Source organism: Pseudarthrobacter raffinosi, assembly GCF_023913835.1.
In the GTDB taxonomy this organism is placed as follows: Bacteria; Actinomycetota; Actinomycetes; order Actinomycetales; family Micrococcaceae; genus Arthrobacter; species Arthrobacter raffinosi.
In genome coordinates, this window is sequence record NZ_JAMXBG010000001.1 from 342,553 (window position 1) to 395,635 (window position 53,083).

Sequence of the window (53,083 nt, forward strand, 5' to 3'; positions counted from 1 at the left end):
GTGAGCGAGGCCCCGTCAAGGGCAACGACGTTGCCGAAGCGCTTGACGGCGTTGCGGACTTCGAGGACGGGGGCTTCGGTGGTGTTCATGCGCTGACTCCTTTGTCGGCCAGGATTGATTTCTCGGCCAGAATGGCCCGGAAGCGTCCTTCGGCGCGGGTGCGGTAGACATCGAGCAGGACAGCCAGGACGATGGTGACGCCGATGATGACGATCTGCAGGAAGGGATCGACGCCGAGGAGGTTCAGCCCGTTGCGGATGACCGCCAGAGTGAGCGCCCCGATGAGGGCGTTGCTGATTCCGCCGCGGCCGCCGGTGAAGCTGGCGCCGCCGATGATGACGGCTGCGATGGCGTCAAGTTCGGCCAGGGACCCGGCCGTCGGGTAGCCGGAGTTGGTGCGTCCGGAGACGATGATCGCTGCCAGCGCCGCGGACACTCCGGCAAAGACATAGACCGAGATGAGCACTTTGCGGACGGGGATTCCGACTCGGCGGGCCGCTTCCTCATTGCTGCCGATCGCGTAGATCCACCGGCCCCAGGTCATTTTGCGGGTCAGAACATATACGGCGGCTGCCAATGCGGCGACGAACAGCAGGGATACCGGGATGGGGCCGATGAAAGCACTTCCGAGCCAGTTCACCTCGTCCGGTACGCCGATGATCGGCTGTCCGCGGGAGATGGACAGGGCCAGTCCGCTGGCGACGCTTAGCATGGCCAGGGTCACGATGAACGGGCTGGGTATCTTGCCCAGCACGAACACCGCACCGTTAATCCATCCGGCCGCGGCGCCGACGAGGATCATCACGCCCATCACCAGCAGGCCGTTGCCGAGGCCGGTGACGAAGGCAGTGGCCCCGACGACGCTGCTCAGGGAGAGTATTGAGCCGACCGAGAGGTCGATGCCGCCGGTCAGGATCACCAGCAGCATGCCCAGGGCGAGAATGGCAATGGAGGCGGACTGCATCGAGAGATTCTGCAGGTTCCGGGCCGAGGCGAAGACGGGGTTGGCTATGGTCATTCCGATGGCCAGGACCACCAGGATCAGGACCGGGCCCAGTTTCATCAGCCACAAGGCTGCTGAAATGGCCGAACCGCCCCCACTGGGCCGTGTAGCCCTTGGCGGGGATATCGCTGTGGTATTGCTCATGACGCTCCTACAGATTCCGGTGGCCGGGTTGTCGTTCCCCACGAGGGGAATGTTGATTTGCGTGGCATAAATCACAGCCTACGCCCCAATGGTTCACCGGTCTACCATTTGCTCGAAATTGGTTAGCCATTGCAGAAATTAATGGTCGACCGGTTGCCCATTGCCTCGGATCGGCCTAGCATGAAAGCGTGTACGGGCAGCCGCCCGGCATGTTCACTCGACGAAGAGGCAGACCCATGTCCCACGAATCGCTTGTTTCACGTCTCGGACGCCGCGTCCGTTTCGGCATCATCGGAGGCGGCCTGGACTCCGTCATCGGTGAAACCCACCTCCTGGCCCTGCGCGTGGACGGCCTGGCCGACATCGTCGCCGGTGCGATGAGCATCGATCCCCAAGTTGCCGATGCGTCTGCCGCAGCGCTGCTGATCGACCCGACGCGGCGGTATCCCACCTGGCAGGACATGCTGGCCTCGGAGCCGGCCCGCGAGGACGGCATCGAAGCGGTCGTGGTCATCACCCCACCCCAGTTCCATGCCGAAATTTCCGCCGCTTTCCTGGAAGCCGGGATCCACGTTCTTTGCGAAAAGCCCCTGACCTCGACCCTGGAACAGGCCGAAAACCTCGCCCGCGTTGCGGAGGAATCCGAAGCGATGTTCACGGTCACGCACTGCTACACCGGCTACCCGATGGTCCGGGAGGCCCGCGAACTCATCCGTTCCGGCGCCCTCGGACGCATCACGCTCATTGAAGGCCAATTCGCCGCCGGCGACCCCGGGGTCCTGCGCGAGCCGGAGGATCCGACCAAACGCCACTGGCATTTCAAGCCATCATCCATGGGGAAGGCCGTTGTGCTCGGGGAGGTGGGCTCGCACGCCCACAACATTGTCGAGTACGTCACCGGCCAACGGGTCACCGAAGTATCGGCCCAGCTCACGACCGTCGCGGAGCGCCGCGAAATCTATGACAACGCCTATCTGACCCTGCGGTTCAGCGGCGGCGCCGTCGGCCGGCTGTGGGCAAGCTTCGTGGCCGCCGGCAATGACCACGGTCTGGCCTTCAGCATTTACGGGGACGAGGGTGCACTGAAGTGGGAGCAGGAATCGCCGGAATACCTGTGGCTGTACCGCCCGGGTCAGGCGGCGACGCGTATCGCACGCGCCCTGGACAGCACCAGCGAGCAGTCCCGGGGGGCCACCCGCATCCGCCCCGGCCACCCGGAGGGCTACCTGATGGCCTTCGCGAACATTTACCGCGACTTCTTCAGCGCCGTCCTGCTGAAACTGCTCGGCGAAGACCCGGGCGCCGCCCTCCAGGCGCTGCCTACTGCCCAGGACGGGCTCAGCACGATGCGCCTCATCGACGCTGCGGTCCGGTCCCACGACCAGCAGGTCCCCGTGACCTTCAATACCCAGCCGCTCACCGCCTCATTGGAGAACTGAACATGACTAAGACGACTGTGCGGGTCGGGCAACTCGGTGCCGGCTTCATCGGACAAATGCACTCCCTCGCTTTCAGCAACGCCGGATACTCGCGGCTGCAGCCCGAGGTGCGCGCCGATCTCGTGGCCATCGCCGACGTGAACCAGGCCGCAGCAGCCGACATCGCCGAACGCTACGGATGGGCCGCCACCCACAACGACTGGAACGACCTCCTCGGCGAGGACCTCGGCCTCTTCGTCAACGCCGGACCCAACGACCTGCACTCGGCGCCCACCATCGCCGCGGCACAGGCCGGAATCCCCGTTTTCTGCGAGAAACCCCTCGCGTCCTCCGGCGACGTTGCCTACAAGCTGTGGAAAGCCGTCGCCGCAGCCGGCGTCGAACACCGGTGCGCATTCATGCACCGGTTCATCCCCGCCGTCCAGTTCGCCCGCGAACTCATCGCCTCAGGCGAGCTGGGCGAAATCCGGCACTTCCGCTCCCGCTTCCTGATGAACATGCTCGCCCCCGACGGCTCCGTCAGCTGGCGCTTTGACCGCGGCCGCTCAGGAGCCGGCGCCATCGGCGACCTGGGCTCCCACCACATCGACCTCGCCCGGTTCCTGGTCGGAGAGGTCCAGGAAATCGCCGCACTCACAGGCACCTGGACCGTTGACCCGGCACAGCTGATCACCGACGTGAACGATGACTCGTTCATCGCCATCGGCCGGCTCGAAAACGGGGCAACAGCATCATTCGAGGCATCACGCGTCGTCGCATCCCACGCACTGACCGGTGAATTCGAGATCGACGGCACCAAAGGCTCGATCGCCTGGAACATGGAACGGCTCAACGAACTCACGATCCGCCGCCCCGGCCAGGGACCCATGACACAGATGGTGAGCCGCCCCGGACACCCGCTGGAAGGATTCTGGCTTCCCGGCGGCGTCCAGGGCTCCCACCCGCTCGGATGGAACGAATGCTTCGCCCACCAAGCCCACGACATGCTCGGACTGGCCAGCGGCCAACTCACCGATTCCGTCGCAGCAACCTTTGAAGACGGCTACCGGGTCGCCGAAATCGTCGACACCATCGAACGCGCCGCAAAAGAACGGCGCACACTCCCCGTCGCATTCAGCGCATAAGAAAAGCGGTGGAGGACCTTCAGGTCCTCCACCGCTTTTTCTGTCATTTCTACACTGGGAAACTGGCCTTCAGACGCTTGGTCGCCCGTTCCATATGGGCCGTCATGGCCGCGGCAGCCGCTTCCGGGTCCGAAGCCTCAATGGCCCTCAGAATGGGTTCATGCACGGCATACGAGGTCCGGGTTTCCCCCGCCGTCCTCAATACTCGCGAAGCCCAGGCCTGCAGGAGCGACCGGATATTCTCCAGGACCCCGCAGAGAACGATGTTGTGACTGGCACGGGCGATCTCCAGATGAAACGCGATGTCTGCCTGGACATAGGTGTCGATGTCATCCTCGGCAAGGCGCATCGTTTCAGCCAGGGCCTGGATGGTTGCCAGCTGCTCGGGAGTCCTGCGCGTGGCGGCGAGCCCCGCCAGCTGGACCTCTAGGATGAACCGCGCTTCCAGCAGATCATCAAAACGCTTCTCGCCGAGAAGAAGACCCCACTCGATGACCTGTGGCAGCAGATCCGAACTGGACTTGCTCAGGTACGTGCCGTCCCCGACCCTCTGCTCGAGCAGGCCGAGCAGGCTCAACGACTTGATCGCCTCCCGGATCATCCCCCGCCCGACCTTAAGTTCCTCGGCCAGCGTCCTCTCCGACGGAATTCGCGAACCGGGGGCAACATCCCCGGAAAGCAACGCATCCAGGAGGCGCTTGACTATTTCCTGGCTCGCCGGCTGACGGACCGGGGTATCCCTGCCCGCACCTTTCTCCGCAAGTGAAAAACTCATGAATACTCCTCAGCCGACGGTCCCCAGTCTAATGGCAGACCGGTGAACCAATCCTATGTCGGATTAGCCATATTCCCAACACTTCCGGCCGTGCAATTTGGGTGAAGCCAGCATATACGGGCCCAATCTTTTCCTCGGCCTGGCCCGGATGTTTGCAGCGTTTTGACAATGCTCGACGCGCGGCACACAACTTTGGAACCGCGACGGCTTGCTGGTCACCAACCGCCCGCCTCCTGAACCGCGGACACTCACGTCACGTGCCGTCGCAAAAGAACTGGCCCCAGAGGAACGCGATTCATGCCGCATGTCACCCAGCGGCAGCGGCTTTACCGGCTGGCGGCGGGGACCAGGACCCAGAGAACTTCGACGGCCTCGTCGGTGGGATTGACCCACGTATGCGGTTCGCGGCCCGGGAATGTCACGGTGTCGCCGGTGCTGAGCTCGTATTCCTCATTGGTCAGGATCAGCCGGATGCGCCCCTTGATCACATGGAGCACATCCACGTCGCAGTCCACGGCGTAAAGCTCAGCCTCGCCGCGGCCATGCGGCTCGATGACGGCCTGGATGATCTGGATGCGCCGTTCGGAACGGGCAGTCAGCAGCCGCTCCACGATGCCTTCGCCGCCCAGGGAGATCCGTGGGCCTTCGTCCCGCTTGGTCAGGTGGGTTTCCGGGGCCACAAACAAGTCGCCGATCGAGATGGACAGGACCTGGCACAGCGTCACCAGGGACGCGACCGACGGCGACGTAAGGTCACGTTCCACGCGGCTGAGGAAGCCCTTGGTCAGGCCGGTGGCGTCGGCAACCTGCTCGATGGTCAGCCGCTGCGACTGCCGGGCGGCACGGATTCGGGAACCGATGGCAACGGGAACGTTGCTCGGCTCAACTGGCAGTGCCTTCATGTGCAGACCTTTCGTGGCCGGCGGTGCGGCCCCATCTCTGGAGCAATCCTAATGGCCAGCCGACCCGTGTGAGGTGGCGGGCGCCGCGGCGAACAACAGATACTACGGCCGATCTTGACTGTTGCGTCGGTCACAGCATACGATTCTGGGCAACAAGTGTTGCCTGTGAGGCAATATTTGAGGAACTCTTCCTCCCAATTCCACAAGAGCAGCGGAATACCGGCTTCCCCAGCAGCGCCGCCGGGATTCCAGACACACTGCAGATCAGCTCCAAGGAGCCCCAAATGGACGCCAACTTCGTCAACATCGCCATCGTGGTGGTGTACCTCATCGCCATGCTGGCCTTCGGCTGGTGGGGCAAGTCCCGCACCAAGAACAACAGCGACTTCCTGGTTGCCGGCCGCCGCCTCGGCCCGCTGCTCTACACCGGCACCATGGCCGCCGTCGTCCTGGGCGGTGCCTCCACCGTCGGCGGCGTCGGCCTGGGCTACAAGTTCGGCATCTCCGGCATGTGGCTGGTGGTTGCCATCGGCGCGGGTGTGCTCCTCCTGAGCCTGCTTTTCGCCGGCACTATCCAGCGGCTGAAGATCTACACGGTCTCCCAGATGCTCAGCCTGCGCTACGGCCAGCGCGCCACCCAGACCTCCGGCATCGTGATGCTGGCCTACACCCTGATGCTCTGCGCCACCTCCACCGGCGCCTACGCCACCATCTTCGTCGTCCTGTTCGACTGGGAGCGGTGGCTCGCCATCGCAGTCGGCGGCGCCATTGTCCTGGTCTACTCCACCATCGGCGGCATGTGGTCCATCACCCTGGCCGACCAGGTGCAGTTCATCATCAAGACCGTAGGCATCTTCGCCCTGATGCTGCCGTTCACGCTCAAAGCCGCCGGCGGCTTCGAGGGCATCCGCAGCCGCGTTGACGCCAGCTTCTTCCAGCTTGATGGCATCGGGATGCAGACCATCATCACGTACTTCGTGGTCTACACCCTGGGCCTCCTGATCGGCCAGGACATCTGGCAGCGCGTCTTTACCGCCAAGACCCCCACCGTGGCCCGCTGGGGCGGCGCAACGGCCGGCGTCTACTGCATCCTGTACGGCGTCGCCGGTGCCCTGATCGGCCTGGCCGCCCGCGTGGCCCTGCCCGACATCGACGTCGCCAACCTCGGCAAGGACGTTGTCTACGCCGAAGTCGCCACCCAGATCCTGCCGATCGGCATCGGCGGCTTGGTCATGGCCGCCGCAGTCGCCGCCATGATGTCCACCGCCTCCGGCGCCCTCATCGCCGCCGCCACGGTGGCCCGCGCCGACGTGGTGCCGTTCGTCGCGAGCTGGTTCGGCAAGACGATCAACACCGACGACACCGAAAACCCCGAGCACGACGTCAAGGCCAACCGTTACTGGGTCCTTGGCCTGGGCATCGTGGCCGTGCTGATCTCCATGGCGGCACAGGACGTCGTCGTGGCACTGACCATCGCCTACGACATCCTAGTGGGCGGCCTGCTGGTGGCCATCCTCGGCGGCCTGGTCTGGAAGCGCGGCACCGGCATCGCAGCCGCCTGGTCCATGGCCGTTGGCTCGGTCCTGACCCTGGCCCTGCTGATCATGTACGCCGTCGGAGTCATCCCCAGCGTTGACGGCGTCTACGCCAACGAACCCATCTACTGGGGCCTCGGCGCCTCGCTGGTTTCGTACATCGTGATCTCGCTGCTCACGCCTCCCACGGACCCCGAGGTCCGCGAGGCCTGGGAGAAGCGGGTCGCAGGAGCGGTCACCGAAGAGCTGCCCATGGAGGCCCACCCGGTCGCCAGCCACCCGAGCCACTAATCTCGACAGGCTCGATCACCGGAGATAACAGGCTCAGTCACCGGCGGCCACTGAGCCCGCAGCTTCACTGAGTTAAGTACGACGGCGGCATTCCCCTTCGCTTCCCCGCGAACCGGAGTGCCGCCGTCGTTCGTTCTATTCGGTTCCGCGGAACTCGTCCTCGTCGAGTGGAACCACGCGCTCCTCGGCGTCGACTGCCACCGGGGGCGTGGGAACCACCACCTTGTCGGCGTCCAGGAATTCGTCCTCGGCGTCCCAGTCGTCCACGCTGATGGGGACGTCCTCGGCGTAGTCGTAAGCGGGATCCGATTCAACAGATTCCAGGTGCGGCATGTCCGGGTGCTGTCCGGTGGTGCTCATGATTCGACCTCCGTTTGTTCGCCTGACGTGCTTTGTTGATGGGCGCCGCCGGTGGGCGCGGGCGGACGCCACTCCTTCATCACAGCACCGGCGGTGGGCCCGGTCAAGAGCCGGCGCAACCCGTCCGGGCACACGCGGCAGACCGCCGAATTTTGAGGGAAACCTAAACTCCGCAGTGAGGGCAGCCAGCCGAAAATCCGCGGAATTCCGCGGTAGGCTGGGCGGTGCAATGGGGCCGAACCATGCCCATCCAGCACAGGAGCCTTGCGTGTCTCAGCACCCCAATCCCAGCCAAGCCCGGCCCGCGGAACCCAATCCATCCGCGCCGCAGCCCACACAGGCCGACATCCGCCGGTGGCGCCAGTACTTGGCGGACGAACGGGCAGAGGCCGCCGTCTACCGCGATCTCGCCCAGAACCGCGACGGCGAAGAGCGCGCCATCCTGCTGGCCCTCGCCGAAGCCGAAGGACGGCACGAGGCCCACTGGCTCACGCTTCTAGGCGACCACGCCCAAAAATCCCGGCCGGCGTCCCTCCGCAGCCAGTTCCTGGGCTTCCTGGCCCGCCACTTCGGCTCCGTTTTCGTTCTGGCCCTCGCCCAGCGCGCTGAAGGCCGCTCCCCCTACGCCTTGGATCCCAACGCCACGGATGCCATGGCAGCGGATGAACAGATCCATGAGGAAGTGGTCCGAGGCCTGGCAACCCGTGGCCGCAACCGGCTCGCCGGGACGTTCCGTGCCGCCGTTTTTGGCGCCAATGATGGCTTGGTCAGTAACCTCTCACTCGTTGTGGGCATGGCCGCTTCGGGAGTGGCGAGCGGGGTGGTGCTGCTCAGCGGTGTGGCAGGGCTCCTCGCCGGTGCCATGTCCATGGCCGCGGGCGAGTTTGTCTCCGTGCGGTCCCAGCGCGAGCTCCTGGCGGCCACGCGTCCCACCCAGATCACCCTCGCGGCGGCCCCGAAACTGGACATCGAACACAACGAACTTATGCTCGTCTACCTGGCGCGCGGGATGTCCCACGAAGCGGCCGCACACCGCGTGGCCGAACGCATGGGGCTGCTGAGCTGCGACTGCGATCCCAGCCTGTCGCTCCAGCCCGAGGTGCCGGAGGCGGAGGACCAGCACGAGGCCGTGGGCACCGCGTGGGGGGCGGCGCTGTCCAGCTTCTGCTTTTTCGCGTCCGGCGCCGTGGTCCCTATCCTGCCGTTCCTGTTCGGCCTGACCGGGGTGGCCGCCCTGGTGGTGGCAGCGGTGCTGGTGGGGCTGGCGCTGTTGGCGACCGGCGGAATCGTGGGCCTGCTGTCCGGGACGTCGCCGCTGACGCGCGGGCTGCGCCAGCTGGGCATCGGCCTGGGCGCCGCCGCCGTAACCTATGTGCTGGGCCTGGCCTTCGGCACCGTGGTGGGTTAGCAACGGCCGGACGCCGGAATAGTCAGCCGCCCAGCACCGCGAGCGCCTCGTCCACACTGTCCACCAGGAAGATCCGGTCCTCCATGGCCCGTCCGGCAGCCAGCCGCCGGAGCATGGGCCACGCGGGATACTCGTGCTCCCAGTGCTGCCGTCCCACCAGCACCATCGGCGTCACGGCTTCGCGGGCGCTGTAGTAGTTCTCGCAGGCGTCCTGGAAAATTTCCTGCACGGTACCGGCCGCTCCCGGCAGGAAGATGATGCCGCCGTCGCACAGTTCCAGCAGGATCGCCTCCCGGATGGCGTTGGCGAAGTACTTGGCGATGTGGGTGGCAAAGTAGTTCGGCGGCTCATGCCCGTAGAACCACGTGGGGATGCCCAGCGACGGCGCTCCGCCCGGATGGCGTTCGACGACGGCGGCCGCCTCGCGTGCCCACGCGGACACCGAGGGGCGGAAGCCGGGGACGGCTCCAAGGCCGGCGAGCGCCGCCGTGAACTCGGCGTGCGGAACGCGGCTCAGATACGCGCCGAGGTTTGCCGCTTCCATGGCACCCGGGCCGCCGCCGGTTGCCACGATCCGCCCGCTCTGCGCCAGGAGCCTGCCCAGCTCGGCTGCCTGAGCGAAGTCCGGGGTTCCCCGCAGGGCGGCATGCCCGCCCATCACGCCCACGGCGGTGCGGCCGGCGTAGGGGTCCGAGAGTGTGAACTCGTCCAGGGCGTCGCCGATGGCGTGGTCATGCAGCGCCGAGGCCAGTGTGGCGTCCAGCCGGTTGCGTTGCCCCGGGCGGATGCTCCACTGGTACACCAGGGCGTCAGGCAGCTCCTCATAGGGTGAGTTTTCCAGGCCGGCGTACAGTTCCTGCGGTGTATAGAGCCGGGCCCGGTAGGGATCGAACGGCACACCCTGCAGCCTGGGGAAGATTAGTGCGCCGCGGCGACGAAGCCCGTCTTCAACGCCCTGGTCGAAGGTGCAGCCCAGGAAAATGGCACCCTCCACGTCCAGGGTTTCCAGCGCCGCGTTCCGGCCGCGCAGGTCCAGGGACTGGGCGTGCCAGCCGTGCATGGCCACCGCGCCGGCGGCGACCAGCCGGTCGAAGGCGTCCAGGCTCTCAACCTCTAGGGTCCGCGGGCTGGGGACCAGGCCGCCGGAGGGGTTCATAGTGCCAGCCTAGACTTCGGCCGAGGCTCCGGCACGGCACTGCACGGCACTGCACGGCACGGCACGGCACGGCACGGCACGGCACGAGGGCACCCCCGCCGGAAAACCGGAGGGGTGCCCGTGCCTGGGTCTGGTTCCCGGTCAGGAAACCTGGAGGCCGCCGTTGATGTCGTAGGTGGCGGCGGTGATGTAGCCCGAGTCCTGGCCCAACAGGAAGGCGATCAAGGCTGCCACTTCCTCGCGGGTGCCCACGCGGCCCATCATGATGCCCTCGGACAGCTGCGCTTTGCGCTCATCGGTGAGGGTTCCACCCATGATGTCGGTGTCGATCGGGCCGGGGGCAATCGCATTGACCGTGATGCCGAACTCGCCGACTTCGCGGGCCAGGGCGCGGGTAAACCCGAGGATCCCGGCTTTGGTAGCGCTGTAGGCCACCTTCGAGAACGTTCCGCCGCCGCGCTGGGCGGAGATGGACGAGATGCTCACGATCCGCCCGAGCTTGCGCTCGATCATGCCCTTGAGGACCCGCTGGGAAACGATGAACGTACCGCGCATGTTGATGGCGAAGACGTTGTCCCACTCCGCCACGGTGGTTTCCATGAACGTCGTCGGGGAGCTGATCCCGGCGAGGTTGGCGAGCGCAACAATCGGGGGAAGAGCGTCTTCGATCTCGGTGATGGCCCGGTCAACGGACGCCTCGTCGGACACGTCGGCTCCAATGCCAATGGCCTTGACCGCACGGTTGGAGCCGATCTCCGCGGCGGCGGCCTTGGCGTCCTCCGCATTGATGTCGAGGATGGCGATTGACCATCCCTCGCTGGCCATCCGGTCAGCGGCGGCGCGGCCAATGCCGCGGGCCGACGCGGCGCCGGTCAGGACAACTGTGCGTTCGGAGGGGAAGTTGCTGGTGGTCATGAGGTTTTCCTTCAGTGATTTCGAGATCAGGAGATTTTGGCGGCGTGCGTGGAATCAGGGGTCACAGCGGCAGTCGCGGCAACTGCGGGATCCAGCGCGGCATCGCCTTCGGGGCGCTTGCGTGCGTAAAGGTAGGTGGCAACCGCCGTGACGCAGAGGCAGAAGGACAGGAACAGCAGGCCGCTCTGGTTGTTGCCCGTGGCGTCGTTCAGCAGGCCGACAGCGTAGGGGGCCACAAAACCGCCGAGGTTACCCAGTGAGTTGATCAGGGCGAGGCCGGAAGCAGCAGCTGCCCCGGTGAGCGCCGCGGACGGCATGGACAGGAACGGCGCGATGGCCCCGTAGATACCCATGGCCGCGGCGGTCAGGGCAATGAGGGCCAGTATGGGGTTGACCGGGAGCATGTAGCCTGCAGCAAGGAGGCCCATGCCGGCAAGGACCATGCTGACCGCACTGTGCCAGGCCCGCTTTCCGGTCTTGTCCGCACGCTTGCTCCAGAAGTACACAAAGACTGCGGCCACGGAGTAGGGAATGAGAACGATGAACCCGACCTGGGCGGTGGAGAACTTGCCCAAGGCGGCGACGATGGTGGGCATCCAGAGACCCAGTCCGTAGATGCCGCAGACCAGGCCGAAGTACAGGGCCGAGTAGGTCAGGGTGCGCTTGTCCTTGAGGCCGGATAGGAAGTTGTGGCTGCCGGAACTGGACTTGACGGCCAACTCTTTGTCCATGGTGGTGGCAAGCCATTCGCGCTCGTCCGGGTTGAGCCACTTGGCATCCCGCGGGCGGTCGGTCATGAGGATGGGGGTGAGCAGGCCAAGGATGATGGCCGGGATACCTTCGATGATGTACAGCCACTGCCAGCCCTGCAGGCCCATGACGCCGTCCATCTGGAGCAGCAGTCCGGAGACCGGGGCGCCGAGGGCGTTGGAGATGGGCTGGGCGAGGATGAAGATGCCCAGTACCGTGACGCGCTGAGCGGCGGGGAACCACAGCGTCAGGTAGAAGAGGATGGCCGGGAAGAATCCAGCCTCTGCCGCCCCCAACAGGAAACGGATGATGTAGTAGGTGGTTTCACCGTTCACCAGGCACATGGCCGTGGCGAAGATGCCCCACGTAATCAGGATCCGAGCCAGCCACTTGCGTGCGCCGAACCGGTACATGCCTGCGTTGCTGGGCACCTCGAGGAGCGCATAGCCGAGGAAGAAGATGCCGGCGCCGAGCCCGTAAGCTGCGGCATTCAGGCCTATGTCCTCGCTCATGGTGAGCTTGGCGAAGCCCACGTTGTTGCGGTCAAGGTAGGCAACGAAATAGAGCAGGACGATCAGTGGCATAACCCGGCGGCGGACCTTGCGGAGCGTACGCTCGCCAAGCTCGCCGAGCCCTGCGGATTTTAAGGAGAGTGAAGTCATCTTCGACCTTCTGTCTAACGGAGTCCGGCACCTGCGGTGGTGGCGGGAATCCGTGCGGATATCTTGGGAGGCCCAATCCAAATGGAACCGGGATCAATGCGATTTGAGTCAGATGTCAGACATCTGACCGAACAACTGAGAAAAAGCATAGATTAGTGATGCGGATTACGTCAAGACCGGCTTGGTGCGGGCTGCAACGTCAGGATGCTGCGTGGTGCACGTAGCGTTCGTAGTCCCGGTATGTCTGGTCCATATGCTCGTCCATGGTGCGGCGGGCCAGCTCGGCCTCGCCGCTGAGGATGCTTTCCATGACCTTTTGGTGGTACTCAATGGCGTGCAGTTGGATCTCTTCGACGGCGGACGTTTCACGCCGTTTTACGTATAGGAGCTGACCCAGCTGCGCGAACAGCGCCCGGACAAATGGATTGCCGGAAGCCTTCAACACGGCGTCGTGGAAGGCGATGTCTGCCGCCACGAAGGCATCGAGGTCGCCGGAATCATGGAAGCGCTTCATGTCCGCAATGCACTCGCGCATCTGCTGCGCATGCTCGGGTGTATGGCGTTTGGCCGCGAGCGCAGCGGCGCCGGTTTCCACCATGCGCCGCATCTCGATCAACCCCACTGCGACCTGCTCCGCCCCATTGTCGTGCGAAGCGGCCTTGAAGATCGCATCCAGACCGGTCCAGTTGTCGGTCGGGTTGACGAAGGTCCCGCGGCCGGCTTTAACGTAGAGGATGTTCTGTGCCCGCAGGGCCTTGAGTGCCTCGCGCACCGTGAGGCGGCTGACGTCGTAGGCTTTGGCGATGTCGGCTTCGGGCGGTAAGGCTACGTGGGGCTGCAGTTTGCCGTCCAGGATATCTTCGAGCAGGCCGTCGACAAGGTCGTCAACAAGTGTCCTGCGGCCCATCGCGCTTCCCACCTTTAGTCTTACCCCGTACTCCGGGTGCCATCCACATTACAGAAGCCGCCGTACGGACCGGGACCCCCGCCATCCTCACCGCCCGTTGAAGCGGCGTCTCAGGAAAGAAGCGGCGTCTCAGGAAATGCCTGTGTTGCCGGCCTCGCGCCGACCGGAGGCCGCAACGTAGGCCTCAAGATTGGCCAAGGTCTTTTCGATGCTGGCGGGGTGGCGGCGCAAGTAACCTGCCAGCCGAAGGAAAAACTTCCCACGGACCGCCCTAGCGTCCCATTGTTCGGTCACGCGCGTGCCGGCAGTACCGTCGGCGCCGGTGGCCGGTTCCAGGATGTAGCGCCAGATGTGGCCATAGAAATGGCGCCAGGCAATGCGCCGGCCTTCCTCGAATTCGGAGACCGTGTTCAGGATCTTGTAGTCCACGGCCATGTTCATTTCCATGCCAAAGCGGGCTCCGAGGCTCAGCCGTTCCGGGCCGCGCGGCTGGGCGCCCTTCACGGTGCCGGAACCGTCGATCGCACTGTGCAGCGCCGGAGTGGCCAGGACTTCAAAGATCACTTCGGGCGGGGCAGCGATGAAGCGTTCGCGGGACACGAGGTATCGGTTGTTCATCCCCCCAGCCTAGGACCACGGGCACGAATGGCGGTGCGCCCGCCAGTGGCAGCCTTGACCGCTAAAGTTCGGCTGATATTATCAACAAAGGCAGTATGTCCTATCAAGCGAACATAGTAGGACATGGATTCCCTCCCGGGCCTCGGGCGGGTACCAGCTTCCGGCACGAAACGAGGAATATCTAGTGGCGAATCAACTTGGTCTCATCATCGACCGCTCCTCGCCGGTGCCCCTGTACCACCAGGTGGTACAGGGTATCGAGGCTGCCATTCACAGCGGAATCCTGGAACCCGGCAGCCGGCTGGAAAACGAAATCGATCTCGCGGCCCAGCTGAACCTGTCCCGGCCCACCATGCGCAAAGCCATGGATGAACTGGTCCGCTCGGGGCTGCTGGTCCGCAAGCGCGGCGTGGGCACCCAGGTGGTCTCCAGCCAGGTCCGCCGCCCCCTGGAGCTCTCCAGCCTGTTCGATGACCTCTCCAATAACGGCAAGAAGCCCACCACCCAGGTGTTGACCTTCTCCCACGTGGAGGCCGACGCAGCGACGCTCGCCACCCTCGAATTGCCTGCCGGCTCCAAGGTCTACCACTTCACCCGCCTGCGGAAAGTGGGTGGCAAGCCCCTTGCCCTGATGGAGAACTGGGTCCGGGACGACATCGCGAGCATGGACGAAGCCATGCTCGCCGCTGAGGGCCTCTACGCCATTCTCCGCCGCGGCGGCGTCAACTTCCGCCTGGCCTCGCAAAGAATCGGCGCGATGATCGCCAACGACTACCAGGCGCGCCTGCTGGAGGCCGAGGTCAGTTCCGCCCTGGTCACCATGGAGCGCACCGCAACAGACGACGCCGGCCGACGGGTGGAAACCGGACACCACGTGTACCGGGCGGATTCGTACAGCTTTGAAATGACACTCGTACAGCGATAGCACAAGGAATACATCAATGACTAACTGGGTCTACCCACAGGGAACCGCCAACGACGGCGACTGGGATATCTCGCTCGGAACCTCCGATTCAACCCTGGCCGTGGACGGCTGGGCCCATACGGGCCTGAAGGTGGCTACCTTAACTGCAGGTACCGCCGTCGTCCTCCCGGCAGCGGAAGAGGAGCGGATAGTGGTCCCGCTCAACGGCTCCTTCACCGTATCCGTGGACGGTGAAGACTATGTCCTGAAGGGGCGGGCGTCCGTGTTCCACGGCCCCAGCGATGTCCTGTATTCGGGCACCGGCAAGTCCGTCACCATCAGCTCTGCGGACGGCGGCAGGTTTGCCGTTGCCACAGCTCCGGCCAAGGCCTCCTATCCCACGCGCCTGGTCACGGCGGCGGAGACACCTGTGGAACTGCGCGGGGCCGGCAATTGCTCCCGCCAGGTCCATAACTTCGGCACGCCGGCGGCCCTTGAGGCTGACCGTTTCATCGTGTGTGAAGTCCTCACGCCCGCCGGAAACTGGTCCTCCTACCCGCCGCACAAGCACGATGAGGAAAAGGACGGCGAAACGAACCTCGAGGAGATCTATTACTTCGAGACGCAGGTGGCTGCGGGATCCGGGGCACCCGCCGACGCCGACGCCATCGGCTACCAGCGCGTCTACGCCTCGGATGAGCGTCCCATCGACGTTGCCGCAGAGGTCCGCACGGGCGACGTTGTGCTGGTCCCCTACGGGTGGCATGGCCCAGCCATGGCGGCCCCGGGCTACGACCTGTACTACCTGAACGTGATGGCCGGACCCGGCCCGGTCCGTGAATGGCTCATCAGCGACGACCCGCACCACGGCTGGGTCCGCCAAAGCTGGGACGGCCAGGACATTGATCCCCGGCTGCCGTTCGGCGCTTAGAGAGCAAGCGCTAGAGATCAAGAAAATGCCCCTCCGGAACGGATTCCGGAGGGGCATTTTTCATGGCAGCGGTATGCTCACCTGGCTAGGCTGATGGCCACCCTGACGGGGACGCCTGTGGCCAGTGATTCCTGGGCGGCGTCCGCCACGCGGGAGGCGGCCACGGCGTCCTCCGGGGTGCACGGATTCTCCCGGCGGCCCAGGATCAGCTCCACAAACGCGGCCATTTCGGATCGGTACGCCTGGTCGAAGCGTTCGGCGAAGGTCCTGTGGGGTTCTCCGGCGGGGAAATCAATCACGGCTTCGGCCGACGCCATGGCCGTGTGCTCATCGAGCCCAACCATCAGCGAACGGCTGGAGCCTTGGATTTCCAGGCGGACGTCGTGGCCGGCGCCGTTGTAGCGGGTGGCTGAGACGGTACCGACCGTGCCGTCGTCGAACGTGATCAGTGCCAGCGCCGTGTCCACGTCTCCCACTGCGCCGATGGCCGGGTCTCCGTTGTTGGAGCCCTTGGCGTAGACCTCCACGATCTCGCGGCCGGTCAGCCAGCGGAGGATGTCGAAGTCGTGGACGGAGCAGTCGCGGAACAGGCCGCCGGAACTGGCGAGGAACTCCACGGGCGGCGGCGCCATGTCGCAGGTGACGGCGCGCAGGGAGTGGATCCAGCCCAGCTCGCCCGCTTGGTAGGCACGCTTGGCCTCAAGGTAGCCGTGGTCAAAGCGGCGCTGGTGGCCGATCTGCACCACGCCGTTGTTGTCGCGGATATAGTCCAGCACCGGCAGGGCGTCCGCCACGTTCATGGCCACCGGTTTTTCGCAGAAGACCGGGATTCCGGCGTCCACGCCCGCCTTGATCAGTTCGGGGTGGGTTGCGGTCCCCGTGGCGATGACGAGTCCGTCCACGCCGGCGGCGATGAGGTCCTCCACCGAGGGCAGGAAGCCGGCACCGAGGCCGGCCGCAATGCCCTTGGCGTGGTCCTCGGCGACGTCGGTGAGCAGAAGCCTGACGTTGATGCCCTCCGGGTTGAGAACTCCGTTGAGCGCGGCGATGTTGTTCGCGTGCATCACGCCGATGCGCCCCACTCCGACCAGACCGAGAATGACGTCCTTCATAGTTCCCTCGCATGCAGTAGCGGCCCCGGAATCCGGGCAGACAAACAATGTTGGAACGTTCCATCATTGTCTTGCTAGAGTAGGTGAATCCGCATTCGGAGTCAAGACTTTGTATTAACAAACTGGAGGACGCTGTGACTGCCCCTGAACGCAAACGCGCGGCCACCATCCTGGACGTGGCCGCCGCCGCGGGTGTGTCCAAATCGGTGGTGTCCCTCGTGCTGCGTGGTACGGGCTACGTCAGCGCGGCCAAGCGCACCGCCGTCGAGCATGCTGTCCTGGAACTCGGCTACCGGCCGAACGCGGCCGCCCGGGCCCTCGGCGAATCGCGGAGCCGCACCGTGGGCGTGGTACTCAACGACATGCGGAACCCCTGGTTCGTCAGCGCGGTGGAAGGGCTCAACAGCACCCTCAACGAGCGCGGCCTGCAGATGCTGATGGGCGACTTCCGCCTGGACAGCCGCAGCGGCGAATCCCTGCTGAAGAAACTTCTGGAGATGAACATCGAGGCCCTGGTGCTGGTGGGGACCATGCCGGAGAGCCCCGGCCTGACGGCAGCAGCCTTGCAGGTGCCAACCATCGCGCTGGGAGCGCCCACCGGCCCGGGTGCCAACGTCACCGTCGTGACCAACGACGACGACGCCGGGGCGCGCCTCGCGGTGGCTCACCTGATTGCGCTGGGGCACCGCCGCATCGCCCATGTGGGGGCACCGGCCACCGCAGTCGGGATTGCCCGCCGTCGGGGCTATGAGGCTGAGATGAGGGCCGCCGGCCTGGCGGAGTTCATCCGGACGGTGCCGGGAGACCTGAGCGAAGAGGGCGGCCACCGTGCCGCCCTCGAGCTGCTGTCAGGTGGCGACCGGCCCACAGCGGTGTTCGCTGTCAACGACATGGCGGCACTTGGGGTTCTCTCGGCTGCCGAGGAATGCAGGCTCGCCGTTCCTGCCGATCTTTCGGTGGCCGGCTACGACAACACCCCGCTGGCGCGGTTGCGCCGGATCAGCCTGACTTCCGTGGACACGGCCAGTTTTGCCGCAGGGCAGCGGGCGGCCGAACTCCTGATCGCACGGCTGGAGCCCGGTAGCACGCTGCCCCCAGACGAACTGTTGGTGCCGACGCTGGAAGTGAGGGGCAGCACCGCCGCCCCTCACGCCTGAACGGCACGCCTATGCCGAGGCGATCTGGACGCTGGCGTCCTGCACCGTGAACGCCGCCCGGAAGGCCGCCAGGGCTTCCTCGTCGTCACCGCTGGCCCAGGCTTCCATACCCACCGTCCCCTCGTAGCCTGCGTCGGCGAGCGCCCTGGCCACGGCCCGGTAGTTGATCTCCCCGGTTCCGGGTTCGCACCGCCCCGGGACGTCGGCCACCTGGACTTCGCCGATGTGCGGTAGGGCGGTCCGCACAAGCTCGATGAGGTTCCCCTCGCCCAGTTGTGCGTGATACAGGTCCAGCATGAGCTTCACGTTGGGGTGCCCGGCTGCTTCCACCAACGCCAGGGTGTCCTTGGCGCGGGCGAGCGGGATGCCGGGGTGGTCCAGGACCGTGTTGAGGTTTTCCAGGCAGAACGTCACGCCGTATTTCCCGCCCAGCCTGCCCAGCCGTTCCAAGGTCCGCGCCCCGGTGCTCCACATGCGGCCGGTGGACCGGTAAAGGGGGCGGGCCGCCTGGCCATCGATGAGCTCCGCGGAGTGCACCACCATGCGGCTGACGCCGAGCTCCAGAGCGGTCGGGATCAGCGACTCGGCCGTCCGCACCACGTCGTCGGCCGTGTCGGGGTCCACGAGGCTTCCGGAGGTGTACCCGGTCATGGAGGAGAACACCGCGCCGGTGGCCTTGAGCGCGGCCAGGTCCTTGCCCCTGGAGTCCCACATCTCGACGTCGAATCCGGCGTCGTGGATCCGCTGCACCCGTTCCACAAACGGCAGGTCCGTGAAGACCATTTCCGCGCAGACGGCCAGCCGCATCAGACGCCGGTCCGGGTGTGGTCACGGAGCGCCGGTACAGGGGCAGCAGCCACAGCCACCGGACCGCCCTGTTTGACCGATTCGATGCACGCCAGCGCCATGGCCAGCGCGCGGCGGGCGTCTGCGGCGCCGGGGGTGAGGGTGAAAGCGCCCGACGGCGGCGGTGTGCCGTCCCGCTGCGCACGAACCGTGGCGGCGAAATCGGCGAGTTCGTCCGTGTAGGCCTGCCGGAAGAGTTCCACGTTGAGGCGAGGGGTGTCCGCGGACAGTCCCTCCGCCGTGTAACGCCGGGCCGCCGTCTCGGTGGCACGGCCGGCCTGGACCATGCCCTTGGAACCGAAAACCTCTCCGCGGATGTCGTAGCCATAGAGGGCGCTGAAGTTTGCTTCCGCCACGGCGATGGCGCCGTTGCTGTAGCGGATGGTCACCACCGCTGTGTCCAGGAAGCCCTGATCGCGCAGCTCCGGTTCCACGAGGGCGTCCGCCACGGCGTAGACCTCTACGGGCTCGGCACCTTCGTTGAACCAGTTGAGGGTGTCGAAGTCGTGGATCAGGGTCTCCAGGAAGACAGTCCACGCGGGGACTCTGGCCGCGTTCGGGATGCTTCCGTTGCCCGGATCGCGGGTCAGTGAGCGCAGGAGCTGGGGCTGGCCGGCGATGCCGGCCGCTAGGTCTTTCTTGGCGGCCTGGAAGTCATCCGCGTAGCGTCGGTTGAAGCCGATCTGGAAATGCACCCCCGCTTTTTCAACGGCGGCCAGCGCGGCGTCGAGTTCGTCCAGGCCTTGGCCCGCGGGCTTCTCGCAGAAGACGTGCTTGCCCGCGGCGGCAGCCTGGGTGATCAGGGCGGAATGGAAGCGGGCCGGGCTCGCGATCACCACGGCGTCGATCTCCGGATCGGCCAGGATGTCTGCGGCGTCGGCCGTGACCTTTCCGGTGCCCAGCGATTGGGCAAGGGCCTGCGCGGATTCCACATTGGGGTCGGCGATGGCCGCCAGGATAGCGCCGGGGACGCGGCGGGCAATGCTTTCGGCATGGAACGCCCCCATCCAGCCGGAGCCGATGAGCCCGATCCGGACGGGCGCAGGAACACCAGCGGGGTTTTGAGTAAGGTAGGCCATGAGCCGGTCCTTTCGGTAGTTGTATGCAGATGGATGAATCAGGGTCGGGCAGCGGCTTCGCCCGGCAGGGCAGCTTCTCCGGGGAAAACCACGCCTAGCTGCCGGCGGATCTCATCGGCAACCTCCAGGGTGCGGATGGAGGCCGCCAGGGTCCGTTGGCTGGCCTGGGTGCGGCCGGCGGCCACGGCACGCGCCACCGCGGCGGCCTCATAGTGCAGGCCCTCAAAGTGCGCACCGTCCGCTTCCTCGTACCGCACCCGGGTCCCGTCCTGGTAGCGGATGTCGAAGCCGCCCGGCATGTTGAAGGGTCCGTCGATGGTCAGCGTGGCGTCGGATCCTACGATCGTGGCGCCGGTGGGTGTGAAGTTGTGGACATGGGTGTTGACTACGGCCTGGGCGCCGCTGGCGAACTGCATCACGGCAGAGAGCTGGGCGTTGACCCCGGACGGGTGCGGCTGTCCGATGGCGTACAGCCGTTCGGGCCGGCCCAGGACCTCGGTGACCAGGGCCAGCGGGTACGTGCCGAGGTCCAGCAGGGGGCCGCCCGCCAGTTCCCGGTCGAAGATGCGGTGGGTGGGCTCGAAGTATTCACCGTATTCCGCGACTACCGTGGTGATGGCGCCCAGGGTCCCGGCGTCCAGGACCTGCCGGATCACATCGAACTTTGGCAGGAAAAAGCTCCACATGGCCTCGGCGGCAAAAACGCCCGCCTCTTCGGCACGAGCGGCGATGTCCCGTGCCTGTACGGCGTTGAGTGCGATGGGCTTCTCGATCAGCACGTGCTTGCCAGCGTCGAGTGCCAGGACCGCCGCCTGGTGGTGTCCGGTGTGCGGAGTACACACGTAGACGATGTCGATGCCCGGATCGGCCGTCAACTCCTCGTAGCTGCCGTAGGCCGTCGGAATGCCGAAGGATTCGGCGAAGGCCTTGGCGCGGCTGAGCGAGCGGGACGCGACGGCGGCGATCACCTGGTCCGTGTGCGCCTGGACCGACTCGGTGAACCGTTCGGCAATCCAGCCGGGCCCCATGATTCCCCAGCGCAGCACCGGGGCATCCCGGGAGGCGGGCACGGCGGACGCCGGCAGGTTCCGGACGCTCACGCGTAGCTGACCTTGGTGTAGGCGCCGTCGCCGTGCATGGAGCGGATCATTGCGTGCGCCACGAGCGAGGCGTGGAGGCCATCCATTGCCCCGGCCAGCGGCGGCTGATCACCCTGGCCGAGCGCCGTGATCCACGCCTGCAGCTGCAGCCTGTAAGCATCGGCAAACCGCGGCCGCCAGTCCGCGGGCACGGCGGTCCGCCGGATGCCATCCTCTTCGACACCCAGCAGAGCCGCGTCCATCAGCCCGGTGACACCGCGTTCGGAGACGACTTCGCAGCGCGTCGTGTAACCGTATTGGGCGTTCAGGAACAGCTCCAGGGTGGTCAGGGTCCCGTCGGCGGTGCGGAGCAGCATGAAGGCTGGATCCTGCAGGCCGCCTTCAGCGTTGCGGGAACTCTTCCCCGCCTGCCATGAGACTTCCGTGATGGGAGAGCCCAGCAGCCAGGGAATGATGTCCAGCTCGTGGATGGCCGAGTTGGTGATGGCCGATTCGGCAGTGGTACCCGGGCCGGCGGCAGCATTGCGGCTGGTGCAGTGGACCATCAGCGGTTCCCCCTGGGCGCGGCCCTGCACAGACTGGCGCAGCGCCACGTAGCCAGGGTCGAAGCGCCGCATGAAGCCTAGCGACAGCAGGGACGCCCCGGTGGCGGCGACGATGTCGGCGTCGGCCGCCACAACCTCCCGGCTTTCCAGCAGGGTGGGAGCCAGCGGCTTTTCACACAGCACGGGCGTCATCGCCTCGAAGCACTCCAGCACAAGTCCGGCGTGCGTGGAGTCTTGCGAAGCAATAACGACGGCGTCCACCTCGCTGGAGTTGATCAGCTCCGACGGTTCCGTGGTGATGCGGGCGGCCGGCGGCGCAGCTGCTGCGGCACGTCCGGCGTCGAGGTCTGCCACGAAGGTCACCTCGGCGCCGCCGATGGTACCGGAGAGGTTCCTGATGTGGTCGGCACCCATGATTCCGGCGCCGATGACGCCTACCCGGATCGGCATACTGTCTTCCCGTCTACTTTTCGCTATCTTTGCCGTGACCTTCGCGCCGTGGCACGGCGGGCGGGGCCCGTCCGGTTTTCCGGCGGGCCCCGCCTCGGTCCTGTTACACGTGCCGGGGGCTGCTTTCCGTTGACGTCTCTCGGTTGTGAGTAACGTCAGCGACCTCTGCCTGCACTTCCTTGACCACGTCGCCGTGTCCGCCGAGCTGCTCGAGCTCGTGGGCGAGTTCCGCCAGTTCCGCACCGCCGGCCATCTGGGCGGTGAGCTCGTCCAGGGTGATGTCCTTCTTGTCGTAGTAGCCGATCGACTTGCCGCGCTTGAGCAGGAGGAACCGGTCCCCGACAGGGAAGGCGTGGTGCGGGTTGTGCGTGATGAAGATGACGCCGAGTCCCCGGTCGCGAGCCTGCAGGACGTAGCGGAGCACGACGCCGGACTGCTTGACGCCCAGCGCCGCCGTCGGTTCGTCCAGGATCAGGACCTTTGCGCCGAAGTACACGGCGCGGGCGATCGCGACACACTGGCGCTCACCGCCGGACAGCTGGCCGATGGGCTGTTCCACGTCGCGGAGGTCGATGCCCATCTCGGCAAGTTCCTTGAGCGTGATGGCCTTCATCTTCTCGACGTCCATGCTTTTGAACGGGCCGAAACCGCTGGTCAGCTCCGAACCGAGGAAGAAGTTCCGCCAGATGGGCATCAGGGGCACCACCGCGAGGTCCTGGTAGACGGTGGCGATGCCCACGTCAAGGGCGTCACGGGGCGAACCAAACTTCCGTTCCTCGCCCATGATGTTCAGCACCCCGGCGTCGTGCTGGTGCAGTCCGGCGATGATCTTGATCAGGGTGGACTTGCCCGCACCGTTATCGCCCAGTACGCAGGTGACACGGCCGTTGTCCACGGCCATGGTCACATCGGAGAGGGCGATGATGTTGCCGTAGTGCTTGCCTACTCCGTCGAGGGAGAGCAAGTGGACGGGGGTGTGGGTGAGGGGATCTTTTTCATCCTTGAGCAGGGTCTGTTGGTCGATCTCTTTGGCGTTCATTTCTCCGGCCCCTTTACTTGAGTTCCGCGCGGCGCTTGACGATGAGGTTGATGATGGTGGCCAGCAGCAGCATCAGGCCCAGGAAGAACTTGAACCAGTCGGGGTTCCACTGGGCATAGACGATGCCCTTGTTGGCCATGCCGAAGATGAACGCGCCGATCGCGCCGCCCACCGCCGAACCATAGCCGCCGGTCAGGAGGCACCCGCCGATCACCGCGGCGATGATGTACAGGAACTCGTTGCCCACACCCTCACCGGACTGCACCGTATCGAAAGCGAAGAGGTTGTGCATGCCCAGGATCCAGCCGCAGAAGCCCACGCCCATGAACAATCCGATCTTCGTGGCCTTGACCGGCACACCCACGGCGCGGGCCGCATTCTCGTCCCCGCCGACGGCGAAGATCCAGTTCCCCACCCGGGTCCGCATCAGCACCCAGGTGGCCACGGCGACCAGCGCGATCCAGATGAACACCGTGATCTTGACATCGATGCCGCCAATGGAGACCGAGGACGCGAACACCGCGCGGGCGGAGGCGAAGCCGTCCATGCTGGAGATCGACGGCGACGACACGGAGCCGCCGATCAGCCGGGTCAGGCCCAGGTTCAGGCCGGTCAGCATAAGGAACGTGGCCAGGGTGACGATAAAGCTGGGCAGCTTGGTCTTCATCAAAATCCAGCCATTGATATAACCGATGCCCACGGAGACCACCAGGGCCAGGAGAACCCCGACCCAGATATTCGTGCTGAAGTACCAGCTGAACATCGACGCCGTCAGTGCCGATGAGATCACCGCGACACCGGTGGAAAGATCGAACTCCCCGCCGATCATCAGCAAGGAAACCCCCACCGCCATGATGCCGATCGTGGAACTGCCGTACAGAATGGTCGCCAAGGCATTGGGCTGGGTAAACGTCGGGGAAACCAACGCGAAGAAGACGAACAGGACCACCGCTCCTACGAGCGCGCCGACTTCGGGACGGCCCAGGAGCGTCTGGAGCGGGTTCCGCCGCCCAATTCTCTCATCGCCACGTGGCCCGGCTGCTGAAGCCGGTGCCGGGGGCAGGGTTGCTGTTTTTGCCATAGGAAGAACTCCTTGTTGGTCAGGCCGTGCGGCGGTTGCCCGCCGCACGGCCTGAGTCCCGGATCTAGCGGACGCCCTGCTGGGCGAATTTGAGAACGTCGGAAGCGTTGGACTGGTCAACGATGGTGGGACCGGTCAAGACCGGCTGGCCGCCGCCAAGCTTGAAGCCGCCACGCTTGGCCTGCCACAGCGAGTCGACCGACATGTAGCCCTGGGCCCACGGCTGCTGGTCCACGGTGAAGATCACGTCACCATCCACGATCTTCTGGGCGAGCTCTGCGTTCAGGTCGAAGCTGGCAACCTTCGCAGAGCTGCCGGCGTCCGCGACGGACTTGAGCAGCGTGAGGGTGATCGGTGCGCCGAGGCCAATGATGACGTCTGCATCCTTGGCTGCCTGGAGCTTCGCGGTGGCGGTGGACTGGACGCCGGTCATGTCCTTGCCGTCGACGTAGAGAATCTCCGCACCCGGAACCTTGGCCTTGACGCCTGCGCACCGTGCTTCAAGGCCAACGTGGCCCTGCTGCTGAATGACGCAGACCGGGTGCTTGAAGCCCTGTTCGGCGAGCTTGGTGCCCACCGCCTGGCCGGCAAGCTGCTCATTCGAGCCGAAGTGCGTAAATGCGCCGAGCTGCGCCGACACGGACTCGCCGGCGTTGAGGCTGACCACCGGAATGCCGGCATCGGTGGCCTTCTTCAGGACGTCCTTCAGGGCCTCCGGGGTTGCGAGGGTAACGGCGATGCCGTCGACTTTCTGATCGATGGCCTGCTGGACGAGCTGGGCCTGGCGTCCGGCCTCCGGGTCACTGGTGTAGAGCAGTTCCACGTTGTCTTTCGCTGAAGCCTCCTCGGCACCCTTGCGGACTATGTCCCAGAAGGTGTCGCCTGCCGCGGCGTGGGTGATGAGAGCCACCTTCATGCGGTCTGTGGTGGCCACCTGACCGCCGCCGGCGGCGCCGCCGCCCTCAACCGGCTTCCCGCCCGTGCTGGAGCAGGCGCTGAGTGCCATCATGGGAACAACTGCCGCCACGAGAGCCGCCTTGCGCCAAGAAAAATTAGCCACGTTAATCTCCTTTGATCTCAGGGTCCGGGCTGCCACTCTGCAACTGCCGGAGCACTGTCTACCTCGATCATGGTGATTCAACTCACGAATGTCAATAGTTTGTCCTGACATTAGGATGTTTTTACGTTAGGAGCCTACTGCGGCCGCCCTAAAATGCCGGCCGCGCCGTGGTCCCGCGAACAACCAGGGCCGGCTCAATCAGCTTGCGTTGCGGGCCAACCGCGGCGTCGCGAATGCGTGCAAGCAGCGCCTTGGCCACATCCACGCCCACCAGATCGCTTCGGTTGTCTACTGAGGTCAGCTCCAGATACCGCGACTTTGCCAGGGTTGAATTGTCGTATCCGATCACGGAGATGTCCGCCGGGACCGCAAGCCCGCGCGCCTTGATGGCACCCAAGGCACCCAAGGCCATGGTGTCATTGGCGGCGAAGATGGCAGTGGTGTCCGGATAGTGGTCCAGCAGCCAGCACGTCGAGGCGTAGCCATCCTCCTCGGACGTGCCGCCCGACTCCCCCGCAATCCGAAGTTCGGCGCCGGACTCCCGGAGCCGGCTGAGGAAGCCCGCGCGCCGGTGCGCAGCGGCACCGCCGGATCCGGAAAGGTGGCCTATCCGGATGTGGCCGAGCCCCAGAAGGTGGCTGGCCGCCATGCCGCCGCCACCGTCGTCGTCGTTGGTAATCAGATCAGCGCCGGCCGGCACACCATCGCGCCACCCAGCCACGACCGTCGGAACCCCCGCCCCAGCCAACATTGACGCGCTTGGCTCCGCCGCTATCACCAGCCCGTCAACGTGCATGGCAAGCAAACCGTCGGCAGCTTCCTGGATGCGGTTCTCCCCGGGGCGGGAATCAGCCAGCATGACCTGGTAGCCATGTTCCGTCAGCGCAGACTCCATCCCCCGCAGCAGATCGACGAACCACAGGTTCCGGTAGTCGTCAATCACCAGCCCAATGCTCTTCGTGCGACTGCTGGCAAGCGTAGTGGCGGCGCGGCTGGGGCGGTACCCGAGCTCCGAGATGGCCGCCTGGACGGCTTCGCGGCGCTTCTCGCTCACCCTCGCGGGATTCTGCAGTACGAGTGAAACCAGCGACGGCGAGACGCCCGCCTGCTTCGCCACGTCATAGATCGTCGGGCGTCGTGCCTTGGGGCTGTGCAACGTCATCGGAGGTGCCTTTCGTGTCTGCCCTTGAGGATATCCGCCAGTTGATTGACAGGACATACATACATGGATACGCTCAGATCCAGTGCACTAAATTGTAGCGCTACAAAATGCCGTTGGAACTTCCCGCCGCGGCTGAATTTCAAAGGAGAAATCAATGGCTGAAAGCCTAGGCGTCGCCGTCATCGGTGCAGGCATGGCCGGCAAAGCCCACGCTGCTGCATACCGCACCGCGTCTGCCCTCTACAGCCCGGTACTTCCCCCGGTGCGCCTGGTCTCGATCGGCGACGTCAACGCCGAATTCGGCTCGTTGGCCGCCCGCCGTTTCGGATACGAACGCAACGACACGTCATGGCAGGCAATCGCCGAAGCCGATGACATCGACGTCGTCAGCGTGGTCATCGCCAACTCGCTTCACCGCGAAGTGGTGGAGGGCCTGCTCGCGGCCGGCAAGCACGTGCTGTGCGAAAAGCCGCTGAGCGACTCCCTGGCAGACGCCCGCGCCATGGCCGAGGCAGCCCGCGCGGCCGAGGCCGGCGGAACGATCGCCCGTATTGGCTTCACGTTCCGCCGCACCCCCGGCATCGCCTACATCCGGGACCTGATCCGCAACGGCGTCCTCGGTAATGTCCTGCACTTCAGCGGCCGCTACTGGACCGATTACGGCTTCAGCCCCTCCGCTCCCATGAGCTGGCGCTACAAGGGCGGCCCCGGCTCCGGTGCGCTCGCCGATGTTGGAAGCCACCTGACGTACATTTCCGAGTTCCTCTGTGGCGACATCAAGTCGATCACCGGCGGCAGCCTCAGCACCGTGATCGACAAGCGGCCCCTGCCGCTCGCGGCCGTTATGGGCCACGACCATGCTGCCGTCAGCGACACCTTCGAAGCCGTCGAGAACGACGACTACGCAGCCTTCAACGCGGAGTTCGGAACCGGCGCCGGCAGTTTTGAGGTCTCCCGGGTTGCGGCCGGGCACGCCAACAGCCTGCAGTTCGAGGTGTTCTGCGAGAACGGTGCCGCCAAATTTGACCAGCGCCGCCCGGCCGAGATCCAGCTGTTCCTCAACGACGGTTCCGGCAACGAGAACGGTTACCGCCAGGTCATCCTCGGCCCGGGGCACCCCTACATCGCCGGGGGTCTTGCCATGGACGCCCCCGAAGTCGGCTTCGGCCAGAACGACGCCTTCGGCTACCAGGCCCGCGCGTTCCTCGAAGAGGTCGCCGGTCTCAGCGAAGAAGAGTCCCTCCCCCGCTGCGCCACGTTCGACGAAGGCGTGCGCAACATGGAACTGCTCGGCGCAGTGGCCGAATCCGCCCTCAACAACGGAAAGAAGATCACGCTATGAGGCTCGGTATCTACAACGCAGTCCTGCATGACCGGCCACTTCCCGAAGCACTGAAGGTCATTGCCGAGCTTGGCCTCACCGGTATCGAGATCAACACTGGCGGCTTTCTCCCCGCCGTGCACGTCCCCACCATGGACCAGATCCTGGAAAGCGACGCCGCCCGCGACGACTACCTGGCCCTTTTCGAGGGCACCGGAGTTTCCATCGCAGGACTCAACTGCAACGGCAACCCGCTGCACCCCAACCGTGAGATCGGCGAGAAGCACGCCGAAGATATTCGTCGCTCCATCCGTCTGGCCAGCCGCCTCGGCCAGGACCGGGTAGTTACGATGTCCGGCCTGCCCGGCGGAGAGCCCGGAGCCACCACCGTCAACTGGGTGGTCAACGCCTGGAACTCGGCAGCATTGGACGTCTTGGACTACCAGTGGGGCGTGGCCGCAGCGTTTTGGAAGGAAACCGACCGCCTGGCCGCTGACCACGGCGTCAAGGTGGCTCTCGAACTGCACCCGCAGAACCTCGTCTTCAACACCGCCGACGTCCACAAGCTGATCGAGCTGACCAACGCAACGCATGTCGGCGTCGAACTGGATGCCTCCCACCTGTTCTGGCAGCAGATGGACCCGGTTGCCGTCGTACGCGAACTCGGACCGCTCGTCTTTCAGGCGGCGGCGAAAGATGTCCGTGTTAACACCGAAAACGCTGCGCTGTACGGCGTGCTGGACAACAGCTTCCGCCGGCTCGCGCCGGAGGAAAACCGCACCAACCTCGGCGGCGACGAGTGGGCCAACGAGTGGCCCAAGAACTCTGCCTGGGACTTCGTGGCTCTGGGCCGCGGGCATAACACCGCCTATTGGACAGAGTTCCTCCGGGCCCTGCACGAGGTAGACCCGGAGATGCTGGTCAACATCGAGCACGAGGACGTCTCACTGGGCCGGATCGAGGGCCTGCAGGTGGCGGCCAAGGTGCTGCGGGATGCTGACGCCGCGCTCAGGTCTTCGCTGAACCTGACGGCTTAGCCATCCAATTCGTCAGGCAAAGGCCTGTGAACAGCAAGGGGGCGGCGCATATGCGTCGCCCCCTTGCTGTGACCGGAGGCAGGCCATCCCTAAAAGAGAAGGAAACGAACATGCGTATTGGCATTGTCGGTTACGGAACGCGGATATCCTCACACTCGCAAACGTGCTGGCCTCAGGGGAACTCGGTGAGACGTGGCGGGTGCATTCGACCATGGACCAGGACAACGCCGACAACCTTGAGCTCGGTGCCAGCGGTGGACTCCTGCGGGACCTGGGCAGCCACCTGGTTGACCAGATGCTGTGGCTGCTCGGACCGGCGAGCCACGTGCACGCGACCCTGGACTGGACGGACCGTTTCGGCGAACGGACGGACTGCGGCTTTGTTGTCACCATGACGCATTCGTCGGGAACCGTCTCCACGGTGTCCGCCAGCAAACTCAACCATTCCACCACGCGGGAGCTGCGGGCCTATGGCAGCAGGGGCAGCTACATCGCCTCCGGCGCCGACGTTCAGGCTGACGCCCTGATGTCGGGACGCCGTCCGATCGAGGAACCGGCAACGTGGGGCATCGACTCGGCCGAAAACTGGGGCACCCTGTCCACGAGGGACGGCCGCGAGGCCATTGCCTCGGCACAGGGGAACTATGCCAGCTTCTATACAGAGTTCGCCCGCGCAGTCCGCGGCGACGGACCCGAGCCCGTACCGGCAACCGAAGGAATCCGCACCCTGGAAGTGCTGGATGCGGCCCGCCGCAGTGCGCTGGAGAACGCGGTGGTCGCGCTCTAGCACCCTCTCTCACTTCCTGCGCGTTTTCCCGGATCCCTCTCTCACCTGGTGAGAGAGGGATCCGGATTTTCCTGCAGGAAGTGAGAGAGCGTCCATGGCCCCGCACCCGCGTCACCTTGGGGTGCGGCGTCACCTTAGACAGACACGCCTGAGCGCTGCTTGAACAGGTGCTCGAGCTCCTCCAGGGACTTATCCTTGGTCTCCGGAACGACGCGCTTGACCCAGACAATGGCACACAGCTGCAGTGCCACGAAGATGAAGAACGTCGCCGAAACCCCGATCCACGAGACCATCTGCGGGAAGAAGAACCCGATCAGGAAGTTGATCATCCAAAGCACAAAGACGCAGATGCCCATCGCGATGCCGCGGACGTGCATGGGGAAGATCTCGGACATGGTGAGCCAGGTGACAGTGCCGATGCAGCCCTGCATGGAAGCCAGGAATGTCACCATGAACAGCAGCACTAGGTAGCCGCGCAACGTGCTCTCCGGCAGGAGCATGGAGACGAGCGCGATGGCCGTCAGGGACGACGCCGTGCCGCACAGTCCCACGATCAGCATGGGCTTGCGGGGCACCCGCGTCATCAGATACATGCCAACGACGACGGCCGCCACCGACGTGACGCCGTTGAGGACGTTGGCGATCAAGGCGCCCTGGTCGCCGAATCCGGACGAGGAAAGGATGGACGTCCCGTAGTACATGATGGCGTTGACGCCGCTGATCTGGTTGATGATCGCCATGCCCAGGCCCACCACGAAGATCCTGCGGATCCACGGAACGGTGAGATCCTTGAACGTGCCCATCCTGGCCTGGTAATCCTCCCGGGCTGCCTGCCGTACCTCGTCGAACTCCGCGGAGACGTCGCCGGCGGCGCGGGTGGAGCGCAGCACCTCAAGGACGGCCCCGAAGCGGCCGGCCGACGCCAGCCAGCGCGGGCTCTCCGGCAGGACCAGCATGCCGAACCACAGGACCACGGCCGGGAGCGTGGCGATAACCAGCATCCAGCGCCACACGTGCGTTTCTTCGGGGAAAGCGTTGCCGAGTACTGCATTGAAGGTGAAGGCCAGGAACTGGCCGGTGACGATCATCAGCTCGTTTTGGGTGACGATGCGGCCGCGTTGGGCCGCCGGGGACATTTCCGCGAGGTACACGGGGACAATCACGGAGGCGCCGCCCACGGCCAGGCCCAGGAATGTCCGGGCCGCGATGAGCAGCTCCGTGTTCGGCGAGATGGTGCAGGCGATGGTGGCCATGACGAAGATCAGGGCCAGTCCCATGATGGTCTTACGCCGGCCGAAGCGGTCCGAGAGCCGGCCTGCGCTGATGGCGCCGAAGGCCGCGCCGAACAGGAGCGTGGACGTGACCAGCCCTTCGGTGAGCGGCGTCAGTCCGAGGTCCCGCTGCATAAACGGCAAGGCGCCGTTGATGACGCCGGTGTCGTAGCCGAACAGGAGCCCGCCGAACGTGGAGAAGAGCGCCACCTTCCGCATGAACTTCTTCGGATTTGCCGGTTTGGCCGGGTTGTTCGGCTTGGTGGTGCCGGGCGCGTCGGATTGGACTGTGCCGGGATTCGTCATGGTTCCGTTGCTTTGGTCCGTCTTCCCCACCACTACTTGGCCTGAGCGGCGTAGTTGCGCATTGTCTCCAGCTGGTAGCGGGACACGTCCTCGGCGTTGTCGTCTTCGGCGAAGACACTGGACACCATGACGGTGTTGTCCTTGTCCAGGAAGCCGATTTCCTTGAGCCCGCCGAAGAACTCGTCCCAGTTCACGTCGCCGTCGCCGATCTTCAGGTGCTGGTGCACCCGCACGGCGTTTCCGGGCGGATTCGTGATGTAGCGCAGGCCGTGGGAGGCGTGGTGGTCCATGGTGTCCGAGACGTGGACCAGGCGCAGCTTGTCCCCCGCTGCCCGCATGATTTCAAGGGGCTTGTTGCCCATGTGGAACGAGTGCGAGGCAACGTAGACCATGCCGATGTTGGGCGAGTTGATGCCACGAATGACGCGGATGGCGGCCAGGCCGTCTTCGACGAAGTCGTCCGGGTGGGGGTCGATCAGGACATCCAGGCCTTCACGCTCGATGATCGGCAGCAGCTCTTCCATGGAGCGGTAGAAGGCGCGCTCGGATTCTTCGGCCTTTTCGGGGCGGCCGCTGAATTCGGTGTTCATGGTGCTGACGCCAAGGTCCACGGCAATTTGGATGGCGCGCTTCCAGTAGCGGACCGCTGCCTCGCGGGCATCCTCGTCCGGACCCGACCAGCGCAGCACGGGAAGCACCGACGCGATTTCGACCCCGGCATCCTTGCAGGCCTTGTTCATCTGGGCCACAAGCTCATCGTCGGCTTTGGGGTGGTTGTAGAACGGGATCATGTCCGCATGCGGGGTCAGCTGCAGGTACTTGTAACCGAGATCGGCGGCCACGCGCGGAAATTCCAGCAGGCTGTGGCTGTGGTGGAACGGGGTGGGGTCCAAGGCGATTTTCATGGTCACTCCTTTGTGAACGAGTCAGTGATCTAACTGAGTTTTTGTCCAGATAATGCGCCGAAAGGGCCTCAAAGTCGCATTATCTGGACAAAAACTACGGGAGCGGGCGGGGCTTTAGCTGTAGAGGTCCGGCTTAGCGTTCAGCTGGACCTTGACCTTTTCGCCCGACTTCTGGGCCTCGACGCCGGCCTCGCAGCAGGCTGCGGTGGCGTAGCCGTCCCAGGCGGTGGGGCCGCCGATTTCGCCGCGGCGGGCAGCGTCCGCCCAGGCCTGGACCTCGACGTCGTACGCTGCGCCGAAGCGCTCCTCGAAGCCGGGGGTGACGTTCCCGCCCCAGCGGCCGGCGCTGCGGGTGTAGGGTCCTTTGTCCCCGCCGATGCTAACGATGCCGTCCTCGAACGAGGCCTGGGTGGCCACTTCGTAGCCGAACTTGGCGTTGACGTAGATCTCGACGTCGGCCAGGACGCCGGATTCGGTTTCGAGCAGTACGTGCTGCGGATCGTGCTGGCCGCTCGGGGCGTTGCGGGTGGCCTTGCCCAGGCGGACCTGCACGGAGGTGATTTCCTCGCCGGTGAAGAAGCGGATGGCGTCGAACTCGTGGACCACGGAGTCGTTGATCAGCATCTCGTTGGTGAAGCCGGCAGGCGTGGTGGGGTTGCGGTGCTGGTGGTGGAGCATCAGCAGCTCGCCCAGTTCGCCGTCGCGGATGACGGAGCCCAGGGCGGCGTATTCGGCGTCGAAGCGGCGCATGAAGCCCACCTGGATGCGCTTGTGTCCCAGCGCCGTTTCGGCCTGGACAACTTTCCACGCACTTTCGGCGTCAGGGGTGAGCGGCTTTTCGCACAGGATCGGGAAGCCCTTCTCCAGTGCCTTGTACAAGATTTCCTCGTGGAGGAAGCCCGGCGTGGCGATCAGCACGGCGTTGACGTCGCCGTTGTTCAGTGCCTCGTCGGCGCTGGCCAGGGCCACGGCGCCGTCGATCCCTTCGATGGCGGCCTGCGCCCGGGAGAGGTCGACGTCGACGACGGCGGCCACTTCGGCGCCGTGGATGCGGGTGCTGAGCCGCTTGATGTGGTCGGCGCCCATGCGGCCCGCGCCGATAACGGCAACGCGGAGAGTATCAGTCATTGTTCTGTCCTTTAGGTATCAGGGGGTACTAGCTGACCCTGGTGCGGGAGCCGCACGAGAGCAGGTAGTTGCGGGTGCGCTTGGCAATGGGCATCGGGACGTCGAAGGCCACTGGGTACATGTCCTGTTCCACGATGCCGAAGATCGGACGGTTGAGTCCTTCGACCGCCTCGATGACCGCACGCAGGTCCGGAAGACCGTTGGGCGGTTCGGTCATGACGCCGGCCAGGTTGGCAGCGGCCCACGTCATGTTTTCCGCATTGACCTTCTTGAGGATGTCCGGGTTGATCTGCTTCAGGTGCAGGTAGCCGATGCGGTCCGGGTAGTTCTTGATCAGCTCAAGGCTGGACGCTCCGCAGTACTCGGCGTGGCCGGTGTCCAGGCACAGATTCAGGTATTCGGGGTCCGTTGAGGCCAGCAGGGTCTCGATGTCCTGCTGCGCGCCAACGTGCGAATCGGCGTGTGAGTGGAACTGCTGCTTCAGGCCGAAGTCCTCCAGCAGGACTTTGCCCATGCGGTTGTGGCCGGCGAAGAGGTCAGCCCACTGTTCCTGTGAGAGCTCGCCGTTCTCCACTGCCTCACCGGTGACATCGTCGCGCCACATGGCGGGAATGACCACAATGTGCTCGCCGCCCATGGCTGCCGTCAGTTCGGCCACCTTGCGGGCCGGCTCCCAGGCTTCGTCGTATTGCTTGGCGCCGCGGTGGAATGCCGTGAAGACCGTCCCTGCGGTGACCTTCAGATCGCGGGCCTTGAGCTCCTCGGCCAGCCGCGTGGGATCGTTCGGCAGGTAGCCGTAGGGGCCCAGTTCGATCCACTTGTAGCCGGATTCGGCCACTTCGTCGAGGAACCGTTCCCACGGGGTCTGCTTGGGGTCGTCGGCGAACCAGACGCCCCAGGAGTCCGGCGCGGTGCCGATGATGAGTTTGTTCTCTTTGTCTGTCATGACAGCGTTGTCTTTTCTGTGTTGTCGGGCCGGTAGGGTCGGGCGTGGGTCAGTCCCGCCGTCCGCGCCCTTCGGAAGCATCGTCGGCCCGTCCAGGGACGGCGTCCTCTCCTACGGCCAGCTCGTCAGGGAGTCCCTCCGCGATTCCATCGTGCCGGACTTGGTGGCTGTCGTCGGCGTGGGAGGGAAAGTTGTAGGAGGCGCCGGAGGCGTGGCTGGCTTCAGGCCAGCGTGACGTGATGACTTTGCCGCGGGTGTAGAAGGAGACGCCTTCGGGGCCGTAGATGTGCTTGTCGCCGAAGAGTGAGGCTTTCCAGCCGCCGAACGAGTGGTAGGCGACCGGTACGGGCAGGGGCACGTTGATGCCGATCATGCCGACGGTGACGGAGCGCTGGAATTTGCGGGCGTTGGCGCCGGAGGAGGTGAAGATGGCGGTGCCGTTGCCGTATGGGTTGGCGTTGATCAGGGCGATGCCTGCGTCCAGGTCCTCCACCCGGACCACGACGAGGACGGGGCCGAAGATTTCCTCCGTGTAGGCGGTCATTTCGGTCTTGACGTGGTCCAGGACGGTGGGGCCGACCCAGAAGCCGTCTTCATGGCCGGGGACCACCAGGTCGCGGCCGTCCACCACCATCGCCGCTCCCGCAGCTTCGGCTTCGGTGACGATCCGGACGATGCGTTCCTTGGAGTCCGGGGTGATGACCGGGCCCATTTCGGCGTCGGGAGCGGTGCCGTTGTTGACCTTCACGGCGAGCGCGCGCTCCTCGACCTTTTTCACGATCAGGTCTGCGGCGTCCCCGACGGCGACGGCCACGGAGATGGCCATGCAGCGCTCCCCGGCGGAGCCGAACGCTGCGGCGGCGAGGTGGTCTGCCGCGTTGTCCAGGTCGGCGTCGGGCATGATGATGGCGTGGTTCTTCGCGCCGCCCAGGGCCTGGACGCGCTTGCCGTGCTTGGTGGCGGTCTCGTGGACGTACTGGGCGATCGGGGTGGAACCCACGAAGGAGATGCCATCCACGTCAGGGTGGGTCAGGAGACCCTCGACGGTTTCCTTGTCGCCGTGCAGGACCTGGAAGACGCCGTCGGGCAGGCCGGCCTGCTTCCACAGCTTCGCCAGCAGCATCGACGCGGAGGGGTCCCGCTCGGAGGGCTTGAGGATGAAGGCATTGCCGGTGGCGATGGCCATCGGCGCCATCCACAGCGGCACCATGACGGGGAAGTTGAACGGGGTGATGCCGGCAACCACACCGATCGGCTCGCGGAACGAGAAGACGTCGATGCCGGTGGAGACCTGGTCGGAGTAGTCGCCCTTGAGCAGTTGCGGGATGCCGCAGGCGAACTCGATGACCTCCAGGCCGCGGCCGATCTCGCCCTTGGCGTCGGAGAGGACCTTGCCGTGCTCGGCGGTGATCAGCTCGGCGAGCTCGCCAACATGGGACGCGACGAGCTCGCGGAACTTGAAGAGCACTGCGGTGCGCTTGGCCAGGGAGATGTCACCCCAGGAGTCGGCGGCGGCACGGGCAGCGGCAACAGTGGCATCGAGGTCCGCCCGGTTGGCCAGCCGCAGCTCGCCGGAGACGGCGCCCGTGGCCGGGTTGTAGACCGGCTGGGTGCGGGTGCCAACGCCGGCGGTCTCTGCCCCGTTGATGAAGTGGTTGATGGTGGTGGTGACGGTCGTCGTTGACATGGTGTTGGACTTCCTTTGGTCTGTGGGGTCTAACCGAGCAGTTTGCGCTGGCGGTTCTTGTGGTCGGTATAGGTCTTGAAGGCCTGCTGCGTGGAGTCGAGGTTCGAGACCTGGGAGACGGGAACGTCCCACCAGGACTCGGAGCTGGGCGCGTCCAGCAGCGGATCGGATTCGACGTGGATCAGGATGGGCCCGCTGCGTTCAGGCGCGGCCTTGGCGTCCCGGATGGCCTGCTCGAGTTCGGCAATGACCTTCTCCCCCGGTTCGATCCGGATCACCTTCACGCCGAGGCTTTCGGCGTTCAGGGCCAGGTCCACCGGCAGGGTCTCGCCTTCGTCGAAGCTGTGCTGCTCCTCGTTCAGCGCCCGGTACTGGGTGCCGAACCGCTGCGAACCCAGCATCTCGGACAGGGATCCAATGGAGGCGTAGCCGTGGTTCTGGATCAGGACCACAATCAGCTTGATCCGTTCGGCGACGGCGGTCACCAGTTCGGTGTGCATCATCAGGTAGGAACCGTCCCCCACCATGACCACAACGTCGCGCTGCGCCCCGCCGCGCGCGGCCTCTGCCAGCGCTGCACGCTTGACGCCTAGCCCGCCGGGGATTTCGTAGCCCATGCAGGAGTACGCGTATTCCACGTGGTATCCGAAGGGGTCCCGGACGCGCCACATCTTGTGCAGGTCACCGGGCAGGGAGCCTGCGGCGCAGATGACGACGTCCGCCGCGTCCATGGCCCGGGACGTGGCGCCGATGATCTCGTTCTGGGCCGGCAGCGGGGTGAAGCGGGTGTCGAAGGCTTCATCAACGGTGGCGTCCCAGCGCTTCTTCTCCGCGGCGATCCTCGCTTCCAGGTCCGCTCCGACGCGGTAGCCACCCAGGGCCTGATTCAGCTTGACCAGGGCCTTGCGGGCATCGGCGACGATCGGCAGGGAGGTGCCGTGCTTGTACGCGTCGATGGGGGCGACGTTGATGTTGATGAACCGCACGTCCGGGTTCTGGAACGCGGTCCGGGACGCCGTGGTGAAGTCCTCGTAGCGGGTACCGATGCCGATGATCAGGTCCGCCTCGGCAGCGATGGCATTCGCCGCCGTCGTCCCTGTGGAGCCGATCGCACCGAGCGAGAACTTGTGGTCCCATGGCAGGACGCCGACGCCGGCCTGGGTGTTCCCCACAGGGATGCCCGTCAACTCAGCGAATGCAGCGAGTTCCTCGTTGGCGTAGGCATACAGGACGCCACCGCCGGCGATGATCAGCGGGCGCTTCGCGGCACGGATGGCCTCGGCGGCGCGGCGGATGTCCTCGTCGTCGGCCTCGGGACGGCGGATGCGCCACTCGCGTTCGGCCAGGAACTCCTCAGGCACGTCGAATGCCTCTGCCTGGACATCCTGCGGCAGCGAGATGGTCACGGCACCGGTTTCGGCCGGATCCGTCAGGACACGCAGGCCGTGGTGGAACGCCGAGAACAGCTGCTCCGGGCGGGTCACCCGGTCGAAGAACTTGGACAGCGGCCGGAACGCGTCGTTGACGGTGATGTCGTACGCGTAGGGCTGCTCGAGCTGCTGCAGGACCGGGTCCGCGGCACGGGTGGCAAAGGTGTCGCTGGGCAGCAGCAGCACGGGCAGGCGGTTGGTGGTGGCTAGTGCGGCTCCGGTGAGGAGGTTCGAGGATCCCGGACCGATGGAGGTGCTGATGGCAAACGTCTGGCGGCGGCGGGTGTGCCGGGCGTAGCCCACGGCCTGGTGCACCTGGGCCTGCTCGTTGCGGCCCTGGTAGTACGGCATGATGGACGGGTCCGCGGCCTGGTACTGCTTCAGGGCCTGGCCGACGCCGGCAACGTTCCCGTGCCCGAAGATGCCGAACGTCCCCGGAATCAGCCGCTCCCGGTAGTCCTCGGTGCCGATGCGGTCCACCGTGTACTGCTTGGAAAGGTACTCGACGACGGCCTGGGCGACTGTCATTCTGCGTGTTGCTGTTCCTGTACTCATTGAGACGTTACTCCGATACTTTCGCTGATGACTGCAGCACCGGCGACTTGAGCAGCGAGGCGGCGGTGGCGACGGCGCCTGCCACATCGCCGTCGGCCGGGTACAGCAACGTCCGCCCCACGGTGAGGCCCTGGACGCCGGGCAGGGCCAGGGCGGCCTGCCAGCTGGCGAAGACCTCGTCCTGGGTGCCTTCCGGGTCCCCGCCGAGGAGCACGGTGGGCAACGTGGTGGCCGCCATGACGCGTTCCATCTCGGCCACTACGGGCAGCTTCATCCAGGTGTAGGCGCTCGTGGAGCCCAGACCCTGGGCGATCGCGATGGACTTGATGACCCCGTCCGGGCTGAGGTCGTTGCGGACCTTGCCGTTCTGCCAGATCGAGAGGAACGGTTCCACCATGGCGATCAGCTTGCGTGCGGCGAGGGAGTTGACGGCCCGAGCCGTGGCTTCCAGGGCGGAGGCGGTGTCCGGGTCGCCGAGGCAGATGCGGGTCAGCATCTTGCCGCCGTCGGCGCCCAGGGCTTCCAAGGCTGCGGCCGTGTGGCCGGTGAAGCGGTCATCGATTTCGTTGACGAGCCCGGCCAGGCCACCGCGGTTCATCGAGCCGAAGACCAGCTTGCCTTCGAGCGCCCCCAGCAGGAGCAGGTCGTCCATGATGTCCGGGGACGCGAGGACACCGTCGACGGCGGGATTCGCCAGGGCGATCTGCAGGCGGTCCAACAAATCGCGGCGGTCCGCCATGGCCACCGGATCGTTCCCCACGGAGAGGGCTCCGCGGGCGGGGTGGTCGGCGGCAACGATGAAGTTCTGCACACCGTACTTCAGCCCCGGATGGCGCCGGCGGGTGGCTGCCGCGCGGGCAACGGCGTCGGGGTCTTCGAGCCGGAGGGCGCTCAGGTGCTGGTAGCGGCGGGGATCATCGTTGGCGCTCAAGACGCTGCTCCTTCGGAAACTGTGGTGTGGGACGGGCGTGAGGCGGCGGCACCGGCCAGGGCGGGTACCAGGCGGCCGCGTTCGGCCAGCAGCGAGGTGACTTCCTCCGGCGTCGGCATGGCGTCGGCGCAGGAAAGACGGGAGGCCACAATGGCGCCGGCGGCGTTGGCGTAATCGAGGACCTGGGCCAGCGGCCAGCCGGACAGCAGTCCGTGGCAGAAGGCTCCACCAAACGAGTCGCCGGCACCAAGGCCGTTGAGGGTTTCCACCGGGACCGGCGCGGAGACAACGCGTTCGGTGCGGGTCTTTGCCATCACACCTTCCGGCCCAAGCTTGACGACGGCGATCTCGACGCCGGCGGCCAGCAGCCGGTCGGCCTGTTCGTCAGGGGTTCCTTCGCCCACGGCAACGGCGCATTCCTTGTCGTTGCCGATAGCCACCGTGACGTGCGGCAGGATCTTTGCAACCTCGGCCCGGGCTTCCTCTTCGGAAGCCCAGAACATGGGCCGGTAGTCCAGGTCCAGGATGGTGTACTGGCCTTCCTTGAGACCGGTCCGGGGACGGGCAGCATGGGCGGCCAGGTGGGCCTCGCGGCTGGGCTCCTGGCACAAACCAGTCACCGTCGACCAGAAGATCCCGGCCTCGCGGATGGCTACCAGGTCCAGCTCCGCGGCCTTGATCTGCAGGTCAGGCGCCGTGGGGAAACGCCCATAAAAGTAGAGCGGAAAATCATCCGGCGGCATAATGGCGCAGAACGTCACCGCGGTGGGCCATTCCTTCACCGGCGTAACGAATGTATCGTCCACGTTGAACTTGCGCAGTTCACGGTGGAGGTATTTTCCGAAGGCGTCGTCGCCGGTGCGCGTGATGACGCCTGCGTTGCGGCCATGCCGCGCCGCGGCCACGGCCACATTGGACGGGGAACCTCCGAGGTACTTTCCGAAGGACGTCACGTCCTCCAGATCCACCCCGATGTCGTTCGGGTATATATCAACGCTGATGCGCCCGATCGTGAGCAGTTCGTGGGTCACGGTAATCGCGGACCTTTCTGGTTTGAGCTCCATACCCCTGTACTGCAAGAGCTAGAGCTCGGGTTCCTGGCCGGGCCCCCGTGAGCGGGGCCACAACCACTACCTTGCCCTAGAATCATTGTCCTGTCAAAGGTTTGTACTGACATATTTACAACCTGCACAAGGCGCCGAATTGGCGCCGTCGGGATCACTTCCGGGGGACGGCCAGTTCACCCGTGACGTACTGCGCCCGCCCGAAGCCGAACGACCAGTCACCGGCGGCATTCTCCACATATCCGATAAACACGTCCTCACCGGCAACATCAAGTTCCGCCAGCCGGTCGGCGATCGCCGCAAAGAGGGATTGCTTGGCGGCCTGGCTCCGACCGCCTTGCGTAAAGATCTGGATCATCACCACGTTGGGGGTGCGCTCGAAGCCGAGCCCTGCATCCTGGGCGACAATCTGGCCCTGCGGGTGCTCCGTGAGAACGTGGAAGTAGTCGCGCTCCGGGATGGCATACTCTGCGAGGATGGCATCATGTATGCCCCGGCTCAAACGCTGCAACTGTTCGGCGCTGCGCCCTTGGTTAACATCGATTCGTACCAGCGGCATTTTTCATCTCCCTGAAGTTTGTCCTGACATACTAACAAACTTCCGAGAGGATCGGCAAGGAAAATCCCCAGATAGCCCTTCCGCCCCGGCGAGGCCGGGAGTATGGTTAAACAACCAAATGGTTGATCAATGATTTAGTTGATTAATAATCCAGAAAGGCCTGCACCACGATGAACCCCGACGACGGCACCCTGGACTCGGCCTTTATGGCCCTGGCCGACCCCGTGCGGCGGCGGATCATCGCCCGGCTCAGCCGCGGGCAGGCCACAGTCAACGAATTGGCGGAACCCTTCGCGATCACCAAACAGGCAGTCTCGAAGCACATCCAGGTCCTCGAGCAGGCAGGGCTCGTCACCCGCAGCAGGGAAGCCCAGCGCCGGCCCGTCCACCTGAATCCCGCACGGCTGGAGGCTCTCACAGCGTGGATCGACCAGTACCGGCTGGTCCGCGAAGAGCAGTTCCGCAGCCTGGACGCCGTGCTCAGATCCAATGCCGCAACCGGCGGCAACCACCTAAAGGAATCATCATGAGCAATCCGCTGAACCTCACCATTCCTGAAGGACTCCCCTTCATCGACTACGACCGCGAATTCGATTTCCCGGTTGCGGACGTCTTCCGCGCGCACAAGGACCCGGACCTTGTCATCCAGTGGCTCGGCCCGCGTGGCATGAAGATGGAAATCAACCATCTCGATTTCCGGACCGGTGGCAGCTACAGCTACTTGCACACCGGGCCCGACGGCGTCGCTTACAAATTCAGCGGCGTCTATCACACCGTCCGCGAGAACGAATTTGCCATCCAGACCTTCGAATTCGGCGGCTACCCTGACGTTGTCAGCCTCGAGTTCCTCACCTTCGAAGACCTCGGCAACGGCCGGTCCCGCGTCCGGGGCCACTCCGTCTACCCCACCCAGGAGGCCCGCGACGGCATGGCGCAGTCCGGCATGGAGGGCGGCATGTCCGAGGGCTACGAGCGGCTCGACGAACTGCTCAGCGGCGCCAAGGTCTAGAACAGCCCTTAAACAAGTACGACGGCGGCCGGTCACCTTCCTGGAGAAGGTAACCGGCCGCCGTCGTACTCGTGGTCGAGCCCGTCGAGACCCGTCGCTGCACCGGTGGTCGAGCCGGGGCTTGAGGACCAATGCTCGGGAAAGTCACGCTAAGCCGATCTCCGGCGGTAACGATGGTTGCCTCGGTTCGTTGAGCCTGTGTGGCTAAACATAAATATTTGACTGCGGCCGAGGAGGCCTCGTACGGGCGATTCGAGGCGCAGGCCCCGGAACAGGCGGTGTTGGAACGGTTCTTCTTCCTGGACGACGCCGATCTGGACCTCGTAGCGAAACGGCGCGGTGATCACAACCGGCTCGGGTTCAGTCTCCAGTTGGTGACCGTCCGGCGCCTGGGCACGTTCCTGGAAGATCCTCTCGACGTACCGACTGCGGTGGTGGATTATGTGGCCGGACAAGTCGGGGTGGCCGATCCGTCGTGCGTGAAGGGGTACTTGGAGCGGCGGCCGACACGGTTTGAGCATCAGGCAGAGATCGCCAAGGTATACGGTTACGTTTCCTACGCCTCGGCGGAAGCGGAGTTGATCGGCTGGTTGGACGGGCAGGCGTGGACGACCGGTGATCAACCGAAGCCGCTGTTCTACGCAGCGGTGGGATGGCTACGGGCGCGGAGAGCACTCCTGCCGGGGGTCACGACGTTACGGGACGAGGTGGCCAGCGTCCGTAAAAAGGCCGAAACCAGGCTGTACGCCGCCCTGGCGCGGGCCGTGACCGGCGGGCAGGCCCTTGAGCTGGAGAAACTGCTGCAGGTGCCCGGGGGTAGCCGTTGGTCGCAGTTGGAGATGTGGCGCAAGGCGGGTAAGAACACGACCGGGCGCGGCATGGTCATGGCGCTGAACCGGGTATCGGAGATCGCCGGGATGCACCTGGGCGAGGTGGATGTGGCCGGGGTGCCCAAGCGGCGGTTGATCGCCCTGGCGAAGGAGGGCAGGAACGAGACGGCGACCAAGCTTGACCGGTTGCCGTACGAGAAGAAGATCGCCACGCTGCTGGCCACGGTGCGGTGGCTGGAGGTGAGCGCCACCGACGATGCCCTGGAACTGTTCGACGTATTCATGTCTAACGAGCTGATCGGGCGGGCAAACAAGGCCGCGGAGAAGGCCACCATAAAGCGGGCGCCGATGGTCGCCCGGCACGCCCGGATACTCCAGTCGGTGGTGGAACTTCTGCTCGAGGCCGAGGATGCGAGTGAGACGATGCCATTGGGCATGGTGTGGGCGATGATCGAGCACCAGGTGGGCTCCCGGGCACAGATCGCTGCGGCGGTGGAGGGAATCCGGGAGATCATCCCGCCGCCGCAGGCCGAACCGGAGGGGCAGTGGCGGGAGGCGGTCGTGGAGCGGTACGCCACGGTGCGCGGCTTCGCCAAGATGCTGTGCGAGGTAGTCGGGTTCGCGGCGACCGCCGACGCACACAAGATCCTGGGGGCGATGCAGGATCTGGCGCATCTGCTGGACCTGCGGGAGACGGTGAAGGTGCCCAAGGGCTACCTGGATGCCCGCAAGGTCGACCTGTCGGTGGTGCCGAAGGGCTGGTGGCAGAAGCTGGTGTTCCCCGCCGGCAGGCCCGGGGGCACGGTGGACCGCAACGCCTACGTGTTCTGCGTTCTGGAGCAGTTCCACACCGCGCTCAAGCACCGCGACATCTTCGCGGCCACCTCCGACCGCTGGTCAGATCCCCGGGCCCGGCTGCTATCTGGCCCGGCGTGGGAGAACGCGAAGGGCCCGGCGCTGGGCGCGTTGCTGCTGCCGGAGCAGCCCGATTCGCTGCTCGCCGAGCATGCCGGGACCTTGGATGCGGCGTGGCGAACGGTGTCCGGCGGGATGACCGCCGGCGGGGACATCACCGTGGACACCGACGGCCGGATGCACCTCGGCAAGGACGACGCGTTGGAGGAGTCGCCCAGCCTGAAAGACCTGCGCACCCGTGTAGCGGGCATGATTCCGCGCGTGGACCTGTCCGAACTGGTGCTCGAGGTGATGGGCTGGCACCCGGACTTCACCGCCTCCTTCACCTCCGCAGCAGGCGTGTCCTCCCGGCTGACCGACCTGCACGTCTCGGTCGCCGCGCTGCTGACCGCGCACGCGCTCAACATCGGGTTCGGACCGGTGATCGCCGACGCTCCCGCGCTGACCCGCGACCGGCTCTCCCACGTCGACCAGCACTACCTCGGCTCGGACTCCTACGCCGCAGCCAACGCGGTGCTCATCGAGGCCCAGGGCGCCAGCGACCTGGCGCAGGAGTGGGGCGGCGGGCTGGTTGCCGCCGTCGACGGGATCCGGTTCATCGTGCCGGTCCGCTCCGTCGACGCCCGCCCAAACCCGAAGTACTTCCACCGAAAGAAGGGCGTGACCTGGCTGAACATGATCTCCGATCAGTCCGTCGGGCTGGCGGCCAAGGTGGTGTCGGGCACGCCGAAGGACACCCTTCACTTCGTGGACCTGCTCTACAACCCCGACGGTAGCCACCGGCCCGAGGTGCTGATCACCGACCAGGGCTCCTATTCCGACATCGTGTTCGGCCTGGTCACCTTGCTGGGATTCGACTACCGGCCGGTGCTCGCGGACCTGCCCGACGCCAAGCTGTGGCGGATCAACCGGTCAGCCGACTACGGCAGGCTCGACAGGACCGCCCGGGGAAAGATCGACATCGAGAAGGTCCGTCGGCACTGGCCGGACATCTGCCGGATCGCCGCCTCGATCCACACCCGCGAGGTCTCCGCCCACGATGTGATCCGTATCCTGCAACGCGACGGACGACCGACTGATCTGGGCGAGGCGGTGGCACACTACGGGCGGATCTTCAAAACCCTCCACATCCTCACCTTCGTCGATGACCCGGCCTACCGCCGGGAAATGAAAGCGTTGCGCAACCTCCAGGAGGGCCGCCACGCCCTGGCCAGGCACATCTTCCACGGCCGGGAGGGCAAGCTCCACCAGGCGTACCGTGACGGGCAGGAAGACCAACTCGGCGCCCTGGGCCTTGTCTTGAATTGTGTGACGTTGTGGAACACGGTCTACCTTGACCACGCCCTGACCACGCTGCGGGAACAGGGCTACCCGGTGCTCGATGCCGATGTCGCCCGCCTGTCGGCGTACGTGCGCCGGCACATCAACGTCCACGGTCACTACTCCTTCCAACTTCCCGACCTCGCCGGTGGCCGGCGCACTCTGCGCGATCCCGACCACCGCGACAGCAACGAGGAGTAAGAAGAGCCTGAGAGGCAACGGAAAGAAACCGGGGCATTAAGGGGTGTCGGAAAACGATCATCTACCGACACCCGGTCACTGCCGGCGTGTGATTGTTAGCCGAGAAAGGCGGTTAATTCGCGGGATGAGTTGCCGGTTTCGGCGTCGGTCATGCGGAAACTTGAACGGGCGCTCGAGGGATTAGAATTTCGGGCCGGTCAGGAGCTCGGCAGTCGGTCGCGCCCCTCCATAAGATACGATTCGTGGAGTCTAGAGCCCCGGCTTTAGGGATCGAAGGGTATCTTTGGCGCCATGGTCATGGAGGCCCGTCAGGGCGTCGGAGTAGGCCATGACAAACCGTTCATCATCGATGAGGGCGCCGAAGACTTCGCGGTCCGAGATGAAGGACAGCGGGTCCTGGCGCTGCCGGGCGGCGGCGGCCATCAGGGTATCTTTCAGGCGGTCAACCACTTCGATGGGGTTGCCCTGCTCGTCGGTGCCTTCGTCGTACCGCGCCCAGCTGGCCACAATTGCTGCAGAGCGATGGATTTCGCCGTTGTTTGCCAGATTGATGCGGATCACCGGCAGGAGCCACTTGGGAATACGGTCTGAGCTCTCGGCGCACAGCCTGGCCAGGGTGTCGCGGACGTATTCATTGGAGAAGCGCTCGATGAGAGTGTGCTTGTAGGCGTCGAGGTCGATGCCCGGAACGGGCTGCAGGGTCGGCGTGGCTTCCTTGTCCATGTAGTCGAGCAGGAACTGGGAGAACAACGGGTCCTGGCAGACTTCATGCGCGTAGCGGTAGCCGGCGAGGTAGCCAAAATAGCACATGCCTTGGTGGCTGGCGTTGAGCAGGCGCAGCTTCATGAGCTCATAGGGTTCCACGTCTTCCACCAGCTGGACCCCGACGTCTTCGAAGGGCGGACGGCCGAGGCTGAAATGGTCTTCGAGCACCCATTGTTCGAAGGGCTCACAGACCACGGGCCATGCGTCTTTCACCCCGAATTCCTCCTCAATGGCGCCTCGGTCCTCGTCCGTGGTCACGGGGGTGATTCTGTCCACCATGCTGTTGGGGAAAGGCACGTTTTCCTCGATCCACCCGCCAAGCTCGGCATCTTTGAGAGATGCGAAGGCGGTAAACATTTTCCGTGCGACGTCGCCGTTGCCCTGAATGTTGTCACAGGACATCACCGTGAATGGCTCCAAACCCCGTTCGCGGCGCCGGGCAAGGGCCTCGGTGACCAGCCCGAAGGTTGTCCGCGGTGCGGCTCCGGGCTGGAGATCGTGGATGACGTCCGGGTTCTCGGTGTTGAATTCCCCGGTGACGTGGTGGAAGTTGTAGCCGCCCTCCGTCACGGTGAGCGAGACGATGCGGACGGCGTCCGAGGCCATCTTTTCGATAACAGCATCCGGGTCGTCGGGGGCGAAAAGGTATTCAATGATGGAGCCGATGACCCGCGCCTCCCGGGTGCCGTCCGGGTTTTTCACCACGAGGGTGTAGAGGCAGTCCTGGCTGTCCATTACCTGCTTCATGCGGGCGTCGCCGGGCAGGACCCCAACGCCGCAGATCGCCCAGTCAAGTGCGTGGCCGGTGCTCATCAAGCGGTCCAGATACATGGCCTGGTGTGCGCGGTGGAAGCCGCCGACGCCGAAATGGACAATTCCCGCCGTCAAAGCTGAGCGGTCATAAGAGGGTTTGCCCACAGCAGCGGGGAGTTCCGGGAGAGTTGAGCTGGTGAGTGAATGCATGTGTTTAGCCTTTCAGAATGTGCTGGTCGATCGGCATGGAGCCCGGTTCCCGGGCCCATGGCGGGCTGGCCTCTTCCCGGAAACAGCCAATGATTCTTGCCTTGCCGGGAAGGACAGAAAGTGCGTTGAACGTGTCCGGGATGGAGCCGCGCCTGCCGTTTTCGGCTGAACGCCCGGTGGAAGAGCTTCAGGTGGTGGCATTTACTGCCTCCTTGCTTGTGCAGGGGTCAGGACCACGGGATGATCCGGTCTGCCGCATGGCGGGTGGCTTCGATCAGCTGGGCGTTGGTTTCGTCGGAACCGGCCGCCCACGCTTGCGCTGCGGGGCGGTCTTTGCCGAAGAGGATGTGCCTGTCCACGAGCCGGGAAAGGCGCAGGTGCCGGGGTGTATCCAGGAACCACACCTCGTCCAGCTGCGCCCGGACCTGCTGCCACGGGGGCAGTTCCGCGAGGAGGTAGTTGCCCTCGGTGATGACGAGCGGTACGGCTGCGGGTACTTCAATGGACGCGGCCACCGGTTCGTCGATGGTGCGGCGAAAATCGGGCGCATAGACCACGTGCTCGTCCCGCCGTGCGAGGCGCTGCAACAGGGAGAGGTATCCGCCGACGTCGAACGTGTCGATGGCGCCTTTGCGTTCCCTGAGCGGTGTGCCGTCGATGATCTTGTTTCCCAAGTGGAAGCCGTCCATCGGCACCACGACGGCGGACCCGGCTCCGAGAAGTTTCTGCAGGCAGGCGGAGAAGGTGGACTTACCCGATCCGGGGGCTCCCACAATACCGAGCAGCATTCTGTTCCCGTCGGCGAGGCGAAGCCGGAGATCCGCCACGGCCCGTTCCGCCTCCGGTGACCGGGGCCCCCGGGTCCCCGGCAGTCCGGTGTCAGCGAGGTCCATCAGCGGCCCGGGTAGACGACGGCTTTGAGCTGGCCGGGCTGCTTGCCGGCTTTGAGCGCTTCCTCGGATTCGGCGAGGGCGAACTTGCCGGTGACCAGGACGTCCAGATCCACCTTGCCGTCGGCTATCAACTGGATGGCCAAAGGCCACGTGTTGGTGTAGCGGAACACCCCGGAGAGCCAGATCTCCCGGTTCTGGATGAACGAGACGGGGAGTTCGACGTCGTCGGCCCCAAGCCCCACCAGGATGACCCGGCCGGCCGGCCCCACGGCCTTGATGCCGGAGCGGACGGCCTGCGGCGCGCCGGAGGCGTCGATGAACGCATCGACGTCCAGGCCCTCCACGCTGTCGGTTTTGGCGTTGAGCGCGTGGGTCGCGCCGTGTTCCAGGGCGAAAGCGAGCCGGTCTTCTGCGATGTCGGTGATGTAGATTTCGGTGGCGCCGAAGGCCCGGGCTGCCTGGGCGGCGATAATGCCTATCGGGCCGGCGCCGGCGATCAGCACACGGCTGCCGGGCCTGATCTCGGCGCGTTCGCAGGCCCAGAGCCCGACGGAGAGCGGCTCGATCAGGGCGGCTGCCTCGTCGCTGACGCTCTCCGGGATGTCGTAGGCGAAGTCGCTCTGGATGCTCACGTATTCGGCGAACGCGCCGTCGATCGGCGGGGTGGCGTAGAACTCGATGTCCGGGCACAGGTTGTACCGTCCCGCTTTGCACTGCTTGCATGTGCGGCAGGGCCGCTGGGGCTCGACGGCGACCCGCTTGCCGATGCGGGACGGGTCAACGGCGCTTCCGACGGCGGCGATCCGGCCGGAGAGTTCATGGCCGAGGATCAGCGGGTGGTCCACAATGTAGTCGCCGATCCGGCCGTGCTCGTAGTAGTGCACGTCGCTGCCGCAGACGCCGACGGCCGCGACCTTGACCAGAACCTGATCGGCTTCAAGCTGCGGGACGGCCAGGGTTTCCAGGGCCATCTCGCCCTGGCGTTTCAGGACGGAGGCCCGCATCGTGGCCGGCAGTTCGGGGTGCGCCAGGGTGCGGGACTGTGCGGTGGGTGTTGTCATCGGAGTAATCCTCTAAGAATCGAAAGTGGTGAGGGCCGGCTACTTGACGGCGCCGAGGGAGAGGCCTTGGACGAGTTTGTCCTGGGCGGCGAAGCCGGCGAACAGCACCGGCAGGGAGATCACGACGGCGGCCGCGCAGACTTTGGCGAGGAACAGTCCCTGGCTGGAGACGAAGCCGGTCAGGAAGACCGGGGCGGTTCCCGCCATCACGCCAGTGAGGACGCGGGCCAGGAGCAGTTCGTTCCAGCTGAAGATGAAGCAGATCAGGGCGGTGGCGGCGATGCCGGGCATCGCCACGGGAGCGACGACCTTCCGGAGGGTGAGGAGTAGGCCGGCGCCGTCGATCTGGGCGGCTTCAAGCATTTCCACCGGCACTTCGGCGAGGAAGGAACGCATCATCCACACGGCGATGGGCAGGTTCATCGAGGTGTACATCAGGACCAGGAACCAGATGTTGTCCAAAGCGCCGACGTTTTTGGCGAAGAGGTAGAGCGGCAGGATCGCTGCGACCACGGGCATCATCTTCGTGGAGAGGAAAAAGAACATCACGTCGGTCCACTTTTTCACCGGCCGGATCGACAGCGCATAGGCGGCCGGGATGGCCAGGACCAGGACCAGCACGGTCGAGAGGATCGAGGCAGTGGCCGAGTTGATCAGCGGCGGCCAGGGGCTGACTCCCGAGCTCGCCCCGAAGAACTCCTTGTAGGCGTCGAGGGTGAGGTTGGCAGCGAGGGACGGCGGATTGGTCGCGGCGTCAGTTTCGGAGTGGAACGAGGTGAGGATCATCCAGAGGACAGGCGTCGCGAAGAGCAGGGCCAGCAGCCATGCCGCGATCCCGGCAGCCGTATTGTTGCGGGTGGGGTCCATCCGGGACTTGCCGCGACGACGCGAACCGGTGTTGAGGGCGGTCGGTCCGGGGACGGATTTCCGGGGTGCGGCCGGGGTGAGGGTGCTCATCGTGCTGCCTCCTTCTTGAAGAGCGAGAATACGGTGCGGAGCGCGAAGGTCGCCACGATGATCGTGCCGATGACCACCACGACGCCGGCGGCCGACGCCAGGCCATATTCGTTGGCGAAGTAGAACGTCTGGTAGATGGCGTACGGCAGGTTGGCTGTTCCCAGGCCGCCCGAGGTGAGGGTGAAGACGGCATCGAAGTTCTGCACGATGTAGATGGCCCCGAGCAGGCCACCGAGTTCCAGGTACTGGCGCAGGTGCGGCAGGGTGAGGTGGCGGAAGATGCCCCAGGGGCTCGCGCCGTCCATCTGGGCCGCTTCGACGGTGTCCATGGGACGCGACTGCAAACCTGCCAGCAGGATGAGCATCATGAACGGCGTCCACTGCCAGACCAGCGACACGATGACGGCCATCAGGGGCGCTTGGGACAGGAGGTCCGGCTGGGGCGCGTTTTCGCTGCCGAACAGGGACCAGATCCAGGTCAGGATCCCGTTGATCAGCCCGTAGGTGGGGTTGAGGAGGGCATGCTTCCAGATGAGGGCGGCGGCCACCGGAACCACGAGGAACGGTGCGATCAGCAGGGTACGGGCCAGTCCGCGGCCGATGAACTTCTTGTCCAGGAGCAGTGCCAGTCCCAGGCCGATGACGAGGCTGGCCAGGACCACGGAGACCGTGAGGACGATGGTGGTGAAGATGGCTTGGCGCAGGTCGGCGTTGGTGAGGACCTGAACGTAGTTGTCGAAGCCGGCGAACCCGGTCTGGTCCGGGCGGAGGCTGTTCCAGTTCAGGAACGAAATGATGAGGGTCACCACGAACGGAAGCTGGGTGACGATGATGAGGAAGATCAGGGCCGGCAGCAGCGGCGCACGCCGTGCCCAGGCCAGTGCGCGTTCACGCGACCTGGCGTTCTTGGAGGTTTTGGATGCGCTGTGTCCGGGACCGGAGACGCGCGCTGTTGCTGTAGTCATGATGTTCTCCTGCGGTTCTGTGGCCCGCCGTCAGGCGGGCCACAGAACCTTTGGTGGGTTGCTGGTTACTTCTTGTACTTGTCGCCGATTTTCTGAGCGGCTTCCTGGCCCTTGGCCAGTGCATCCGCTACAGATCCCTGGCCGGCAATGGCGGAGCTGACACCTTGGGAGACAGTGGTGCCCAGGTCAGCAAACTCGGGAATGCCGACGAACTGAACACCGATGGCGGGACGCGGCTGGACACCGGGGTTCTTGGGGTCCGCGTTTTCGATGGCGGTCCGTTCGGCCTTGAAGAACGGGGCGGACTTCTGGAAGTCGGCGTTCTCATACGTGGAGATGCGCTTGCCGGACGGAACCTTCGCCCAGCCCAGCTTCGAAGCCACCAGTTCTTCATACTTCTGCGAGCTGGCCCAGGCGATGAACTTCCCGGCAGCATCCTGCTTCTTCGACGCTGCCTGCACGCCCCAGGACCAGGTCCACAGCCAGCCCGATGACTTCGTGTTCTTCACCGGGGCCTGGGCGTAGCCGATCTTGCCCTTCACCGGGGAGGAATCCGCCTCCAGTGAACCGGCAGCAGACGTGGCGTCGTACCACATGGCGACCTTGCTCTGGCTCATGTTGGTCAGGCACTCCGTGAACCCTGCCTGCGCGGCACCGGCTTCACCGTGCTTGCGGACCAGGTCCACATAGAACTCGGTCGCCGCGGTGAATTCCGGGGAGTTGACCTTCGCGTTCCAGTCCTTATCGAACCAGGTGCCGCCGAAGGTGTTGACCACGGTGGTCAGCGGGGCGAAGACCTGGCCCCAGCCGGGCTGGCCGCGCAGGCAGATGCCCTTCATGCCGGGCGCCGCACCGTCGGCCTTGGCTGCAAGGTCGGCCACCTCGTCCCAGGTGGGCTTCTCCGGCATGGTCAACCCTTTGGCGTCCAGAATGTCCTTGCGGTACATCAGGAACGAGGACTCTCCGTAGAACGGTTCACCGTAAAGCTTGCCGTCCTTGCCCGTGAGGGATGCCGTGTAGGCCGGAAGGATGTCCGCCTGGTTGAACTCCGCGTCCTTCGCTACATTGTCGAGCGGTGCCAGCCAGCCGTTGGCTGAATAAAACGGGATTTCGTAGTTCGACAGCGACGCAACGTCGTACTGCCCGGCCTGGCTGGAGAACTCCTGGCTGATCTTGGCCCGGACATCGTTCTCCGGCAGCACCGTGTAGTTGACCTTGATGCCGGTGTCCTTGGTGAAGTTATCTGCAGTCAGCCTTTGCAGGTCCTCCATCTGGGGGTTGTTGACCATCAGGACGTTGAGGCTGTTCTGATCGCCTGCCGCCGAGCCGCCACCGGCGCCGGAACAGGCCGACAGGGCGAGGGCAAAAGTAATAGTGCCGGCCGCGACTGCGGCCAAACGGGACTTGGGTCGCATTAGGACTCCTTTGTTCTTATGAGGTCGGGATACCGCTGTCTGAGCCGTCTGCAGGCTTCTGCGTGGATTCCAGGACCCAGATGTCGGGGCATCCCCGCCCCGTTCAAAACACTATGTGCACATCTGAGCGACCCGGAACCGCTCATGTGTTAAGTGACTCTAGTCATATATACTCATTTGAGCAATAGCCCGGACTCAAACGTTAAGTCGGTGGAAAGAGCAACGACATGCCCGAACAATCTCATGAGGAGCTTCTGGCGCGCATCGGAAGGGAGTACTACCTGGAGAACCGCCCCAAAGTGGAAATTGCGGCCAACTACGACCTCTCCCGGTTTCAGGTCGCACGGCTGCTGACCGAAGCCCGCGAGAGGGGCATCGTGGAGATCAAGGTTCATTTTCCGTCCCACCTCTCGAGCGCGGACGTGTGGCGAATTGAGACTTCCCTGAACGTGCGCCAGGTCATCGTCGTGGACGCGGTGGGTGAAGAAATCCAGGCCCGCGGGATCCTGGCAAAGGCCGCGGCGGTGGAAATCTCACGTCAGGCGCCCTCCGGCGGGACCCTCGGTATTTCCTGGTCCCGCACCCTGGACGTTGCCTCCCGGCTGGTCGGAGAACTTCCCCGGTGCGACATCGTCCAGCTCGCGGGTGCCCTCCCGGCCGAAGCAGACAGCAATCCGCTTGAGCTCATCCAGCGGCTGTCACATTTGAGCGGCGGACTGGCCTGGCCCCTGTGGTCACCTCTGGTGGTTGAGGATCCGGCGACGGCATCGGGTCTGCTGCGTCAGCCGGAGATTGCCGGGGCGCTGGCCAAGGCGGATTCCCTCGACCTGGCTGTGGTGGCAATCGGCGCCTGGAAACCCGGCTGCTCCACGGTCTGGGAACGGGCGGATCCTGCGGTGCGCGAGGAAGCGGTGCTGGCCGGCGCCGTAGCGGAATGTTCAGGGCGGCTGCTGAACTCAGCGGGAGTTCCGGTCGAATCCGGACTGGACGAGCGCATCATAGCCGTCACCATCAAGCAGCTGCAGCGGACCCCGAAGGTCATTGCCATAGCGCAAGGGAAGGCACGGGCAGACGCCGTGCGGGCCGTGGCCAGGGCCGGCTTTGTCACCACCTTGATCGTTGATGAGCCGCTGGCCAAAGCCCTGAATGACCAGATCGATAAGGAAAATAGTCAATGAGCGTTGTCATCGGAGTGGATTCCTCCACCCAGTCCTGCAAAGTCCTCGCCGTGGACGCCCAAAGCGGAGACGTCATCTCTTCGGCAGTGGCCCCGCACCCCGACCGCACATCGGTGAACCCCGAAATCTGGACCTCCGCCTTGCGTGAAGCATGGCAGGCAGCCGGCGCGGACCGCCTGGGTGGCTCCGTCGCCGCCGTCAGCGTTGCCGCCCAGCAGCATGGAATGGT

47 protein-coding genes and 2 pseudogenes (1 of these 49 cut by a window edge) are annotated in these 53,083 nt (G+C 65.2%); 15 read left to right on the top strand and 34 right to left on the bottom strand.

Annotation, left to right across the window (positions count from 1 at the left end):
- Together NG697_RS01540 and NG697_RS01545 are read right to left on the bottom strand one after the other, a co-directional pair.
- Positions 1–89 carry the beginning of an ATP-binding cassette domain-containing protein gene (locus NG697_RS01540; protein ID WP_252599395.1) on the bottom strand. The gene continues 709 nt to the left of window position 1, outside the view, so the window shows 89 of its 798 coding nt (coding positions 1–89); its start codon is at positions 87–89; its stop codon lies off the left edge, out of view.
- A complete protein-coding gene (locus NG697_RS01545) occupies positions 86–1,147 on the bottom strand; it encodes an ABC transporter permease (protein WP_252608888.1) in 1,062 nt (353 codons plus the stop codon). Before NG697_RS01545 ends, NG697_RS01540 begins: the two co-directional genes overlap by 4 nt.
- Before the next feature lie 236 nt (positions 1,148–1,383).
- Between NG697_RS01545 and NG697_RS01550 the strand changes: the two genes are divergently transcribed.
- The gene (locus NG697_RS01550; protein ID WP_252599397.1) at positions 1,384–2,586 is read left to right on the top strand and encodes a Gfo/Idh/MocA family protein; all 1,203 of its coding nucleotides are present in this window, start codon (positions 1,384–1,386) and stop codon (positions 2,584–2,586) included.
- 2 nt (positions 2,587–2,588) lie between these two features.
- On the top strand, positions 2,589–3,710 hold the full coding sequence (locus NG697_RS01555; RefSeq protein ID WP_252599398.1) for a Gfo/Idh/MocA family protein: 1,122 nt from the start codon (positions 2,589–2,591) through the stop codon (positions 3,708–3,710).
- Between the two features lie 49 nt (positions 3,711–3,759).
- Here NG697_RS01555 and NG697_RS01560 read toward each other — a convergent pair whose 3' ends face one another.
- The gene (locus tag NG697_RS01560) at positions 3,760–4,485 is read right to left on the bottom strand and encodes a FadR/GntR family transcriptional regulator (RefSeq protein ID WP_252599399.1); all 726 of its coding nucleotides are present in this window, start codon (positions 4,483–4,485) and stop codon (positions 3,760–3,762) included.
- A 326-nt stretch (positions 4,486–4,811) separates the two neighbouring features.
- Complete coding sequence (locus tag NG697_RS01565; RefSeq protein ID WP_058929916.1) at positions 4,812–5,387, bottom strand: helix-turn-helix domain-containing protein; 576 nt, start codon at positions 5,385–5,387, stop codon at positions 4,812–4,814.
- Between the two features lie 284 nt (positions 5,388–5,671).
- Between NG697_RS01565 and NG697_RS01570 the strand changes: the two genes are divergently transcribed.
- Positions 5,672–7,213, top strand: a complete 1,542-nt coding sequence (locus NG697_RS01570) for a sodium:solute symporter family protein (RefSeq protein WP_252608890.1) — start codon at positions 5,672–5,674, stop codon at positions 7,211–7,213.
- A 135-nt stretch (positions 7,214–7,348) separates the two neighbouring features.
- On the opposite strand, the gene NG697_RS01575 is transcribed toward NG697_RS01570, so the two are convergent.
- On the bottom strand, positions 7,349–7,573 hold the full coding sequence (locus NG697_RS01575; RefSeq protein ID WP_252599401.1) for a hypothetical protein: 225 nt from the start codon (positions 7,571–7,573) through the stop codon (positions 7,349–7,351).
- Between the two features lie 268 nt (positions 7,574–7,841).
- Between NG697_RS01575 and NG697_RS01580 the strand changes: the two genes are divergently transcribed.
- Positions 7,842–8,981 (top strand): VIT1/CCC1 transporter family protein, encoded by a 1,140-nt coding sequence (locus NG697_RS01580; RefSeq protein ID WP_252608893.1) that lies wholly within the window; start codon positions 7,842–7,844, stop codon positions 8,979–8,981.
- A gap of 22 nt (positions 8,982–9,003) precedes the next feature.
- Here NG697_RS01580 and NG697_RS01585 read toward each other — a convergent pair whose 3' ends face one another.
- The 5 genes from NG697_RS01585 to NG697_RS01605 all read right to left on the bottom strand — a co-directional run bounded on the left by NG697_RS01585 (position 9,004) and on the right by NG697_RS01605 (position 13,989).
- Positions 9,004–10,137 carry an LOG family protein gene (locus NG697_RS01585; RefSeq protein WP_252613405.1) on the bottom strand — a complete coding sequence of 378 codons (1,134 nt, stop codon included), beginning with the start codon at positions 10,135–10,137 and terminating at the stop codon, positions 9,004–9,006.
- Positions 10,138–10,278: 141 nt separating this feature from the next.
- Positions 10,279–11,052 (bottom strand): SDR family NAD(P)-dependent oxidoreductase, encoded by a 774-nt coding sequence (locus NG697_RS01590; RefSeq protein ID WP_252599403.1) that lies wholly within the window; start codon positions 11,050–11,052, stop codon positions 10,279–10,281.
- Between the two features lie 26 nt (positions 11,053–11,078).
- Complete coding sequence (locus NG697_RS01595; RefSeq protein ID WP_252599404.1) at positions 11,079–12,464, bottom strand: MFS transporter; 1,386 nt, start codon at positions 12,462–12,464, stop codon at positions 11,079–11,081.
- A gap of 199 nt (positions 12,465–12,663) precedes the next feature.
- On the bottom strand, positions 12,664–13,371 hold the full coding sequence (locus tag NG697_RS01600; RefSeq protein ID WP_104062788.1) for a FadR/GntR family transcriptional regulator: 708 nt from the start codon (positions 13,369–13,371) through the stop codon (positions 12,664–12,666).
- Between the two features lie 129 nt (positions 13,372–13,500).
- A complete protein-coding gene (locus NG697_RS01605) occupies positions 13,501–13,989 on the bottom strand; it encodes an SRPBCC family protein (protein WP_252574941.1) in 489 nt (162 codons plus the stop codon).
- A 184-nt stretch (positions 13,990–14,173) separates the two neighbouring features.
- On the opposite strand from NG697_RS01605, the gene NG697_RS01610 reads away from it, so the two are divergent.
- Together NG697_RS01610 and iolB are read left to right on the top strand one after the other, a co-directional pair.
- Positions 14,174–14,914, top strand: a complete 741-nt coding sequence (locus NG697_RS01610) for a GntR family transcriptional regulator (RefSeq protein ID WP_252563916.1) — start codon at positions 14,174–14,176, stop codon at positions 14,912–14,914.
- A gap of 16 nt (positions 14,915–14,930) precedes the next feature.
- Positions 14,931–15,824, top strand: coding sequence for a 5-deoxy-glucuronate isomerase (gene iolB, locus NG697_RS01615; protein WP_252599405.1), 894 nt, complete (start codon positions 14,931–14,933; stop codon positions 15,822–15,824).
- A 77-nt stretch (positions 15,825–15,901) separates the two neighbouring features.
- Here the strand turns inward: iolB and NG697_RS01620 are convergent, their stop codons facing one another.
- On the bottom strand, positions 15,902–16,936 hold the full coding sequence (locus NG697_RS01620) for a Gfo/Idh/MocA family protein (protein ID WP_252563921.1): 1,035 nt from the start codon (positions 16,934–16,936) through the stop codon (positions 15,902–15,904).
- A 134-nt stretch (positions 16,937–17,070) separates the two neighbouring features.
- Here NG697_RS01620 and NG697_RS01625 point away from each other — a divergent pair, with 134 nt between their 5' ends.
- Positions 17,071–18,093 (top strand): LacI family DNA-binding transcriptional regulator, encoded by a 1,023-nt coding sequence (locus NG697_RS01625; RefSeq protein ID WP_252563923.1) that lies wholly within the window; start codon positions 17,071–17,073, stop codon positions 18,091–18,093.
- Between the two features lie 9 nt (positions 18,094–18,102).
- Here the strand turns inward: NG697_RS01625 and NG697_RS01630 are convergent, their stop codons facing one another.
- The 8 genes from NG697_RS01630 to NG697_RS01665 form a co-directional block, all read right to left on the bottom strand.
- A complete protein-coding gene (locus tag NG697_RS01630) occupies positions 18,103–18,900 on the bottom strand; it encodes a TIM barrel protein (RefSeq protein WP_252599406.1) in 798 nt (265 codons plus the stop codon).
- Positions 18,900–20,018: a Gfo/Idh/MocA family oxidoreductase gene (locus NG697_RS01635; protein ID WP_252599407.1), complete on the bottom strand. Its 1,119-nt coding sequence runs from the start codon at positions 20,016–20,018 to the stop codon at positions 18,900–18,902. The genes NG697_RS01630 and NG697_RS01635 overlap by 1 nt, the downstream gene beginning before the upstream one ends.
- Positions 20,019–20,056: 38 nt before the next feature.
- Positions 20,057–21,118, bottom strand: coding sequence for a Gfo/Idh/MocA family protein (locus NG697_RS01640; protein WP_252599408.1), 1,062 nt, complete (start codon positions 21,116–21,118; stop codon positions 20,057–20,059).
- Positions 21,115–22,113, bottom strand: a complete 999-nt coding sequence (locus NG697_RS01645) for a Gfo/Idh/MocA family oxidoreductase (RefSeq protein ID WP_252599409.1) — start codon at positions 22,111–22,113, stop codon at positions 21,115–21,117. The genes NG697_RS01640 and NG697_RS01645 overlap by 4 nt, the downstream gene beginning before the upstream one ends.
- A gap of 103 nt (positions 22,114–22,216) precedes the next feature.
- A complete protein-coding gene (locus tag NG697_RS01650) occupies positions 22,217–23,152 on the bottom strand; it encodes an ATP-binding cassette domain-containing protein (protein WP_252608899.1) in 936 nt (311 codons plus the stop codon).
- A 13-nt stretch (positions 23,153–23,165) separates the two neighbouring features.
- A complete protein-coding gene (locus tag NG697_RS01655) occupies positions 23,166–24,233 on the bottom strand; it encodes an ABC transporter permease (protein WP_058929934.1) in 1,068 nt (355 codons plus the stop codon).
- A 64-nt stretch (positions 24,234–24,297) separates the two neighbouring features.
- On the bottom strand, positions 24,298–25,293 hold the full coding sequence (locus tag NG697_RS01660; protein ID WP_205630641.1) for a substrate-binding domain-containing protein: 996 nt from the start codon (positions 25,291–25,293) through the stop codon (positions 24,298–24,300).
- 148 nt (positions 25,294–25,441) lie between these two features.
- Positions 25,442–26,455, bottom strand: a complete 1,014-nt coding sequence (locus NG697_RS01665; protein ID WP_252608902.1) for a LacI family DNA-binding transcriptional regulator — start codon at positions 26,453–26,455, stop codon at positions 25,442–25,444.
- Positions 26,456–26,609: 154 nt separating this feature from the next.
- On the opposite strand from NG697_RS01665, the gene NG697_RS01670 reads away from it, so the two are divergent.
- The 3 genes from NG697_RS01670 to NG697_RS01680 all read left to right on the top strand — a co-directional run bounded on the left by NG697_RS01670 (position 26,610) and on the right by NG697_RS01680 (position 29,600).
- Positions 26,610–27,797 carry a Gfo/Idh/MocA family protein gene (locus tag NG697_RS01670; RefSeq protein WP_252563944.1) on the top strand — a complete coding sequence of 396 codons (1,188 nt, stop codon included), beginning with the start codon at positions 26,610–26,612 and terminating at the stop codon, positions 27,795–27,797.
- Positions 27,794–28,813, top strand: coding sequence for a sugar phosphate isomerase/epimerase family protein (locus NG697_RS01675; protein WP_252563947.1), 1,020 nt, complete (start codon positions 27,794–27,796; stop codon positions 28,811–28,813). The genes NG697_RS01670 and NG697_RS01675 overlap by 4 nt, the downstream gene beginning before the upstream one ends.
- A 145-nt stretch (positions 28,814–28,958) precedes the next feature.
- Complete coding sequence (locus NG697_RS01680) at positions 28,959–29,600, top strand: Gfo/Idh/MocA family oxidoreductase (protein WP_374209878.1); 642 nt, start codon at positions 28,959–28,961, stop codon at positions 29,598–29,600.
- A 134-nt stretch (positions 29,601–29,734) separates the two neighbouring features.
- Here the strand turns inward: NG697_RS01680 and NG697_RS01685 are convergent, their stop codons facing one another.
- From NG697_RS01685 to NG697_RS01725, 9 genes and pseudogenes are all read right to left on the bottom strand, one after another.
- On the bottom strand, positions 29,735–31,177 hold the full coding sequence (locus tag NG697_RS01685) for a sugar porter family MFS transporter (RefSeq protein ID WP_252599412.1): 1,443 nt from the start codon (positions 31,175–31,177) through the stop codon (positions 29,735–29,737).
- A gap of 32 nt (positions 31,178–31,209) precedes the next feature.
- A complete protein-coding gene (locus NG697_RS01690; RefSeq protein WP_252599413.1) occupies positions 31,210–32,082 on the bottom strand; it encodes a sugar phosphate isomerase/epimerase family protein in 873 nt (290 codons plus the stop codon).
- 114 nt (positions 32,083–32,196) lie between these two features.
- Positions 32,197–33,210: a Gfo/Idh/MocA family protein gene (locus NG697_RS01695; protein ID WP_252563952.1), complete on the bottom strand. Its 1,014-nt coding sequence runs from the start codon at positions 33,208–33,210 to the stop codon at positions 32,197–32,199.
- A 28-nt stretch (positions 33,211–33,238) separates the two neighbouring features.
- Positions 33,239–34,156 carry a sugar phosphate isomerase/epimerase family protein gene (locus NG697_RS01700; protein WP_252599414.1) on the bottom strand — a complete coding sequence of 306 codons (918 nt, stop codon included), beginning with the start codon at positions 34,154–34,156 and terminating at the stop codon, positions 33,239–33,241.
- Positions 34,157–34,334: 178 nt separating this feature from the next.
- Positions 34,335–35,843 (bottom strand): annotated as a pseudogene (locus NG697_RS01705) (CoA-acylating methylmalonate-semialdehyde dehydrogenase); the annotation flags it as partial.
- A 29-nt stretch (positions 35,844–35,872) separates the two neighbouring features.
- Entirely contained in the window at positions 35,873–37,801 is a 1,929-nt protein-coding gene (gene iolD, locus NG697_RS01710; RefSeq protein ID WP_252599415.1) for a 3D-(3,5/4)-trihydroxycyclohexane-1,2-dione acylhydrolase (decyclizing), read from the bottom strand.
- A 34-nt stretch (positions 37,802–37,835) separates the two neighbouring features.
- Positions 37,836–38,759 carry a Cgl0159 family (beta/alpha)8-fold protein gene (locus NG697_RS01715; RefSeq protein ID WP_252599416.1) on the bottom strand — a complete coding sequence of 308 codons (924 nt, stop codon included), beginning with the start codon at positions 38,757–38,759 and terminating at the stop codon, positions 37,836–37,838.
- The gene (gene iolC, locus NG697_RS01720) at positions 38,756–39,790 is read right to left on the bottom strand and encodes a 5-dehydro-2-deoxygluconokinase (protein ID WP_058932781.1); all 1,035 of its coding nucleotides are present in this window, start codon (positions 39,788–39,790) and stop codon (positions 38,756–38,758) included. The genes NG697_RS01715 and iolC overlap by 4 nt, the downstream gene beginning before the upstream one ends.
- Before the next feature lie 187 nt (positions 39,791–39,977).
- Positions 39,978–40,382 carry a tautomerase family protein gene (locus tag NG697_RS01725; RefSeq protein ID WP_252599417.1) on the bottom strand — a complete coding sequence of 135 codons (405 nt, stop codon included), beginning with the start codon at positions 40,380–40,382 and terminating at the stop codon, positions 39,978–39,980.
- A 170-nt stretch (positions 40,383–40,552) separates the two neighbouring features.
- On the opposite strand from NG697_RS01725, the gene NG697_RS01730 reads away from it, so the two are divergent.
- The 3 genes from NG697_RS01730 to NG697_RS01740 all read left to right on the top strand — a co-directional run bounded on the left by NG697_RS01730 (position 40,553) and on the right by NG697_RS01740 (position 44,657).
- Positions 40,553–40,912 carry an ArsR/SmtB family transcription factor gene (locus tag NG697_RS01730; RefSeq protein ID WP_252599418.1) on the top strand — a complete coding sequence of 120 codons (360 nt, stop codon included), beginning with the start codon at positions 40,553–40,555 and terminating at the stop codon, positions 40,910–40,912.
- Positions 40,909–41,391 carry an SRPBCC family protein gene (locus NG697_RS01735; protein WP_252599419.1) on the top strand — a complete coding sequence of 161 codons (483 nt, stop codon included), beginning with the start codon at positions 40,909–40,911 and terminating at the stop codon, positions 41,389–41,391. The genes NG697_RS01730 and NG697_RS01735 overlap by 4 nt, the downstream gene beginning before the upstream one ends.
- Before the next feature lie 218 nt (positions 41,392–41,609).
- Positions 41,610–44,657, top strand: coding sequence for a Tn3 family transposase (locus NG697_RS01740; protein ID WP_252599420.1), 3,048 nt, complete (start codon positions 41,610–41,612; stop codon positions 44,655–44,657).
- Between the two features lie 249 nt (positions 44,658–44,906).
- Here NG697_RS01740 and NG697_RS01745 read toward each other — a convergent pair whose 3' ends face one another.
- The 6 genes from NG697_RS01745 to NG697_RS01770 form a co-directional block, all read right to left on the bottom strand.
- Positions 44,907–46,385: a mannitol dehydrogenase family protein gene (locus tag NG697_RS01745; RefSeq protein WP_252599421.1), complete on the bottom strand. Its 1,479-nt coding sequence runs from the start codon at positions 46,383–46,385 to the stop codon at positions 44,907–44,909.
- A 227-nt stretch (positions 46,386–46,612) separates the two neighbouring features.
- Complete coding sequence (locus NG697_RS01750) at positions 46,613–47,278, bottom strand: nucleoside/nucleotide kinase family protein (RefSeq protein WP_252599422.1); 666 nt, start codon at positions 47,276–47,278, stop codon at positions 46,613–46,615.
- Complete coding sequence (locus NG697_RS01755) at positions 47,278–48,339, bottom strand: NAD(P)-dependent alcohol dehydrogenase (protein ID WP_252599423.1); 1,062 nt, start codon at positions 48,337–48,339, stop codon at positions 47,278–47,280. The genes NG697_RS01750 and NG697_RS01755 overlap by 1 nt, the downstream gene beginning before the upstream one ends.
- Before the next feature lie 39 nt (positions 48,340–48,378).
- Positions 48,379–49,296, bottom strand: coding sequence for a carbohydrate ABC transporter permease (locus tag NG697_RS01760; RefSeq protein WP_252599424.1), 918 nt, complete (start codon positions 49,294–49,296; stop codon positions 48,379–48,381).
- A complete protein-coding gene (locus tag NG697_RS01765; protein WP_252599425.1) occupies positions 49,293–50,261 on the bottom strand; it encodes a carbohydrate ABC transporter permease in 969 nt (322 codons plus the stop codon). Before NG697_RS01765 ends, NG697_RS01760 begins: the two co-directional genes overlap by 4 nt.
- Before the next feature lie 65 nt (positions 50,262–50,326).
- Positions 50,327–51,676 (bottom strand): ABC transporter substrate-binding protein, encoded by a 1,350-nt coding sequence (locus tag NG697_RS01770; protein WP_252599426.1) that lies wholly within the window; start codon positions 51,674–51,676, stop codon positions 50,327–50,329.
- 227 nt (positions 51,677–51,903) lie between these two features.
- Here NG697_RS01770 and NG697_RS01775 point away from each other — a divergent pair, with 227 nt between their 5' ends.
- Positions 51,904–52,854, top strand: a complete 951-nt coding sequence (locus NG697_RS01775) for a sugar-binding transcriptional regulator (protein WP_252599427.1) — start codon at positions 51,904–51,906, stop codon at positions 52,852–52,854.
- Positions 52,851–53,083, top strand: a pseudogene (locus tag NG697_RS01780) (xylulose kinase); the annotation flags it as partial. The gene NG697_RS01775 and the pseudogene NG697_RS01780, both read left to right, overlap by 4 nt.

Bases quoted from the DNA above. Each gene is read 5' to 3' on its own strand.
- NG697_RS01585 (WP_252613405.1), bottom strand. From the start codon at position 10,137: ATGAACCCCTCCGGCGGCCTGGTCCCCAGCCCGCGGACCCTAGAGGTT.
- NG697_RS01700 (WP_252599414.1), bottom strand. From the start codon at position 34,156: ATGACAGACAAAGAGAACAAACTCATCATCGGCACCGCGCCGGACTCC.
- iolB (WP_252599405.1), top strand. From the start codon at position 14,931: ATGACTAACTGGGTCTACCCACAGGGAACCGCCAACGACGGCGACTGG.
- NG697_RS01595 (WP_252599404.1), bottom strand. From the start codon at position 12,464: ATGACTTCACTCTCCTTAAAATCCGCAGGGCTCGGCGAGCTTGGCGAG.
- NG697_RS01690 (WP_252599413.1), bottom strand. From the start codon at position 32,082: ATGAAAATCGCCTTGGACCCCACCCCGTTCCACCACAGCCACAGCCTG.
- NG697_RS01745 (WP_252599421.1), bottom strand. From the start codon at position 46,385: ATGCATTCACTCACCAGCTCAACTCTCCCGGAACTCCCCGCTGCTGTG.
- NG697_RS01570 (WP_252608890.1), top strand. From the start codon at position 5,672: ATGGACGCCAACTTCGTCAACATCGCCATCGTGGTGGTGTACCTCATC.
- NG697_RS01760 (WP_252599424.1), bottom strand. From the start codon at position 49,296: ATGAGCACCCTCACCCCGGCCGCACCCCGGAAATCCGTCCCCGGACCG.
- NG697_RS01730 (WP_252599418.1), top strand. From the start codon at position 40,553: ATGAACCCCGACGACGGCACCCTGGACTCGGCCTTTATGGCCCTGGCC.
- NG697_RS01645 (WP_252599409.1), bottom strand. From the start codon at position 22,113: ATGCCGATCCGGGTAGGCGTCATCGGCGCCGGAATCATGGGTGCCGAC.
- NG697_RS01550 (WP_252599397.1), top strand. From the start codon at position 1,384: ATGTCCCACGAATCGCTTGTTTCACGTCTCGGACGCCGCGTCCGTTTC.
- NG697_RS01675 (WP_252563947.1), top strand. From the start codon at position 27,794: ATGAGGCTCGGTATCTACAACGCAGTCCTGCATGACCGGCCACTTCCC.
- NG697_RS01685 (WP_252599412.1), bottom strand. From the start codon at position 31,177: ATGACGAATCCCGGCACAGTCCAATCCGACGCGCCCGGCACCACCAAG.
- NG697_RS01775 (WP_252599427.1), top strand. From the start codon at position 51,904: ATGCCCGAACAATCTCATGAGGAGCTTCTGGCGCGCATCGGAAGGGAG.
- NG697_RS01770 (WP_252599426.1), bottom strand. From the start codon at position 51,676: ATGCGACCCAAGTCCCGTTTGGCCGCAGTCGCGGCCGGCACTATTACT.
- NG697_RS01545 (WP_252608888.1), bottom strand. From the start codon at position 1,147: ATGAGCAATACCACAGCGATATCCCCGCCAAGGGCTACACGGCCCAGT.
- NG697_RS01575 (WP_252599401.1), bottom strand. From the start codon at position 7,573: ATGAGCACCACCGGACAGCACCCGGACATGCCGCACCTGGAATCTGTT.
- NG697_RS01670 (WP_252563944.1), top strand. From the start codon at position 26,610: ATGGCTGAAAGCCTAGGCGTCGCCGTCATCGGTGCAGGCATGGCCGGC.
- NG697_RS01750 (WP_252599422.1), bottom strand. From the start codon at position 47,278: ATGGACCTCGCTGACACCGGACTGCCGGGGACCCGGGGGCCCCGGTCA.
- NG697_RS01695 (WP_252563952.1), bottom strand. From the start codon at position 33,210: ATGACTGATACTCTCCGCGTTGCCGTTATCGGCGCGGGCCGCATGGGC.
- NG697_RS01590 (WP_252599403.1), bottom strand. From the start codon at position 11,052: ATGACCACCAGCAACTTCCCCTCCGAACGCACAGTTGTCCTGACCGGC.
- NG697_RS01735 (WP_252599419.1), top strand. From the start codon at position 40,909: ATGAGCAATCCGCTGAACCTCACCATTCCTGAAGGACTCCCCTTCATC.
- iolD (WP_252599415.1), bottom strand. From the start codon at position 37,801: ATGACAGTCGCCCAGGCCGTCGTCGAGTACCTTTCCAAGCAGTACACG.
- NG697_RS01620 (WP_252563921.1), bottom strand. From the start codon at position 16,936: ATGAAGGACGTCATTCTCGGTCTGGTCGGAGTGGGGCGCATCGGCGTG.
- NG697_RS01555 (WP_252599398.1), top strand. From the start codon at position 2,589: ATGACTAAGACGACTGTGCGGGTCGGGCAACTCGGTGCCGGCTTCATC.
- NG697_RS01605 (WP_252574941.1), bottom strand. From the start codon at position 13,989: ATGAACAACCGATACCTCGTGTCCCGCGAACGCTTCATCGCTGCCCCG.
- NG697_RS01650 (WP_252608899.1), bottom strand. From the start codon at position 23,152: ATGAACGCCAAAGAGATCGACCAACAGACCCTGCTCAAGGATGAAAAA.
- NG697_RS01755 (WP_252599423.1), bottom strand. From the start codon at position 48,339: ATGACAACACCCACCGCACAGTCCCGCACCCTGGCGCACCCCGAACTG.
- NG697_RS01655 (WP_058929934.1), bottom strand. From the start codon at position 24,233: ATGGCAAAAACAGCAACCCTGCCCCCGGCACCGGCTTCAGCAGCCGGG.
- NG697_RS01600 (WP_104062788.1), bottom strand. From the start codon at position 13,371: ATGGGCCGCAGGACACTTGTTGACGACCTTGTCGACGGCCTGCTCGAA.
- NG697_RS01560 (WP_252599399.1), bottom strand. From the start codon at position 4,485: ATGAGTTTTTCACTTGCGGAGAAAGGTGCGGGCAGGGATACCCCGGTC.
- NG697_RS01765 (WP_252599425.1), bottom strand. From the start codon at position 50,261: ATGACTACAGCAACAGCGCGCGTCTCCGGTCCCGGACACAGCGCATCC.
- NG697_RS01635 (WP_252599407.1), bottom strand. From the start codon at position 20,018: ATGGCCTACCTTACTCAAAACCCCGCTGGTGTTCCTGCGCCCGTCCGG.
- NG697_RS01565 (WP_058929916.1), bottom strand. From the start codon at position 5,387: ATGAAGGCACTGCCAGTTGAGCCGAGCAACGTTCCCGTTGCCATCGGT.
- NG697_RS01630 (WP_252599406.1), bottom strand. From the start codon at position 18,900: ATGCGGCTGGCCGTCTGCGCGGAAATGGTCTTCACGGACCTGCCGTTT.
- NG697_RS01665 (WP_252608902.1), bottom strand. From the start codon at position 26,455: ATGACGTTGCACAGCCCCAAGGCACGACGCCCGACGATCTATGACGTG.
- NG697_RS01725 (WP_252599417.1), bottom strand. From the start codon at position 40,382: ATGCCGCTGGTACGAATCGATGTTAACCAAGGGCGCAGCGCCGAACAG.